Source organism: Streptomyces sp. NPDC001927, assembly GCF_053594455.1.
Genome location: NZ_JBSFEN010000004.1, coordinates 1 through 56758 on the forward strand (window position 1 = coordinate 1; position 56758 = coordinate 56758).

The window sequence follows — 56758 nt, forward strand, 5'->3', positions numbered from 1 at the left end:
TTCGGCCTTCCTGCGTTTCCGACTCTATCAGATCCTTTCGGGCCTGATTCCCAGTCAGAGTGGGTTGTCCTCGCGGCTGTTGGGCCGTTCCGACGAGTGAGACTTTAGCGGATTCCTTGCCCCCGACGCTAATCGGGCGGCTCGCGCTCAAACCTTCGAACGCGGATTCCTCATTTCGCAAAAACGCACGGAAAGCACGACGACGCGACGAAGCGCCGTCAGCTTCAAATGGATCTTGCGGAATCGCTGTCCGGGGCCGACCGGAGTCGGTGCTCACGTCGGACAACTCGGAGAACACTACGGAGCAGGGAATCCCATGTCAACCCCGGTCCTCGGGCGTACCCTCTCCGTATGACCACGCATGCGCACACCACTCAGTGGTGGGCCGCCTGACCCGGCGGCCCCACTAGACGCATGCACTCAGCGGCCGCCGACTCGGCGGCCGTTCGCGTATCCCCCTCCGGGAGTGCGGCCGACGGGTCGGCGCACATCGGAGAGGGAGAACGACGCGATGAAGCGGATCTTCAGCGGGATCAAGCCGACGGGCCATCTGACCCTGGGCAACTACCTCGGGGCCGTACGGCGGTGGGTCGAGGTGGACCAGCACGCGTCGGACTCGCTGTTCAGCGTCGTGGATCTGCACGCGCTGACCGTGGACCACGATCCGGCGCGGGTGCGGCGGCTCAGTCGGCAGGCGGCCACGCTGATGTTGGCCGCGGGCCTCGATCCGAAGCTGTGCACCCTCTTCGTCCAGAGTCATGTGGACGAGCACGCGCGGCTCTCGTACCTACTGGAGTGCACGGCCACGGACGGCGAGCTGCGGCGGATGATCCAGTACAAGGAGAAGGGCGCGCGGGCGGTGGCGGCCGGGCAGGGGGTGCGGCTGTCGTTGCTGACGTATCCGGTGCTGATGGCGGCGGACATCCTGGCCTACGGGACCGACGAGGTGCCGGTCGGTGAGGACCAGACGCAGCACGTGGAGCTGACCCGGGATCTGGCGGTGCGGTTCAACCAGCGGTACGGGCATGTGTTCACGGTGCCGAAGGCGACGCATCCCGTGGTGGCGGCTCGGGTGATGGATCTTCAGGACCCGGGTTCGAAGATGGGGAAGTCGCACGAGAACGGGGCCGGGATCGTCTATCTGCTCGACGACGAGGAGACCGTCCGGCGGAAGATCATGCGGGCCGTGACCGACAGCGGGCGGGATGTCGCCTACGACCGGGAGGGCCGGCCCGGGGTCGCGAATCTGCTCGATGTGCTGGCGGCCGCGACGGGTGGGAACCCGGAAGCCCTGGCCGGTGTATATGAGTCGTACGGATCCTTGAAGCGGGACACGGCGGACGCGGTGGTGGAGCTGCTGCGGCCGGTGCGGGAGCGGCACGCGGAGCTGGCGGCCGATTCGGGGTATGTGGATCAGGTTCTACGGGAGGGAGCCGAGCGGGCCCGGGGGATGGCCCGGCCGTTGGTGGACCGGGCCTATCGGGCGATCGGGTTGATGCCCGCCGGGTGACGGAAGGCGGGCACGGTGGCGAGGGCGCCCTCGCCACCGGCCTGCGTCAGCCGTTGCCGTTGGCGAGTTCGCGGCTGCGGTCGCGGGCCGCTTCCAGGGCGGCGATGAGGGCGGCCCGTACGCCGTGGTTCTCCAGTTCGCGGATGGCGCTGATGGTGGTGCCGGCCGGGGAAGTGACGGCTTCGCGGAGCTTGACCGGGTGCTCCCCGCTGTCGCGGAGCATCACGGCGGCGCCGATGGCGGCCTGGACGATCAGGTCGTGGGCCTGGGCGCGGGGCAGGCCGAGGAGGATGCCGGCGTCGGTCATGGCCTCGACGAGGAAGTAGAAGTAGGCCGGTCCTGAGCCGGAGAGGGCGGTGGCGGCGTCCTGCTGGGACTCGGGGACGCGGAGCGTCTTGCCCACGCCGCCGAAGATCTCCTCGGTGTGCACGAGGTGGTCGGGGGTGGCGTGGCTGCCGGCCGAGATGACGGACATGCCCTCGTCGACGAGGACGGGGGTGTTGGGCATGACGCGGACGACGGGGGTGCCGGTGGTGAGCCGGTCCTCGATGAAGGAGGTGGGGATACCGGCAGCGGCACTGATGACCAGGCGGTCGGCGGTGACGTGGGGGGCGAGTTCGTCGAGGAGACGGCCCATGTCCTGCGGCTTGACGGCGAGGATGAGGGTGTCGGCGCGCTTGGCGGCCTCGGCGTTGGTGACGGTCTCGACGCCGTAGCGGGCGCGGAGCTCCTCGGCGCGTTCGGTGCGGCGGGCGGTGACCAGGAGGTTGGCGGGGCGCCAGCCGGCCCGGATCATGCCGCTGAGGAGCGCTTCACCGATCTTGCCGGTGCCGAGGACTGCGACGGTCTGGGTCATGGCTCTGTTCACCTCGCCGGAAGGAATACGTGTCGCCATCCTCGCACCGCGCGGGGGTGCGCGGTGCGGGTGTCCGAGGGGCGGTCAGGCGGTGCGGCGGCGGAGGGTTGCCGCGCCGAGGGCGAGGACGAGGAGGGCGCAGCCTGCGACGACGAGGGCGTCGCGGACGAAGGCGCCGGTGATGTCGGGGTTGCGGAGGACCTCGTTCATGCCGTCGACGGCGTACGACATGGGCAGCACGTTCGAGATCCCTTCGAGGACGGGCTGCATCTGGTCGCGGGCGATGAAGAGGCCGCAGAGCAGCAGCTGGGGGAAGATCACGGCCGGCATGAACTGGACGGCCTGGAACTCGGAGGCGGCGAAGGCCGAGACGAAGAGGCCGAGGGCGGTGCCGAGGAGGGCGTCGAGGAGCGCGACCAGGAGGAGCAGCCAGGGGGAGCCGACGACGTCGAGTCCGAGGAGGCCGAGGGCGAGGCCGGTGGCGAGGGCGGACTGGACGATGGCGAGGAGTCCGAAGGCGAGGGCGTAGCCGGCGATGAGGTCGCCCTTGCCGAGGGGCATGGCGAGCAGGCGTTCCAGGGTGCCGGAGGTGCGTTCGCGCAGGGTGGCGATCGAGGTCACGAGGAACATCGTGATCAGCGGGAAGATGCCGAGCAGCGAGGCGCCGATGTTGTCGAAGGTGCGCGGGTTGCCGTCGAAGACGTACCGGAGCAGGAAGAGCATCAGGCACGGCACGAGGAGCATCAGGGCGATCGAGCGCGGGTCGTGACGCAGCTGCCGCAGGACGCGGGCGGCGGTGGCGAGGGTGCGGGCGCTGGTCATGGCTGGGGCTCCTGGAGGCGGACGGCTTCGCGGGCGTCGGCGGCGTCGACGAGGTGGAGGAAGGCCTCTTCGACGGTGGCGGTGTCGTTGCGGCGGCGCAGGGCCTCGGGGGTGTCCTCGGCGAGGATCTCGCCGTCGCGCATGAGGAGGAGCCGGTGGCAGCGTTCGGCCTCGTCCATGACGTGGGAGGAGACGAGGATCGCGGCGCCGCGGTCGGCGGCGATGCGGTGGAAGAGGTTCCACAGGTCGCGGCGGAGGACGGGGTCGAGTCCGACGGTGGGTTCGTCGAGGACGAGGACTTCCGGGGTGCCGAGGAGGGCGACGGCGAGGGAGACGCGGCTGCGCTGGCCGCCGGAGAGCCGGCCTGCGAGGGCGTCGGCGTGCGAGGCGAGGTCGACGTCGTCGATGGCGCGGGCGACGGTGGCGCGGCGCTCTTCGCGGTGGGTGCGGCCGGGGAGGAGGACGGCGGCGAAGTATTCGAGGTTCTGACGGACGGTGAGGTCGTCGTAGACGGACGGCGCCTGGGTGACGTAGCCGATGCGGGAGCGCAGGGCGGCGTCGCCGGCGGGGCGGCCGAGGACCTCGAGGGTTCCGGTGACGTTCGCCTGGGTGCCGACGATCGCGCGCATGAGGGTGGACTTGCCGCAGCCGGAGGGGCCGAGGAGGCCGGTGATCCTGCCCGGGGGGACGGTGAAGTCGAGGCCGCGCAGGACGGTGCGGTCGCCTCGTACGACGGTGAGGGCGTGCGCGGAGATCGCTGGGGCCGGGCCCCCTTCCGAGTAATTCATCATGCGTTGAATAATGCTCCTGGGGGGATCGGAGCGTCAAGCGTCCGGGCAGGCATCAGAGCCCCGGCCGATGGATCGGCCGGGGCTCTGATGGTGAAGAGGGAGGGGTGGGGCGTCCCTGTACTACTTGCGCTTGGGCTTCTTTCGGGCCGCCGGGTTGCCCGTGCGGGTGCCTCGGCGCTTCTCGTACTGCTTGCGGGCCGTCTCGTACTCGGTGCGGCGCAGCTTCTCGCCGGGCGCCTCGATGAAGCAGCGGAAGAAGTAGGCGAGGAGGGAGCCGATGAAGCCGATCATCTTGAGGCTGCGCAGCGAGTCCTCGCGGGCCGGGTCGGCCGGGCGGCGGACGAAGCCCTCCCAGGTCTTGCGGAAGGCGATGGCGCTGCAGATCGCGAACATCAGCACCACGAGCATGTTCACGAAGCCGCCGACCTCGGCGATCTCCAGGCCCTGGTAGGCGAAGCGCAGGACGAAGCAGCCCGCGGCGGCGGCGACGAGCGCCCCGAGGGCGACGCCGGCGCGGCGGAGCCCGTACTGCCCGTCGTGCTCCACCCAGGTCGTCCCGAAGAAACGGATCTCCTCGGGCTGCGGACCCGCGGGCGCAGCGGCGGTGCCTGCGGCGCCGGTGTCGGTCGGCTTGGCGGTCTGGTCTTCGTCGCTCACGTGTCGATTATCCCGGATCCCCAGGAAGAGGGGACGGAAGGCGTCAGCCGCAGCGCTTGGCGACGAAGCCGTCGCTGCCCGTCTTCACGTACGCGTCCGAGATGAACTCACCGGCCGCGATGTTGTCCCAGATGTTCGTCGTGCCGTACGGGCCGCTGACGCGCTCGCCCGTCGTCTGGCAGAGGATCGGCACCCGGACGTCCGGGGCGAGCGTCCGCACGATGCGGTGCTGCGTGCCCGGGCCCGAGCGCACGTTCACGCGGTAGCCCGGGGCGACCGGATAGCGCACCGCGCCCATCGTCGACACCCCGGCCTGTTCCGTTCCGGCTGCGGTCTTGTCCATGCCCATCGTGTTCTCCCCCGTTGGCGCAAAAGCGCTCCGATGACTTTCACTCTCCGCGACGCGCAGGCTAGCAAGCCCCGCCGACATCCCGTGCGCCATCGACTAGGCTCCGTGCGTCGCGCACGCGCGCGAAGTCGAGCGGAACCACACGGGGGTGGGCGATGCCGCCGTTGCGCAGGACCGGTGCCGACCGGGAAGCGGAAGAGCCCGAGTACGCGGGTGAGTACCGTCTCCAGGCCTGCCTCGGCGCGGGCGGCATGGGCGTGGTCCATCTGGCCACCTCCGCCTCCGGGCTGCGGCTCGCGGTCAAGGTGGTGCACGGACAGTACGCGGAGGACCCCGAGTTCAGGGCGCGTTTCCGCCAGGAGGTGGCCGCCGCGCGCCGGGTGAGCGGCGCCTTCACCGCACCCGTCGTGGACGCCGATCCCGACGCCGAGCGCCCCTGGATGGCCACCCTCTACGTGCCCGGTCCGACGCTCGCCGACCAGGTGAAGCGGAACGGGCCGCTTTCTCCCGCCGAGTTGCGCCGGCTGACGGCAGGCCTTGCCGAGGCGCTCCGCGACATCCACCGGGCCGGTGTCGTGCACCGGGATCTCAAGCCGAGCAATGTGCTGCTGACCGACACCGGGCCGAAGGTCATCGACTTCGGCATCTCCCGGCCGGTCGACAGCGATCTGCACACGGAGACCGGGAAGCTGATCGGCTCGCCGCCGTTCATGGCGCCCGAGCAGTTCCAGCGGCCCCGCGAGGTCGGGCCCGCGGCGGACGTGTTCGCGCTCGGCTCCGTCCTGGTGCACGCGGCGACCGGGCACGGGCCGTTCGACTCGGACAGCCCGTACATCGTGGCGTACCAAGTCGTCCACGACGAGCCGGATCTGACGGGGGTTCCGGACGCGCTCGCTCCGCTCGTCGCGCGGTGTCTGGCCAAGGAGGCGGCGGACCGCCCGACTCCGGCCGAGATCATGGCGGCGCTGCAGCCTCCGTCGTACGAGGCGGCGGCGTTCATACCCGCCCAGCGGCGGCCGCTCACGCTGCCCGACCCGCTCCCGGACGCGTCACCCGCTTCGGGGGCGTGGGACGCCGACACGCCCGTACGGGCCTCGGTGCCGCGCGCCCGGCGGAGGCGCCTGGTCCGGCCGTCGGTCGTGGTCGCCGCCGCGCTCGTGGTCCTCGCGGCCGGGGGCGCGTTCGTGGCCCTGCGCGCGGGGGACGGCGACGCCCCCGCGCCCCGGTCGCAGCCCGTCGGGGAGGCAGCCCCCTTCGACGGCTGGGAGACCGTGCTGGGGAAGGCCGGCGCCCCGGCGTGCGTCACCGCGGCCGACGCGCTCTACTGCTCGGCCCGGGGCGTCCCGCTCGCCCGGCTCGACCCCGCCACCGGCCGCGTGCTCTGGTCCCGGCCCGGGGAGCCCGGCGAACAGGTCTCGGCCCCCGTGCCCTTCGGCGGCCTGGTCGGGGCCGTCTCGGACGACGGGACCCTGCGGGTGTACTCCGCCGACCGAGGCACTCCGGTCTGGGACACCGGCGCCGCCGCACGTCAGGAAGGCGCCAACGCGGCCGGGAACACGCTGCTCTACCCGACCTCCACCTCGGCCGTCCGGGCCGTCGACGGGAACACCGGGAAGCAGCTCTGGCGCCGCGCCCTGGCCGGCTTCACCGCGCCCCTCTTCGGCCCGTACGACGACGGCTCGGGCCTCGTCGCCGTCTTCGAGACCACGGGCGGCGCCGCCCGCACCACGCTCGGGGCCCTGCGCCCCGAGACCGGCGAGGTCGTCCGGCGGACGCGGCTCGCGGGCGACCTCGTACCCGTGGGCACGAGCGGCGAGGGCGTGGTGTTCCTGCGGTCGGCGAAAGCCGACAGCCGGACCGACGCCCTCGTCCGGTACGACCCGGCCGACGGCTCCGTACGCCGTGCCGCCCTGCCGTACCCGCTGGACGACGCGAGGATCGTCGTGGCCGGCGACACCGCCTACCTCCTCGACACCACCGGCCGCCTGACCGCGCTGGACACCGTCGGCGGGCGGGTGCTCTGGGAGCTGGAGACGGCGACGGGGAACATGTCGGCGCCCGTGCTCGGGCCCGAGGGGCGGCTCTACTTCTCCGTGGCCGACGGGCGGTTGCTCGCCGTCGACACCGGGCGCGGGGCGCTGCTCGGGCAGACCGGGCCACGGCTGCGGGACGGGCGGCTCGGGTACGCGGCGACGGTGCCCGCGCCCGTCGTCGTCGGCGACAAGGTGTTCGGGACCGCGCCCGACGGGTCCGTCTTCGCGGTGGACGGGCGGGATCCGGCGGGGTGGTGAACCCCGTGACCCCGGAACCCCGGACAGCGAGGAGCGCGGGGAGCGGCCTTTCGGGCCGCTCCCCGCGCTCCGTCGTTTCCGAGCTGTGGCGCGTCAGCCGAGCTTCGACACGTCCCTGACCGCGCCCTTGTCGGCGCTCGTCGCCATCGCCGCGTACGCCCGCAGCGCGGCCGAGACCTTGCGCACGCGGTTCTTCGGGGCGTAGACCCCGCCCAGCGCCTCGCGGCGGGCCGCGAGGGTCGCGTCGTCGACGAGCAGCTCGATCCCGCGGCTCGGGATGTCGATACGGATCCGGTCACCGTCCTCGACCAGGGCGATCGTGCCGCCCGACGCCGCCTCCGGCGACGCGTGGCCGATCGACAGGCCCGACGTACCGCCCGAGAAGCGGCCGTCCGTCACCAGCGCGCAGGTCTTGCCCAGGCCCCGGCCCTTGAGGAAGGACGTCGGGTAGAGCATCTCCTGCATGCCCGGGCCGCCGCGCGGGCCCTCGTAGCGGATGACGACCACGTCGCCGTCCTTGATCTGCTTGTTCAGGATCTTCTCGACGGCCTCCTCCTGCGACTCGCAGACGACGGCCGGGCCCTCGAAGGTCCAGATCGACTCGTCCACGCCGGCCGTCTTCACGACACAGCCGTCCACGGCCAGGTTGCCGCGCAGGACCGCGAGGCCACCGTCCTTGGAGTACGCGTGGGCCGCGTCGCGGATGCAGCCGCCGGCCGCGTCCGTGTCCAGGGTGTCCCAGCGCTCGGACTGCGAGAAGGCGGTCGCCGAGCGGACACAGCCGGGGGCCGCGTGCCACAGTTCGACGGCCTCCTCGGACGGGGAGCCGCCGCGCACGTCCCAGGTCTCCAGCCACTCCTTGATGGAGCGGGAGTGGACGGTGTGGACGTCCTCGTTCAGCAGGCCGGCGCGGTACAGCTCGCCCAGGATGGCGGGGATGCCACCGGCGCGGTGGACGTCCTCCATGTAGTACGTGCCGCCGGGCGCCACGTTCGGGGCGACCTTGGCCAGGCACGGCACGCGGCGCGAGACCGCGTCCATGTCGGAGAGGCCGTAGTCGAGCTCGGCCTCCTGGGCGGCGGCGAGCAGGTGCAGGATCGTGTTGGTCGAGCCGCCCATGGCGATGTCCAGGGCCATGGCGTTCTCGAAGGCCGCGCGGGTCGCGATCGAGCGCGGCAGGACGGAGTCGTCGTCCTCGTCGTAGTAGCGGCGCGTGATGTCGACGACCGTGCGGGCCGCGTTCTCGTACAGCGCCTTGCGCGCGGTGTGGGTGGCGAGGACCGAGCCGTTGCCGGGGAGGGAGAGGCCGATGGCCTCGGTCAGGCAGTTCATCGAGTTGGCGGTGAACATGCCGGAACAGGACCCGCAGGTCGGACAGGCGTTCTCCTCGATACGGAGGATGTCCTCGTCCGAGATCTTGTCGTTCACGGCGTCGGAGATCGCGTCGACCAGGTCGAGCGTCCGGACCGTGCCGTCGACCAGCGTGGCCTTGCCGGACTCCATCGGGCCGCCGGAGACGAAGACCGTCGGGATGTTCAGGCGCAGGGCCGCGTTCAGCATGCCCGGGGTGATCTTGTCGCAGTTGGAGATGCAGATCAGGGCGTCCGCGCAGTGCGCCTCGACCATGTACTCGACGCTGTCCGCGATCAGGTCGCGGGAGGGCAGGGAGTACAGCATGCCGCCGTGGCCCATCGCGATGCCGTCGTCGACGGCGATCGTGTTGAACTCGCGCGGGATGGCTCCGGCGGCCGTGATGGCCTCGGAGACGATCCGGCCGACCGGCTGGAGGTGGGTGTGGCCGGGGACGAACTCGGTGAAGGAGTTGGCGACGGCGATGATCGGCTTCCGGCCGATGTCCGCGCCGGGTACACCGGAGGCGCGCATAAGGGCGCGTGCGCCCGCCATGTTGCGGCCGTGGGTGACTGTGCGGGACCTCAGCTCGGGCATCGTCGCTCGCTCCTCAGTGATGCTCAGTGATGATGGGGGTGCTTGGTACGAGCGTACGCCGACCGCCCAAGATCTGGACGGCGTGTCCGGATGCCGGACGCGCTGTTCAGCCTTCGGTCAGGCTCCCCCGAGGGATCCGGTCAAGGCCCGGTCAGGGTCTGGTCAGGGTCCGCTCCGGGTCCGCTCAGGCTTCCGTGAGGTAGCGCTGGAGGGTCGGCGCCACGTGGGCCACGATCTCCTCCGGGTCCGCGGAGGCCAGCGGCTCGACCTGGATGACGTACCGCAGGATCGCGATCCCGATCATGTGGGAGGCGGCGAGTTCCGCGCGGAACTTCGGGTCCGGTACGTCGAGGTCGGCGGCGATCCGCTCCAGGAGCCGGCGCAGGACGAAGGTGCGCAGCACCTTCGCCGCCGCCTCGTGGGTCAGCGCGGAGCGGACGATCGCGAGGAGCGGGGCGCGGCTGACCGGGTTCTCCCAGACGCCGATGAAGTAGCGGGCGAGGCGCTCGCCGATGCCGTCGCGGGGGCCGCCGAGGATGGCGGGGAGGACGAGGGCGGGTTCGAAGGAGACCTCGATCGAGGCGGCGAAGACCTCGTCCTTCGTACCGAAGTAGTGGTGCACGAGCGCCGGGTCCACGCCGGCCGCCTTGGCGATGCCGCGCACGGAGGTCTTGTCGTAGCCGCGCTCGGCGAACTGGGCGCGGGCGGCCTCCAGGATGCGCTCGCGGGCGCCGGGTCCGCTCTCCTCCTCGGTACGGGAGGGACGGCCGCGGCGGCGCGGGGCGGCCGGTCCGGTCATGGGCGGGGCGCTCCGGAGGGCCGGGACGAGGAGCCGGAGCCGGTTGACCTGGCGGAGCCCGTGGACCTCGCGGAGCCGGTCGAGCTCGCGGCCGTGGCGGAGGCCAGGTGGAGGCGGGTGAAGGCGAGGGCCTCCGCGAGGTCCGCCTCGCGCTCGGCCGCCGACATCGCGCGCCGGGTGTTGACCTCGATGACCACATGACCGTCGAAGCCGGTGAGCGCCAGGCGCTCCAGGAGCTCGGCGCAGGGCTGGTTGCCGCGGCCGGGGACGAGGTGCTCGTCCTTGGCCGAGCCCTTGCCGTCGGCGAGGTGGACGTGGCCGAGGCGGTCGCCCATGCGGTCGATCATGGCGAGGGCGTCCGTGCGGGCGGTGGCGGTGTGCGAGAGGTCGACCGTGAAGTGGCGGTAGTCGTCCTTGGTGACGTCCCACTCGGGGGCGTACGCGAGCATCTCGCGGTCCTTGTACCGCCAGGGGTACATGTTCTCGACGGCGAACCGGACGTCCGTCTCGTCGGCCATCCGCCAGATCCCGGTCACGAAGTCGCGGGCGTACTGGCGCTGCCAGCGGAACGGCGGGTGGACGACCACCGTGGAGGCGCCGAGCCGCTCGGCGGCCGCCTGGGCGCGCTGGAGCTTGACCCACGGGTCGGTGGACCAGACGCGCTGGGTGATCAGGAGGCAGGGCGCGTGGACGGCGAGGATCGGGACCTGGTGGTAGTCCGAGAGCCGGCGCAGGGCCTCGATGTCCTGGCTGACCGGGTCGGTCCACACCATGATCTCGACGCCGTCGTAGCCGAGGCGCGCGGCGATCTCGAAGGCCGTCGCCGTCGACTCCGGATAGACCGAGGCCGTCGACAGCGCGACCTTCGCATCCGGGATGCGCACGACTGGTTCTGCCACGAAGGACAGGGTACGGGGCGGGGCCGGGACCGGGGAGGTGGTTCCGGTCACGGTGGGGGGCGTGGGCGGGTCGCTCGGGAGCGGGGCCGGGGGCACGCGCGCGTGGACGGACGGGCGCTCCACGCGCGCGTGGAGGACCGGGCGCCTCACGCGCGCGTGGCGGCCGTTCGGGGCGGGTGCTCCTCCGGCCGGTGGTGGCGGCTACTCCTCCGGCAGGTGGTCCAGGCGGCGCAGGATCACGCCCTCGCGCAGGGCCCAGGGGCAGATCTCCAGCTCGTCGACGCCGAAGAGGTCCATCGCGGCCTCGGCCACGAGCGCGCCCGCGAGCAGCTGCGGCGCGCGGCCCTCGGAGACGCCCGGCAGGGCCGCGCGCTGGTCGGCGGTCATGACGGCGAGCTTGGGGACCCACTCCTCCAGGGACCTGCGGGTCAGCAGGCGGTCGACGTAGAGCCCCTCCCCGGAGCCGGGGGCGCCGGCGATGCGGGCGAGCTGCTTGAAGGTCTTGGACGTGGCCACGACATGGTCGGGCTTGCCGAAGCGGCTGAACTCGCCGACCGTACGGGCGATCTGGGCGCGTACATGGCGGCGCAGCGCCCGTACGTCCGCCTCCTCGGCCGGGTCGCCGGGCAGCCAGCCCGACGTGAGCCGGCCGGCGCCGAGCGGCAGCGAGACCGCCGCGTCCGGCTCCTCGTCGATGCCGTACGCGATCTCCAGCGAGCCGCCGCCGATGTCGAGCAGGAGCAGCTTGCCGGCGGACCAGCCGAACCAGCGGCGTGCGGCCAGGAAGGTGAGCCGCGCCTCCTCCTCGCCGGTGAGGACCTGGAGGTCGACACCGGTCTCGTCCCTGACCCGGGCCAGGACGGCGTCGGCGTTCGTCGCCTCGCGGACCGCCGACGTCGCGAACGGCAGGACCTCCTCGCAGCCCTTGTCCTCGGCCGCGGCCAGGGCGTCCCGCACGGTCGCGATGAGCAGCTCCACGCCGTCGGGGGCGATGGCGCCCCCGGCGTCGAGGAGCTGCGCCAGCCGCAGGTCGGCCTTGTGGGAGTGGGCGGGCAGCGGGCGGGCGCCGGGGTGGGCGTCCACCACCAGCAGATGCACTGTGTTCGAACCGACGTCGAGGACTCCGAGTCTCATGGACGGAACGCTACTGCGCCCGCGCGCATACGCTTGGCGTGTGCCAAAGACGAAAAAGGCGAAGCCGGGCAAAGACAGCGGCGGCGACAGCGCCACGAAGTCTCCCAAGCCCCCCAAGGACCTCAAGACCTCCAAGGACTCCAAGGCCTCGAAGGAAGCCGCGAAGGCCTCCAAGGTCACGATCAAGCAGGGCACGGTGTCCGGAGCGGGCAGCGAGCCGGACGAGAAGGGTCTGGACTTCGCGCGCGCCTGGGTCGAGTTTCCCGACCCGGCCGACGACGAGCAGGTCTTCCGCTGCGACCTGACCTGGCTGACCTCGCGCTGGACGTGCATCTTCGGCAGCGGCTGCCAGGGCATCCAGGCGGGCCGCGCCGACGACGGCTGCTGCACGCTCGGCGCGCACTTCTCGGACGAGGAGGACGAGCAGCGGGTCGCCTCGTACGTGGAGCGGCTCACGCCGGAGCTGTGGCAGTTCCACGACGTCGGTACGGACTCGGGCTGGGTCCAGCTCGACGACGACGGCGACCGGCAGACCCGGCGCTGGAAGGGGTCCTGCATCTTCCAGAACCGGCCCGGGTTCGCGGGCGGCGCCGGCTGCTCGCTGCACATCCTCGCCCTCAAGGAGGGCAAGGAGCCGCTGGAGACCAAGCCGGACGTCTGCTGGCAGCTGCCGGTCCGCCGGACGTACGAGTGGATCGACCGGCCCGACGACACCCGGATCCTGCAGGTGTCGATCGGCGAGTACGACCGGCGGGGCTGGGGCCCGGGCGGTCACGACCTGCACTGGTGGTGCACGTCGGCGACCTCGGCGCACGGGGCCGGGGATCCGGTGTACGTGACGTACCGGCCGGAGCTGACCGAGCTGATGGGCAAGGCGGGGTACGACGTGCTGGTCGAGCTGTGCGAGGCGCGGCTCGCCTCCCAGCTGCCGCTGCTGGCCCCGCACCCGGCGGACCCGCCCCGCGCCTAGAGGCCCTAGGAGGCGGGCGGGGAGTCCGAGCCGCTCGGGGTTCCCGGGTCCGTGGACGTGGGGGGCTCGGTCGTCGGGGTCGGGTCCGTCGTGGGCGGCGGGGTCGTCGGCTCCTCGGTGGGCGGGGGTGTGGTCGGCTCCGTCGTCGGGGGTGTCGTCGGGGGCTCCGTCGTGGGCGGCGGAGTCGTCGGCTCCTCCGTGGTGGGCGGGGGCTCCTCCGTCGTCGGGGGCGCCGGGGTGGTCGCCCCGCGGCCGTCGATGCGTACGACCGCGCCTGACGGGTTCACGCCGACCCGGGCGGACCAGGCGCCCGCCGGTTCGCGCGCCTGGTCGACGGAGATCCGTACGGTCACCGACTCGCCCGGGCGCAGGGTGCCCGAGGCCCGGTCCACGTACAGCCAGGGCGCGTCCGACCAGAGCGTCCAGGAGACGGGCGAGCCGCCGGAGGCGGTGAGGGTGAGCAGCGTGGTGTCGCCGTTGCCCCGGGCCGTGACCGTGATCCGGCCGGGGCCCGCCTCGCCCGGCGCCGAGGGACCCACGGGGCCGCCGGGGCTGATCACCTCGACCGAGACGTCCGGGGACCGGCTGCCCTGGGTGAAGCGCGGGTCGGGGGTGGTGCGGGCGTTGCCCGCGTTCTCGTAGTGGTCGTACGGGGAGCCGTCGAGGCCCGCCGGTTCGTCCGCCTCGCTCGCGCTGACCGGGGCGCCGGCGCTGGCCTCGCCCGCGACGGGACCGCTGCGGTACGAGGCCCAGAGGGCGAGGACGGGGGCCGCGACGACGGCGGCCACGACGGTGGTCGTCACCGCGCGGGCCCGCATCCGGTCGCGGCGGGCCGCGTGGTCCTTGGGGTCCAGGGGGAAGCCTGCGGGCCCGAAGCGCGGGGCGCCCGCACGCGCGCGTGGGGCGTGCAGCATCGCCACGTACGCGGCCGCCCTGGGCGCCTCGACCAGCGGGAGCCGGGCCGGGGTGGGCGTGGTCGCGCCGGGCCACGGGCCGCTCGCACCCGCCCGCTCGGCGGCCCGGCGGCAGCGCGGGCAGTCGTCGACGTGGCGGACGAGCTCGGCGCGCAGGGCCGTGGAGAGCAGCACCTGGTGGTCGCCGGTGAGCCGGGCGACGGTGGGGCAGTTGCCGGTCTCGACGACCGCGAGGGCGGCCCGGGTGCGCTCGACCTCGCAGGCGGCCGAGGAGAGCAGCTCGCGGGCGGCGAGCGGGTCGAGGGAGAGCACGGCGGCGACCGCGCGGTGGCTGAGGCCGTGCCGGACGGCGAGCTCCAGCGCCTCGCGCTGCTCGGGGGTGGTGCCGGCGGCCTCCGGCCAGGCGAGGACGGCCAGTTCGGCGCGGCGGCGCTCGGCGACCTCCTCGGAGACCCGGGGCGGCTCGGGCGCGGCGACCGGCGGGCGGCCGGTGTGCGCGCCCTGCCGCTTGGCGCGCTGCTCGCCGAGGCTGCGCAGACAGGCCCAGCGGGCGAGCGCGTAGAGCCAGGCCCTGCGCCCGTCCTCGTCGGACGGGCAGCGCCCGCGGTGGCGCTCCGCGACGGCCAGGACGTCGCCGAGGACGGCGGTCGCGGCGTCGTGGTCGCAGAGCACCGAGAGGCAGTAGGTGAACAGGCCGTCCAGATACGCCTCGTAGCGGGCGGGCGGGTGCTGGCCGAGTGTGCGGGGGCTTTCGGCCGCCCGCCGGTGCGCCCGGTGTGCGCCGGTGGTGTGGGTGGGGGGTTCCAGCCTGCTGCTCGTCACTGGGTGACCGTAGGCAGGGCAGGGCGGGGTCTTCGTACCGCTTGAACTCTTTTAATCCTTACGGGTGAAGGTATCCCTCAAAAGGGGACACGAACACGGCATTCCGCGGCCGCGAGGGCGGCGTGGGACCGCCGCCGGACCGCCCCCGCTCCCGGCTCCGCGTCCGCTGTCAGTGGGGGCGGCTACGGTGTGGCGCATGGCTGCCCGTACGAAATCCGCCAAGGACCGGCCGTCCTACCGCTGCACCGAGTGCGGTTGGACGACCGCCAAATGGCTCGGCCGTTGCCCCGAGTGCCAGGCCTGGGGGACGGTCGAGGAGTACGGCGCGCCCGCCGTCCGCACCACCGCCGCCGGCCGGGTCTCCACCGCCGCGCTCCCCATCGGCCAGGTCGACGGCCGCCAGGCCACCGCGCGCTCCACGGGCGTGGACGAGCTGGACCGGGTCCTGGGCGGCGGACTGGTGCCCGGCGCGGTCGTCCTGCTCGCGGGCGAGCCCGGAGTCGGCAAGTCCACGCTGCTGCTCGACGTCGCCGCGAAGGCGGCCAGCGACGAGCACCGCACGCTGTACGTGACCGGTGAGGAGTCCGCGAGCCAGGTCCGGATGCGGGCCGACCGGATCAACGCGCTGAGCGAGCACCTGTACCTGGCCGCCGAGACGGACCTGTCCGCCGTCCTCGGGCACCTCGACGCCGTGAAGCCGTCCCTGCTGATCATGGACTCGGTGCAGACCGTCGCCTCCCCGGAGATCGACGGGGCGCCGGGCGGCATGGCCCAGGTGCGCGAGGTCGCCGGGGCGCTGATCCGGGCCTCCAAGGAGCGGGGCATGTCCACGCTCCTCGTCGGCCATGTCACCAAGGACGGCGCCATCGCGGGGCCCCGCCTCCTGGAGCACCTGGTCGACGTCGTCCTGAGCTTCGAGGGCGACCGGCACGCGCGCCTGCGCCTGGTTCGCGGCGTGAAGAACCGGTACGGGGCGACGGACGAGGTCGGCTGCTTCGAGCTGCACGACGAGGGCATCACGGGCCTGGCCGACCCCTCGGGCCTCTTCCTGACCCGGCGCGACGTGGCCGTGCCCGGCACCTGTCTGACGGTCACCCTGGAGGGCCGCCGGCCGCTGGTGGCCGAGGTGCAGGCGCTGACCGTCGACTCCCAGATCCCCTCGCCCCGGCGGACCACCTCGGGCCTGGAGACCTCCCGGGTCTCGATGATGCTGGCCGTCCTGGAGCAGCGCGGCCGGATCACCGCCCTCGGCAAGCGGGACATCTACTCGGCGACGGTGGGCGGTGTGAAGCTCTCCGAGCCCGCCGCCGACCTGGCCATCGCGCTCGCGCTGGCCTCCGCCGCCAGCGACACGCCCCTCCCGAAGAACCTCGTCGCGATCGGCGAGGTGGGCCTCGCGGGCGAGGTCCGGCGCGTGACGGGCGTGCAGCGGCGGCTCGCGGAGGCGCACCGCCTGGGCTTCACCCACGCATTGGTTCCCACCGATCCGGGGAAGATCCCGGCGGGAATGAAGGTCACGGAGGTGGCCGACATGGGCGACGCGCTGAGGGTGCTGCCGCGGGGAAGGCGGCCCGCGGAGGGGTCCTGACGGACGGGTGCAAACGGTGTGCGAATCCCGCGCGGGGCGGTGTCGCTAGACTTTGCCCTGGTCTCGCCCATCCGTACGAGCCGGAGGAGAGCAGTGGCAGCCAAGGACGGGAACGAAGCGCTGATGCGCGCGGCCCTCAGCGCGGTCGCTCCCGGCACCGCACTGCGTGACGGCCTCGAGCGCGTTCTGCGGGGCAACACCGGTGGTCTGATCGTGCTCGGCATGGACAAGACGGTGGACTCGATGTGCACCGGCGGCTTCGTGCTCGACGTGGAGTTCACGGCGACGCGCCTGCGTGAGCTGTGCAAGCTCGACGGCGGGCTCGTCCTCGACAAGGACATCTCCAAGATCCACCGGGCCGGTGTCCAGCTCGTTCCGGACGCCTCCATCCACACCGAGGAGACCGGCACCCGCCACCGCACGGCGGACCGGGTCTCCAAGCAGTGCAACTTCCCGGTCGTCTCGGTCTCCCAGTCGATGCGGCTCATCGCGATCTACGTGAACGGTGAGCGCCGCGTCCTGGAGGAGTCCGCCGCGATCCTCTCCCGGGCCAACCAGGCGCTCGCGACCCTGGAGCGGTACAAGCTCCGGCTCGACGAGGTCGCCGGCACGCTCTCCGCCCTGGAGATCGAGGACCTGGTGACCGTCCGGGACGTCACGGCCGTCGCCCAGCGCCTGGAGATGGTCCGCCGGATCGCCACCGAGATCGCCGAGTACGTCGTCGAGCTCGGCACCGACGGCCGGCTTCTCTCGCTCCAGCTGGACGAGTTGATCGCGGGCGTGGAGCCCGAGCGCGAGCTCGTCGTCCGGGACTACGTGCCGGAGCCGACGGCCAAGCGCTCGCGCACGGTCGCGGAGGCGCTCACCGAGCTCGACGCGCTCTCCCACGCCGAGCTGCTCGAACTGCCCATCGTGGCCCGCGCCCTGGGCTACAGCGGCTCCCCCGAGACCCTCGACTCCGCGGTCTCCCCGCGCGGCTACCGGCTCCTCGCCAAGGTCCCGCGGCTGCCCGGCGCGATCATCGAGCGGCTCGTGGAGCACTTCGGCGGCCTGCAGAAGCTGCTCGCGGCCAGCGTCGACGACCTCCAGACCGTCGACGGCGTCGGCGAGGCGCGGGCGCGCAGCGTCCGCGAGGGCCTCTCCCGACTCGCGGAGTCCTCGATCCTGGAGCGGTACGTCTAGGAGCGCGCACGCCTAAGCGCACGCACAGCACGCGGAAGGGGCGGTACGGGATCGGATCCCGTACCGCCCCTTCCGCGTGGCGTCAGTCCTTCGCCAGCGTGAACACGGCCGGAGTCACCTTCACGCCCGGCACGGCCGCCTCCGCCAGGTACGTTCCCGGCCCCACCGGGCCCGCCGGGGGCGTGGCGCACTGCGGGGCGCTGCGGGCGCGGTCCCACTCCACGGTGTGCGTGATCGTGGAGCCCGCCGGGATCCGGAGCAGGACGGCGTCGGCCGGGCGCGGGCAGTCCTGTGAGGACCAGACCTCGTCGTCCTTGTTGTCACTGATCGTCAGGACCGAGCTCTTCGGGCCGAAATCGGCCTTGCACTCGGTGGCCGAGGTGTTCTTGGCGACCAGCTGGAAGCGCGGCTTCTCGCCCGGCGCGTACGAGACCTTGGCGCTGCGCAGGGTCAACTGGAGTGCGCCGGGGGCGCAGTTCGGCAGCGGAGAATTGGCCGGAACCTGCTGTCCCGCGCCCGTACCCGCGCCGTCGCCGCCCCCGCCGTCGGTGTCGCCGTTCTTGCCGCCGCCCTCGGTGCCGGCGTCCGCGCCCGTGCTCGTACCGGCGCTCGCCCCCGCGTCCGCACCGCCGTCGCCACCGGAGTTGTCACCGGAGTCGCCCGACTCGTCGCGGCCGCCCGGGTGTTGGCTGATCGCGGGACCGGAGCCGGACGGCCCGGGGGTGATCGAGGGCGCGGGAGAAGAGCCGTTGGCGGCGTCGTTGCCCTTCTTCCCGCCGCCGCCACCGGAGGTGACGGCCCAGAGGGCGACCAGTGCCACGAGGGCGATCAGGCACAGCGCGACCGCCCTCCGTCGCCAGTAGATGGAGGAGGGAAGCGGCCCGACCGGATTGCGCAGTGATCCCACGCCACGAACCTTACGAGAGATCGGCGCCAACTCCCGCCCCACCCGCCGCCCCAGGCATCAAGTTTTGCCGATGATCACATCCCCCCCACTTTCGTCAGGGGTGGTCGTGGTCCTTCGGCCCGGGTGGCGGGCATCGGCCGGCGCCTAGCGTCGCCTGCCATGGACACCCTCGACACCGTCTCCGACGATCTCTATCGCGACGTCACGGACTTCGCCCACGCGACCCCGCACTGGTTCCGGCTGCTCGCCGAGGTGTGGACGGAGGCCGGGCTGCTCCTCTTCGGCGTGCTGTTCCTGGCCGGCTGGTGGCGCGCCAGGTCCGCGCCGGGCGGCGCGATGGCGCTCGCGCTGCTCGCCCCGCTCGCGACGGCCTTCGGTTACGTGGTGAGCGAGGCGCTCAAGTCGGTGGTGGACGAGGAGCGTCCGTGCCGGGCGGTCGTCGGCGCGCCCGCCTCGCTCGTACCGTGCCCGCCGACCGGCGACTGGTCCTTCCCCAGCAACCACGCCGCCATCGCGGGGGCGGCGGCCGTGGCGCTCGCGCTGTCCTGGCGCGGGCTCGTGTGGCTGACCGTGCCGATGGCGCTGCTCATGGCGTTCTCCCGGGTCTTCGTGGGCGTCCACTACCCGCACGACGTGGTCGTCGGCCTGCTGGTCGGCGGGGCGGTCGCGTTCCTGGTCGTCAAGGGGGCGAACCGGCCGGTCCGGGCGCTGGTGGAGACGGCGCGATCGAGCCGGAACGGCGCCGTGGTGTGGTGCGCGGGGCGCGGGCCGCGCTCGCATGCCCCCCCGCGCCCCGGGGGCGTACGCCACGGCGCGTACTGAACGCGCGTGGGGCGGGCGTCGGACGTGTGCCGGACGTGCCAGGATCGGAGGGCGATGACTTCCACCGATGCCTCCTCCCCCGCGTCCACAGCCGTTTCCACCGCCGTTTCCACCGCCGTGGCGGCCTCCGGGTCGACCGCGTTCGAAGCCCCGGCCGGCGCGGCGCCCGCCGCGCTGCACGGGCCCGTCCTCGCCTGGTTCGACCGGCACGCCCGCGACCTGCCCTGGCGGCGCCCCGAGGCGGGGGCGTGGTCCGTGATGGTCAGCGAGTTCATGCTCCAGCAGACCCCGGTCGTCCGGGTCCTGCCGGTGTACGAGCAGTGGCTGGCGCGCTGGCCGCGCCCGGCCGACCTGGCCGCCGACGCGCCCGGCGAGGCCGTCCGCGCCTGGGGCCGGCTCGGCTACCCGCGCCGTGCGCTGCGGCTGCACGCGGCGGCGGTGGCCATAACGGAGCGGCACGGCGGCGATGTGCCGCGCGAGCACGCGGCGCTGCTCGCGCTGCCCGGGATCGGGGAGTACACGGCGGCGGCGGTGGCCTCGTTCGCGTACGGGCAGCGGTATCCGGTCCTCGACACGAACGTGCGCCGGGTCTTCGCGCGGGCGGCGACCGGCGTGCAGTACCCGCCGAACGCCACGACCGCCGCCGAACGCAGGCTCGCCCGGGAGCTGCTCCCCGAGGACGAGGGCACGGCGGCGCGCTGGGCGGCGGCCTCGATGGAGCTGGGCGCGCTGGTGTGCACGGCGAAGAACGAGGACTGCGCGCGGTGCCCGATCGCCGACCGGTGCGCGTGGCGACTGGCCGGAAAGCCCGCCCACGACGGGCCGCCCCGGCGCGGACAGACGTACGCGGGCACCGACCGCCAGGTGCGCGGCCGCCTGCTCGCCGTGCTGCGGGACTCGGCGGGCCCTGTGTCACAGGCCGCTCTCGACGCGGTCTGGGACGAGCCGGTGCAGCGCGCCCGCGCCCTCGACGGCCTGGTCGCGGACGGCCTGGTGGAGCCCCTGGAGAACGCGGAGTACCGCCTGCCGCAGGGGTGAGGCCGGAGCGGCCCGTGCCTCCGCGCGGGCCGGGCGCAGGCCGAGTCCGGGCCGGGCAAGCCCCGCCCTATACCCACTCCAGCGCCCTGTTACACAACCGATGGACAGCCGTGCGTCCGCCGACGGCTGGGGCGCACAACCTCGTGACAACAGCTCCGTAGCGTCATCGACGTCAAGCAAACGAGCTGGTCACGGGGATGGAGGCGGTCGGTATGTCGCACGGCGAGGTGCTCGACTTCGAGGAGTACGTACGGACTCGGCAGGACGCGCTGCTGCGCAGTGCCCGCCGGCTCGTGCCCGACCCGGTCGACGCCCAGGACCTCCTCCAGACCGCTCTCGTCCGGACGTACGGCCGCTGGGACGGCATCGCGGACAAGTCGCTCGCCGACGCCTACCTCCGCCGGGTGATGATCAACACCCGGACCGAGTGGTGGCGGGCGCGCAAGCTCGACGAGGTCCCCACCGAGCAGCTGCCCGACGCGTCCGTCGACGACGCCACCGAGCAGCACGCGGACCGCGCGCTCCTCATGGACATCCTCAAGGTGCTCGCCCCGAAGCAGCGCAGCGTCGTCGTCCTGCGGCACTGGGAACAGATGAGCACGGAGGAGACGGCCGCCGCGCTCGGCATGTCGACGGGTACGGTGAAGTCCACGCTCCACCGCGCCCTGGCCCGACTGCGTCAGGAACTGGAGAGCCGTGGCGTCGAGGACGCCCGTGCTCTGGAGCGCTCGACCGTACGACGTCACGAACGGGGGCAGGACCGGTGCGCGGCCTAGGCGCCAGAATCGACGGCGACGACGGGTCCGGCGGCCCGCGCCGCCGGACCTTCACGGCGGCGAGCATCACGGCGGTGGCCGTGCTCGCCGCCGTCGCCGTGCTCATGACCGCCTGCTCCACCGGCGGTACGGGCTCCCGGGACGAGGGCGCCGCCCGTACGGACGAGGTGGCCTCGGCCGTCCCCGCGCCGACCTCCCCCTCTCCCTCCTCCGGTCAGATGCCCGCCAAGCGGGTCGACCCGATCGCGCTGCTCAAGGCCGACCCGAAGATCGGCTCGCGGCTGAAGGACGATCTGAAGCCCTGCGTCGCCGACCAGTACCCCGTGGACACCTCGTACGGGAACCTGACGAACGGGACCTCGCCCGATGTCGTCGTCAACGTGATGACCTGCGGTGACGCCGTCGGTATCGGCACGTTCGTGTACCGCGAGAACGGCGACGGCTACAAGAACGTCTACATGGTCGAGGACGCGGCCGTGTACGCCACGATCGACCGGGGCGACCTGGTCGTGACCAAGCAGGTGTACGCGAAGGGCGACCCGGTGGCCTACCCCTCCGGCGAGGACGTGATCACGTACCGCTGGTCGGGCAGCAAGTTCACCCAGCACGACTGGGTGCACAACGACTACAGCCGCGCGGTCGGCGACGGGGGGCTCGACGTCCCGCCGACGCCCGTGCCGAGCGGCGGCTGAACGAGAGCCCGGTTGAACGAGAGCTGCGGTGGAACAAGACCGCGGTGGAACAAGAGCCGCGGTGGGACGAGAACGTGAAGTGAGAGGGCGCGCGATGGCCGAGACCCATGTGCTGTTCGTCGAGGACGACGACGTCATCCGCGAAGCCACCCAGCTGGCGCTGGAGCGGGACGGCTTCGTGGTGACCGCCATGCCCGACGGCCTGTCGGGCCTGGAGGCGTTCCGGGCGGACCGCCCCGACATCGCGCTGCTCGACGTGATGCTGCCAGGCATGGACGGCGTGAGCCTGTGCCGCCGCATCCGCGACGAGTCGACCGTGCCCGTGATCATGCTCTCCGCGCGCGCCGACTCCATCGACGTCGTCCTGGGCCTGGAGGCCGGGGCCGACGACTATGTGACCAAGCCCTTCGACGGTTCCGTGCTCGTGGCCCGGATCCGGGCCGTGCTGCGCCGCTTCGGCCACGCCGGCGGCCCGGCGGCCGGCGACGCGGGCGAGGACGACGGGCCGGAGGGCGGCCTGCTGGTCTTCGGGGACCTGGAGGTCGACACCGAGGGCATGGAGGTCCGCAGGGGCGGCGCGCCCGTGGGTCTGACGCCGACGGAGATGCGGCTGCTGCTCGAGTTCTCGTCCGCGCCGGGCACGGTCCTGTCGCGGGACAAGCTCCTGGAGCGGGTCTGGGACTACGGCTGGGGCGGCGACACCCGGGTGGTGGACGTCCATGTGCAGCGGCTGCGCACCAAGATCGGCCAGGACCGGATCGAGACGGTCCGCGGCTTCGGCTACAAGCTCAAGGGATGACTCAGGGGATGACTCACGGGATGACCTCCGCCGATGTGTGAGAAGCAGGTCGGCAGGTGAGGCCGCCGGCCCTCCGTACCGGTGTGCGCTGGAAGATCGCCGTCGCCATCGCGGCCGTCGGCGCGCTCATCGCCGTCACGCTCAGCCTGGTCGTCCACAACTCGGCGCGCGTCTCGATGCTCGACAACGCGCGCGAGGTACAGATGGAGCGGCTCCTCTTCGCGCAGCGGATGTACGAGAGCTCCAAGCCGAAGGAGCCCCGGTTCGGCACCAAGATCAACGACCCGATGCTGCCGCCCCAGCTCGACCAGCTGATGCGCGACAAGCGGCGCGGCACGTTCGTCCAGGAGCACAGCCACGGCGGTCCGCCGGACGTCTGGGCGGCCGTGCCGCTCGCCAACGGCGACGTGCTGTCCCTGCACATCCCGTTCGCCGACCGCAGCGCGGCGATCATGAAGGATCTCGACCGCGCCCTGATCATCGGCTCCGTCTCGGTCGTCTTCGGCGGCTGCGCGCTCGGTGTGCTCATCGGCGGCCAGCTCTCGCGCCGGCTCCGCAAGGCCGCCGCCGCGGCCGGCCGGGTCGCGCAGGGCAATACGGACGTACGGGTACGGGACGCGATCGGCGGAGTCGTCCGCGACGAGACCGACGAGCTGGCCCGCGCGGTCGACGCCCTGACCGACGCGCTCCAGGAACGGATCGAGGCCGAGCGCCGGGTCACCGCCGACATCGCGCACGAGCTGCGCACCCCGGTGACCGGTCTGCTCACGGCGGCGGAGCTGCTGCCTCCGGGGCGCCCCACCGAGCTCGTACGGGACCGGGCGCAGGCCATGCGCACGCTGGTCGAGGACGTCCTGGAGGTCGCCCGCCTCGACAGCGCCTCGGAGCGCGCCGAGCTCCAGGAGATCGCCCTCGGGGAGTTCGTGGAGCGCCGGGTGCGGGCGCTCGACCCGGAGGCGGTCGTGCACGTGGTGCACGAGTCCTGGGTGAGCACGGACCCGCGGCGCCTGGAGCGGATCCTCGGCAACCTGCTCGCCAACGCGGCCAAGCACGGCAAGCCCCCGGCGGGGGCGGACGGGCCCGCGCGGCCGGTCGAGGTCACGGTCGAGGGCCGGGTGGTACGGGTCCGGGACCACGGCCCCGGCTTCCCCGAGGCGCTGCTGCGCGAGGGCCCGAGCCGGTTCCGTACCGGTGCGAGCGACCGCGCGGGGCACGGCCACGGGCTCGGCCTGACGATCGCGGCGGGGCAGGCCCGGGTCCTCGGGGCCCGGCTGACGTTCCGCAACGCGGCTCCGGAGGGCACTCCCCGGGGGGCGGGGGGCGCGATCGCGGTGCTCTGGCTGCCGGACCACGCTCCGACGAACACGGGGAGCTTCCCGATGATCAACTTCGCGGACTGAGAGCTGTAGATACGGGAGAGGGCCCCGGCACCTGTGGTGCGCCGGGGCCCTCCCCTACATACAGCCTTCGTCAGACCGTCTCGGCGACCTTCGCCTGCTCGCCGTCCGTCGCCTGCGGCTTCTTCGCCTCCGGTCCGGCGCCGCGCAGGGCGACCTCCTTGACCAGGAAGGCGAGGACGAAGCCGACGACCGCGATCGCCGCGCCGACCAGGAAGGCCGAGTGCGTACCGGCGGCCACCGCGTGCTGGTACGCCTCGCGCAGCGCCTCCGGCAACTTCGCGAGGGAGGCCGCGTCGAGCTGGGCGGACTGCTGGGTCAGCTCCGAGCCGCCGCGCGACGCCATCTCGTCCTGGACCCGGCTCGTGAAGAGCGCGCCCATGATCGCGACGCCGAAGGAGGAGCCGAGGGTGCGGAAGAGCGTGGTCGAGGAGGAGGCGACGCCCATGTCCTTCATCTCGACGCTGTTCTGCGCGACGAGCATCGTGATCTGCATCAGGAAGCCCATGCCGGCGCCGAGCACCGCCATGTAGACGCCGGAGGTCAGGCGGGAGGTGTCGGTGTCCATCTGCGCGAGCAGGAACAGGCCGATCACCATCAGGGCCGTACCGATGATCGGGAAGATCTTGTACTTGCCGCTGTTGGTGGTGATCCGGCCGGAGATCAGCGAGACGACCATCATCGCGAGGAGCATCGGCAGGAGCAGCAGGCCGGAGTTGGTCGCGGAGGCGCCCTGGACGGACTGCTGGAAGAGCGGCAGGAAGAGGACCGCGCCGAACATCACGAAGCCGGTGAGGAAGCCGATCACCGACATGAGGGTGAAGTTGCGGCTGCGGAAGATGTGCAGCGGGACGACCGGGTCGGCCGCGCGGGTCTCGGCCCAGAGGAACGCGGCGAGCGCGAGGACACCGGTGACCGAGAGGCCGACGATGGTCGCGGAGCCCCAGGCGTACTCCGTACCGCCCCAGGTGGTGACCAGGACGATCGCGGTGATGCCGACGGTCAGTAGCCCGGCGCCGAGGAAGTCGATCCGGGTGGAGCGGTCGCGCTCCTTCTTCGGCAGGTGGAGCACGGCGGTGACCATCGCGAGGGCGACGGCGCCGAGCGGCAGGTTGATGTAGAAGGACCAGCGCCAGCCCCAGTGGTCGGTGATGGTGCCGCCGACCAGCGGTCCGCCGATCATGGCGAGGGCCATCACGCCGGCCATCATGCCCTGGTACTTGCCGCGCTCACGGGGCGGGATCAGGTCGCCGATGATCGCCATGACGCCGACCATCAGACCGCCGGCGCCCAGGCCCTGGACGGCGCGGAAGCCGATGAGCTGGCCCATGTCCTGGGCCATGCCGCTGAGCGCCGAGCCGACCAGGAAGATCACGATCGAGGTGAGGAAGACGCTCTTGCGCCCGAACATGTCGCCGAGCTTGCCCCAGATCGGGGTGGAGGCGGCGGTGGCCAGGGTGTAGGCGGTCACGACCCAGGAGAGGTGCGCGAGGCCGCCGAGCTCGCCGACGATGGTCGGCATCGCGGTGCCGATGATCATGTTGTCGAGCATCGCGAGCAGCATCGCGATCATCAGGGCGAGGAGGACGACGCGGACGCTGCGCGGCTGCTCCGCCTCCGGCGCCGTCTTGGCTTCAGGTGTGGTGGTCATGTCGTCCGCTGCTCCCGTGTCCCCTGCTCCCGACGCCCGCCGGGGTGCTTACTTGCCGACCGGCTAGTTACTACACTGGGGAAGGTAGACCCGTAACTAGCCGGGCGTCAAGTAAGTAAGAGCGTGTGGGAGCGAGCAGACCATGGCCAGAGGCAACACCCGCCAGCGCATCCAGGACGTGGCGCTCGAACTCTTCGCCGAACAGGGGTACGAGAAGACCTCACTGCGGGAGATCGCCGAGCGTCTCGACGTCACGAAGGCGGCGCTGTACTACCACTTCAAGACAAAGGAAGACATCCTCATCGGGCTCTTCCAGGACCTCACCCGTCCCATGGACGAGCTGATCGAGTGGGCGCGGACGCAGCCGCGCACGCTGGAGACCCGCCAGGAGGTACTGCGCCGCTACCAGCACGCACTCCTCGACGCGGCCCCGCTCTTCCGCTTCATGCAGGAGAACCAGGCCACGGTACGGGAGCTCAGCATCGGCCTCACGTTCAAGGAACGCATGATCGAGCTGACGGGCCTGGTGCAGGAGCCGGACTTCGCGATGGTCGACCGGGTGCGGTGCGTGAGCGCGATCTTCACGCTGCACGCGGGCACCTTCTTCATGCAGAACGTCGAGGGCGACACCGAGGAGAAGCACGAAGCCGTCCTCGAGGTCGCCCTCGATCTGCTGAGCCAGGCGCATCACGCCTGATCACAGTCTGTATGTCAGATGGTGACGCCCACCGAACGCAGGAACGCGGCCGGGTTGAGGGCGGAGCCGTAGTTCGGGGTCGTACGGATCTCGAAGTGCAGGTGCGGGCCGGAAGAGTTGCCGGTGTTGCCGGACAGGGCGATCTTCTGGCCGGCGCCGACCTTCTGGCCGACGTGGACCTGGATCTTCGACAGGTGCGCGTACTGCGAGTACTTGCCGTTGGCGTGCTTGACGACGATGGCGTTGCCGTACGCGGGGCCGTCGCCGCCGCCGTTCGGGCCGGCCTTCACGACGGTGCCGGCGCCGGCGGCCTTGACCGGGGTGCCGGTCGGGACGGCGAAGTCCTGGCCGGAGTGCTTGTGGGCCCACATGGCGCCGCCCTGGTTGAAGCTGGCGCTCAGGGTGTAGCCGCCGACCGGCTTGACCCAGGAGGGGGCCTTCTTGGCGGCGACCGGAGCGGCCTTGACCTTGACCACCTTGGCGACGGCCGCCTTCTTCGCGGCGGCGGCCTTCTGGGCGGCCGCGAGCTGGGCGGTGGCGGCGTGAGCCTGGGCGTCGGCCTGCGCGGCGACGGCAGCGGACGCACCGGTCGCGGCAGTCGCGATCGGGGCCTTGCCCTCGGCGGCGAAGGCGGACCCTGCTCCGGCGACCAGCGACACTCCCAGACCCGCGGTGGCGAGAGCGACGGCGGTGACTCGGGCGGCGGGGTTCATAACGCGCTTCGACATACGGGGGAAAACCTCCGGACAGAAAGGGACCCGACGCGAGCAGTGCGCCGGGCGGGCTTGCTCATCCTTGGTAACCCGGACCCCCATCCGGCGTAAACCACCCCATCTACGACATTGCGTCGTAGCGGCGGGCGGGGAAGTTCAGCCCTTGACCAGCCGGGGCCGCGCCTTCGAAATCGGACATACCGACACAAGAGAACTGGTTTATCCGCACGTCGGACTCGCCAGAAACCGTCCATCAGGCCCCTCCGCGCACGGTTCGGGTGGCCTCGGGACCAAAGTCCCGGGGTCGGCGCCCTGAACGTCCCGAAAGGGCACCAAACGCCACCACTATTCCGTCTAGTACCCCTCGAAACGCCTGTGCGCCTTGTCACGGCGCCGCCCCCGCCAATGGGACCTGGGTCACGCAACCGAGGCCTTCTGGATCACGTCCGGGACTACGCTGACGCCGTCGGGCACCAAGGGGGGACACCAATGGATCCGTCAGTCATCGGCACGCGCCTCGCCTCCGCGGCGATGGCCCCGATCCTGAAGAAACTGCTGGTCAGCGACGGTCCGGGAGCCGGCCTGCCGGGCCCGGCCCGGCGCATCCGGCTCTCGGGGCTGGTCTCCTTCCGCGGCGAGAAGCGCACGCTGACGGAGAAGGACGTCCGCAAGCTCGCGGCGACGCTCGTCGAGCGCGCGGTGGCGGGCCCCGGCGAGCCGCCGTTCCCGGCGGACGAGACCGAGGCCCTCACCGACACCCTGGCCGCGACCCTGCTCGCGCTCGGCGACCTCGACATGGACGACGTCCAGGCCGTCCACCTGGGCACCGCGGCCCTTGCCAAGCGCCTGCGCGCGGCGGCCCCGGCCCCGGACGGCCTGTCGACGGACTCCGTCCACTTCCTCGGCTCGCTGACGGAGTGGGCCTGCGTCCACATCCTGGAGTTCTTCACCCAGCGCTCCACCTTCGTGCCCCGCGCGCTGGTCGAGCAGACCCGCGGGCAGGCGGAGCTGAACGCCAAGGTCGACGAGGTCATCCGGCGCACGCCCCGGGTGGACGCGCGGGACGCGGAGTTCGAGCGGCGGTACCTGGCGTATGTCGCGAGGAAGCACGGGAGCCTTCAGATCTATGGGGTGGACCTGGAGGGGGCTCCGGAGAAGTGGCCGCTGGACGTGGCGTATCTGTCGCTGGAGGTGAGGACGCCTGAGTTCGTGGTGAGGTCCGAGGCCAGAAGGCGGCCTGCCGGCCCGAGCGAGCAGGGTGCCCGCCCATCGGCCGGGATCGCGGGCTCCGCCTTCTCCCGCGCGGTCTCCCACGCCGACCGGCTGCCGGACGGCCCCTACACGTGGGTCATGGACGAGTACGGCACCTTCGTGCTGACCAATGGCGCCCATCTCAGGGGAGGCACCGCCGACCAGGCCCTCGCCCGGCACGACAAAGTCCTGCTCCGCGGTCTCGCCGGGTCAGGGAAGACGACGCTCGTCCAATGGCTGGCCGTCTCGGCCACCCGCGCGGACCTCGCGGACGACATGGCGTACCTCCGCGACCGCATCCCCTTCGTCCTCCCCCTCCGTACCCTCACCCGCCACGGCGAGCGGCTCCCCACCCCGGACCGCTTCCTCTCCGCCGTCGACTGCCCGCTCTCGCCGCCCGAGGGCTGGGCGGACCGGGTCCTCGCCGCCGGGCGCGGCCTGGTCCTCGTCGACGGCATCGACGAGATCCCCGAGGCGGAGCGCGAGCGCGCTCGCCGCTGGCTCCGCGACCTGCTCGACTCCTACGAGGGCAACCGCTGGCTCGTCACCTCCCGGCCCACCGCCGTAGGCGACGACTGGCTGGCCGCCGACAGCTTCGCCGAGATGACCCTCGCCCCGATGTCGACCGCCGAGGTCACCACCTTCGTACGCCGCTGGCACATGGCGGCCGGCACGGAGGCCGAACGGTACGAGCAGCCCCTCCTCGACGCCCTGCGGACCACCTCCGAGGTCGCCCAGCTCGCCACCAACCCCCTCATGTGCGGTCTGATCTGCGCCCTGCACCGCAGCCGCCGGGGCTTCCTTCCGCGCGGCCGGAAGGCGCTCTACGACGCAGCCCTGTCGATGCTCCTCGCCCGCCGGGACCGCGAGCGGGACATGAGGACGCCGTACGGGATCGAGCTGGGCGAGGCCCCGCAGATCCAGCTGATCCAGCGCATCGCGTACTGGCTGACGCTCAACGGCCGCACGACGATCGACCGTTCGCACGCGGAGTCGGTCGTACGAGAAACAGTGCCGGCCATCACCGAGGCGGCCGGTTACGACCCGGACGCGGTCTTCACCCACCTCCTCCACCGCAGCGGCCTGCTCCGCGAACCGACCGCCGACACGGTCGACTTCGTGCACCGCACCTTCCAGGACTACCTCGCGGCGAAGGCCCTCGTGGACCGCTGGGACATCGGCGTCCTGGCCCAGCACGCGGCCGACGACCAGTGGGAGGACGTCATCCGTATGGCCGTCGGCCACGCGCGCCCGCGCGAATGCGTCGAGATCTTCGAGGAGTTGCTGCACGCGGTCGACGCGGCGCCGGACCGCCGGACCCGGCTGCGGATCCTGGTCGTGGCGGCGACCGCCCTCGACCACGCGACGGAGGTGGCACCGGAGATCCGGGATCGGGTCCTACGCCGGACGGCGGCGATCATCCCGCCGTCCGGGCCGGAGGAGGCGCGGGAGCTGGCGTCGGTGGGTCGGGCGGTCCTGAACCTGCTGCCGGGGCCGGAGGACCTGGACTACGGCGCCGCATTGGCGGTGGTGATCACGGCCACGCACATTACGGACGACGCGGCGCTGCCGTACCTGCGGCAGTTCACCCGCCACCCGTACCTCCTGGTCCGCTCCCAACTCATGTGGGGATGGAACCGTTTCGACTCCTCCGCCTACGCCGACGAGATCATCGCCCGGCTGGACACGTCGGACCTCAACTTCACGGTCATGACCGACGAGAACGCCGCCGACATCCTGCGCCTCGGGCTGCGTCCGGAGGGCCTCGAACTCCGCGGCCGGCTCACCCCGCACGGGGTGGACCTGCTGAGCGACGTGCTCGGCAGCGCCAAGAGCCTGCTCCTCCACGGCGGGATCGCCCGAACGCTCGACTCCCTGCCCGTCGGCGAAGAGCTGGAGTCGCTCTTGCTGGAAGTACGCCCGGACGGAGGCTTCGACGCCCTCCGTCGGCTGACCGGGCTCAAGGGCCTCACCGTACAACCTGCTCTCCGGATGACCTCCGAGGACTGGCGGGTACTGGCCGAACTCCCCCTGCTCACCGTGCTCTCGGTACCCGACGCGGCCCTTCGAGAGGTGCCGGACGAGCTGAGCCTGCCGACCACAGAGCTCTACCTGCAGAGCGAAGGCACGTCCTTGCACGTTGACGTGATCGGCCGCACCTTCCCCGATCTGGTCCATCTCATCATCGGGGGCCTAGGCTCCGATTCCGTCCACGATCTGGCTCCTCTCGCGCCCCTGGAGAAGCTCGTCACCCTCTCGGCCGACGGCGCTCGGTTCACCGGCATCGAGCACCTCCCGCCCGCCGTGGAACCCGAAACGTGAGCTGCCCTCCTCCGATACCTTCACGATCATGACCGACATAGAACTCGCCGACGCCATCGAGTCCGTACGCGATCAGCTGATCGAGGCCGCCGGCCGGGCCACCGGGAAGCCCGTGGCCTTCGAAGTGGGGGACATCGAGATGGAGTTCACGATCGAACTCCGCAAGGAGGTGAAGGGCGGGGCCAAGGTCAAGGCCTGGGTCGTCGAGGCCGGGGCCGATGCCTCCCGGGCGCGGGGCGAGACGCACCGTGTCTCCTTCACGCTCAAGCCGCGCAACGCCACCACCAACGGACCCTGGCTCGTCGGCAACGACGACGCGGGTGACACCTCCGACTTCGGCACGGGTCCCGCGGGTCGATGAGCATGGACTCCCGTCCCACCTTGCGGGCCCCCGTCGTCGTCCGTTCCGAACCGCACGGCACCCAGGGCAGCGGCGTCCTGCTCACCACCGAGACCGTTCTCACCAGCGCCCACGTCCTGCGGTCCGCCCACTCCGCCTGGGTGTCCTTACCCAGCCGGAGCGAGTCCGTCCTCTGCCAGGTGGTCTGGTCGGACCAGCGGCTCGACGCGGCGCTCCTCCAGGCCCGGGAGAGCCTGACCGGTACGCGTAGCTACCGCACCGCGATCGGCCGGGTGGCCACCGATCGGCCCGTGCCCGGCTGCGAGATCCTCGGTTTCCCGCGGGTCCAGCGGTACGACGGCGGGCGGAAGCTGGAGACCGACCAGTACCGCGGCACCCTGCTCCCCCTCGCCGGGCTCATCCGCCGCACGATGGTCGTCGAGCTCGACGCGCCGCCGGCGACCGAGCCCACGGACAAGAATTCACCGCTCGCCGGGCTCTCCGGCGGACCCGTCTTCGCCGGTGCCGAGCTGCTCGGGATCGTGCGCGAGGTCCCGAGGGGCCGCGGGCACCGGCGGGTCGAGTGCGTGCCGCTCAGCGCCCTCGCCACCGACGCCGACTTCCTCGTCGCCTACGCCCAGGCCACCGGCCACGGCTTCCCCTCGCTCGTCGCCCTCACCCACCACTCCTCGACCGACGCGCCCTACGAGCAGGAGTACGGAGAGGCCGTCGCCGCCGCCTACCGCCGTACGCGGATCTTCGGCCTCGACGAACTCGGCCGGCGGGCCGCCGAATGGGACCTGGACACCGCCTACTTGTCCCTGGAGGCCACCTCACGGGACCCGGCCGCCACGCCCGTCCCTCAGCGCATCGACGACCTGCTCGCCTCCCGCCCCCGCGTTCTGCTCCGCGGGGACGCGGGCGCGGGCAAGACCACCCTGGTCTGGTGGCTCGCGGCCCACGCGGCCGCCGGGACCCTCGGCCCGCGGCTCGCCGAGCTGAACGGCCTCGTGCCGTTCGTCGTGCCCCTGCGGGCCCTCCGCGCCCGCGGGGCCGGCTTCCCCTCCCCGGCCGAACTCCCGGGAGCGGCGGGCCTGATGGTCGACGCGGCGCCCGACGGCTGGGCCGGGCGCGTCCTCGCCGAGGGTCGGGCGCTGCTGCTCGTCGACGGCCTCGACGAGGTGCCCCAGGAGGACCGCGAGACCGTCCACGCCTGGCTGTCGGGGCTCCTCGCCCGCTACCCCCGTACCCGCTGCGTGGCGACCGTACGGCCCCTCGCCGTCGAGGTGGACTGGCTGGGCGGGGAGGAGTTCGAGGAGCTCACGCTGCTCCCCCTGCGGGACGAGGACATCCAGGCGTTCGTCACCGCCTGGCACGACGCCGCCCGGCTCGACGCCGACGACGAGCCCCTCGACGCCCTCGAACGCGACCTGCTCCAGCAGTTCCGCCACAACCCGACCCTGGCCGACCTGGCCCGTACGCCGCTGCTGTGCGCGGTCATCTGCGCCCTCCACCGGCTACGGGAGGGGTTCCTGCCCGAGACGCGCTGGGCGCTCTACGACTCCGCCCTGAGGCTGCTGCTCGGCAGCCGGGACGACCGGCGCAGGATCGACGCCCCCGACGGCATCCGGATGTCGGTGGAGGAGCACCAGCAGCTCCTCCAGCGGCTCGCGGCCTGGCTCGTCCGGGGCGGGCAGACGGAGTTCACCCGGGAACAGGCGCTGCACCAGCTGAACCGGACGCTCCCGGGGATGCCGCGCGTCGCGGCCCAGGGCACGCCCGAGGAGATCCTCACGCACCTTCTCAACCGCACCGGTCTCCTGCACGAACGGACCGACTCCGTCTTCCAGTTCGCCCACCGCACGTTCCAGGACTTCCTGGCGGCCAAGGAGTTCGTCGAGGACGACCTCGTACCGGAGCTGCTGCGGCACGCGCGCGAGCAGCAGTGGCACGACGTCCTGCTCCTCGCGGCCGGCCACTGCTCGCGCCGCGACCTGCCTGTTCTGGTGGAGGGCCTGCTCGCGGCCGGCTCGGGGAGCCGCGACAAGGACCTGAAGACGACCCTGTACGTCCTGGCGGCCCTCTGCGCCCAGCACGCGGCCTGGCTCTCGGAGGGGCTCCACACGCGCGTGCGGAAGGCGGTCGTCTCGGTGCTGCCCCCTCGGCGCCCCGGCCAGCTGAAGGCGCTGGCCCGGTTGGGGGATTTCGTCCTGCCCCTGCTGCCCGTGCCCGCGCCGGAGACGGGCGAGCCCGATCTGACGCTCCCGCTGATCTGCGAGATCGGGGGCGCGGCGGCGCTCCCGTACGCGCGCGCCTACGCCGACGACGAGCACACGTTCCGGTTGTCCATCAGCTGGTCGAACTTCCCAGCGGAGGCGTACGCCCGCGAAGTCCTGGCCCGCATCCGGCTCGACACGATCAGTCTCTTCGTCACCGGCAGGGACCAGCTCGCGCAGATCCCGCTGCTACGGCACGCACCCGACTTCATCCTCCAGGGCGACTTCGCCCCGGAGGAGCTGACGGCCGTTCTCCGTGAACACGACCTGCGCGGGATCACCCTCGCCGACAATCCCCGGCTGACGGACCTCTCTCTCCTCGCGCCCTTCGCCGCCACCCTCGACGCCCTGGCGCTGCAGCGGTGCACCGAGCTGGCGGACCTCACGGCCCTCGGCCGTCTCGACCGGCTGCACACCCTGCTGCTCGACGGCGTCCCGCTGGGGGCCGCCGAGCTGAAGGTGATCGCCGGGCTGCCGCTCCTGCAGCACCTCACGCTGCGGCTCCGCCCGGACGTGACGAAACTGGACCTGACCCCGCTGCACTCCCTCACCGCCGTCGAAGTGAAGGTCGAGGGGCTCGCCAAGCGCCAGGTCCTCGGCCGTGCCCCCTTCGGCGACCGCCTCACCCTGCGGCCGTAGGGCGCGGGCGCGCAAAAGGGGCGGCCCCGGACTCTTCCGAGTCCGGGGCCGCCCCTGTCACGCGATCGGGCGCTTACGCGTCCTTCGAGAGGTTCGGGCCCGCTCCGCCCGTCGCCTGCTCGATCGGCGGGACGTCCGGCAGGGCCGACTTCTCCTCGCCGCGGAAGGTGAACTTCTTCTCCTCACCCTCGCCCTCGACGTCCACGACCACGATGTGACCGGGGCGCAGCTCGCCGAAGAGGATCTTCTCGGAGAGCGAGTCCTCGACCTCGCGCTGGATCGTCCGGCGCAGCGGCCGGGCGCCCATGACGGGGTCGTAACCCTTCTTGGCGAGCAGCTCCTTCGCGGCCTGGGAGAGCTCGATGCCCATGTCCCGGTCCTTGAGGCGCTCGTCCACCCGGCTGATCATCAGGTCGACGATCTGCAGGATGTCGGCCTCGGTGAGCTGCGGGAAGACGATGATGTCGTCCACACGGTTCAGGAACTCCGGGCGGAAGTGCTGCTTCAGCTCGTCGCTGACCTTCGCCTTCATCCGCTCGTAGTTGGACTTCGTGTCGCCCTGGGCCGCGAAGCCCAGGTTGAAGCCCTTCGAGATGTCCCGGGTCCCGAGGTTGGTCGTCATGATGATGACCGTGTTCTTGAAGTCCACGACCCGGCCCTGGGAGTCGGTCAGGCGACCGTCCTCCAGGATCTGGAGAAGGGAATTGAAGATATCGGGGTGGGCCTTCTCGACCTCGTCGAAGAGGACGACGGAGAACGGCTTGCGGCGCACCTTCTCGGTGAGCTGTCCGCCCTCTTCGTAGCCCACGTATCCGGGCGGGGAACCGAAGAGCCGGGAAACCGTGTGCTTCTCGCTGAACTCCGACATGTCGAGGGAGATCATCGCGTCCTCGTCGCCGAAGAGGAATTCGGCGAGCGCCTTGGACAGCTCGGTCTTACCGACACCGGACGGGCCGGCGAAGATGAACGAGCCACCGGGACGCTTCGGGTCCTTCAGACCGGCTCGCGTACGACGGATCGCCCGCGAGAGGCCGATGACGGCGTCCTTCTGGCCGATGACGCGCTTGTGGAGCTCGTCCTCCATGCGCAGCAGGCGGCTCGACTCCTCCTCGGTCAGCTTGAAGACCGGGATGCCGGTGGCGGTCGCGAGGACCTCGGCGATCAGCTCGCCGTCGACCTCGGCGACGACGTCCATGTCGCCGGCCTTCCACTCCTTCTCCCGCTTGGCCTTCGCCGCCAGCAGCTGCTTCTCCTTGTCGCGGAGAGACGCCGCCTTCTCGAAGTCCTGGGAGTCGATCGCGGACTCCTTGTCCCGGCGGACGCCGGCGATCTTCTCGTCGAACTCGCGGAGGTCCGGCGGCGCGGTCATCCGGCGGATGCGCATCCGGGAGCCGGCCTCGTCGATCAGGTCGATCGCCTTGTCCGGCAGGAAGCGGTCCGAGATGTACCGGTCGGCCAGGGTCGCGGCCTGGACGAGGGCCTCGTCGGTGATGGAGACCCGGTGGTGGGCCTCGTACCGGTCACGCAGACCCTTGAGGATCTCGATCGTGTGCGGCAGCGACGGCTCCGCGACCTGGATGGGCTGGAAGCGGCGCTCGAGGGCCGCGTCCTTCTCCAGGTACTTGCGGTACTCGTCCAGCGTGGTCGCACCGATGGTCTGGAGCTCACCGCGGGCCAGCATCGGCTTGAGGATGCTGGCGGCGTCGATCGCGCCCTCGGCGGCACCCGCACCCACCAGGGTGTGGAGCTCGTCGATGAACAGGATGATGTCGCCGCGGGTGCGGATCTCCTTGAGGACCTTCTTCAGGCGCTCCTCGAAGTCACCGCGGTAGCGGGAGCCGGCGACCAGCGCGCCGAGGTCCAGGGTGTAGAGGTGCTTGTCCTTGAGGGTCTCGGGCACCTCGCCCTTGACGATGGCCTGCGCCAGGCCCTCGACGACGGCGGTCTTGCCGACGCCGGGCTCGCCGATGAGAACCGGGTTGTTCTTCGTACGGCGGGACAGCACCTGCATGACCCGCTCGATCTCCTTCTCGCGCCCGATGACCGGGTCGAGCTTGGATTCGCGGGCCGCCTGGGTGAGGTTGCGGCCGAACTGGTCGAGGACCAGGGACGTCGAGGGGGTGCCCTCGGCAGGACCGCCGGCCGTGGCGGCTTCCTTGCCCTGGTAGCCGGAGAGCAGCTGGATGACCTGCTGCCGCACCCGGTTGAGATCGGCGCCCAGCTTCACGAGGACCTGGGCGGCGACGCCCTCGCCCTCGCGGATCAGGCCGAGCAGGATGTGCTCCGTGCCGATGTAGTTGTGGCCGAGCTGGAGGGCCTCGCGGAGCGACAGCTCCAGGACCTTCTTGGCACGCGGGGTGAAGGGGATGTGCCCGGACGGGGCCTGCTGCCCCTGCCCGATGATCTCCTCAACCTGCTGGCGGACCGCCTCGAGCGAAATCCCGAGGCTCTCCAGGGCCTTAGCGGCGACACCCTCACCCTCGTGGATAAGGCCCAGGAGGATGTGCTCGGTGCCGATGTAGTTGTGGTTGAGCATCCGGGCTTCTTCCTGAGCCAGGACGACAACCCGCCGCGCGCGGTCGGTGAACCTCTCGAACATCGTTAATCGCTCCTCAGAGCGGTCAGTCAGTTAGGGGTCGATCCCCTCCCTGTCCTTCCGCAGCTTAGTCCCGCAAGCGGGGACCGCTCATTCCAACTGCCGACATCCGTCCGGATCACCCCCTTGTCCGTGGGGAGACCTGCTGCCGAACAGCCGACAAATGCTCCAACTCGATGGTGCGAGACGATGTTCCCGCAGGCCAAGCAGTTACCCCCGCCTCCAGTACGCCGATGGCGAACGTGAGACGCGAATCCCCGCGAGTCGTCCCTCCTCACTAGGAATGTCTTACCCGTAGGCACTGACACTCCATGCGGCACACCCCGGTTCCCTCCGCTACGGGCGAACATCCTTGCGCCGCCGAACGCATCCGTACGCCCCCGAAACGGACACGGAGTGCTACCGGCCAGGGACACAGGGTCAGCAGGGCGCTCGGTCCGGGTACCCCTGGGGCGTAACCAAGGAGCCCTCGGGGGCGTTCCCCGGGCATGTCCTTCAGCGTCCGGCGCGTGCCGCCGCCCCGCTCGCCGCTCGACGGCGCGCCGCTCGCCGGTGCGCCGTGCGAGGGCGATCCGGCGCGCTGGTACGAGGAGGGGCTCGGCTGGGCAACGGTGCCGGGGCCGCCGGTGGGCCTGGTGACGGGGGTGCGCTTCGACGTCCTGGAGCTGCCCGCCGAGGCCGGTCGCGCGGTGCTGCGCAGGACGGGCATGGGTGCCACGGGGCCGGTGGCCCTGGTGGGGCGGCGGATGCGGCTGCTGGTGGCCGCGGGAAGCGCGGAGGAGCTGCCGGGGCTGCTCGACTGGCTCGAATGGGGCGGGATCTCGCTGGATCTCACCGCGATGGGCGCCGGCAGCCGGATGACCGCTCCTGTTCCCCCAGGATGGAGCGGTTCCGGCGCGCCGGGCGCCGCGGTGTGGCTGCGGGCCCCCGAGCCGGGCCGCGCGGTGGAACCCTCACTGCCGGCCCTGCGACCCGCCGAGCGGGCCGATGGGGCCGCCCCCTGTCTCGTACGACTTGTGGCCGCCGCGGCGGCCGAGTGCCACCGGGTGCGTCTGCTGAGCGCGCGCCCCCGGCCGACGGCTCAGCGGTTGGCGTTCTCGTAGGCGGTCTTGACCTCCGCCGGGACGCGACCGCGGTCGTTCACGGGGTAGCCGTTCTCCTTGGCCCACGCGCGGATCTTCGCGGTGTCCGGACCGGCACCCGGGGCGACGCGGCCCTTGCCACGCGTACCGGCGCTGCGGCCACCGGTGCGCCGACCGCTCTTGGTGTACGGCTCGAGCAGGCCGCGGAGCTTCTCCGCGTTGGCGGTGGTGAGGTCGATCTCGTAGGTCTTGCCGTCCAGCGCGAACGTCACGGTCTCGTCCGCCTCGACACCGTCGAGGTCGTCGACAAGAAGGACCTGAACCTTCTGTGCCACCGGATTTCCTTTCATCGAAAATGCAGTACGCGGAAAGGAAACCGCTTTTCCCGGAAAAACACAAACCCCTGGGAGAGGTTCAGAAGGCTGGGAACGCGGGAAACGTGCGCGATTCGGACATAGAGGTTCCGAGCTGGTTCCCGTTCAGGATCAGAGCGATCGTTACGTCACAGGTGCAGAAGCATCCGGCTGTTGCCCAAGGTGTTCGGCTTCACTCGTTCGAGACCGAGGAACTCGGCGACACCCTCGTCATAGGAACGCAGGAGCTCGCTGTACACATCTCCGTCGACCGGAGTCTCACCGATCTCCACGAAGCCGTGCTTCGCGAAGAAGTCGACTTCGAAGGTCAAGCAGAATACCCGGCGCACACCGAGCCAACGCGCGGTGTGCAGCAACTTGTCGAGCACGTGATGTCCGACGCCCGCGCCCTTGAACTCGGGATCGACGGCGAGAGTACGTACTTCGGCGAGGTCTTCCCACATGACATGGAGTGCGCCGCAGCCGACCACGACGGCGTCCTCGTCGCGTTCGGCGACCCAGAACTCCTGGATGGCCTCGTAAAGCGTCACCGTCGCTTTGTCGAGCAGGATGCCCCGGCGGACGTACGGATCGACAAGGCGGCGTACCGCGGCGACATCACCGGTACGGGCGCGACGAACGGTGACGGCTTTTGAAGCGGCGGGGGACGACGGCATGGGGGGACGTTATCGCCCGGTGTCGTCAGGGGCGTCGGCAGCCTCGCCGACGGTCGCGTCCGGGGCGGCGGGAGCCTCGGCCGGAGTCTGAGCAGGTGCGGGGGCGGGGGCCGGCTCGGGAGCCGGTGCGGGGGTGGGCGCGGGGGCTTCCTCCGCAGGTGGGGCGGGGGGCTCGGGGGCGTTGTACCCGACGACGCGGATCGCGTCACTGAGGGCCTCGCGCTGCTCGCTGGACATCATGCCGAAGAACGCGACAAGGGCGGATGCGGGGTTGTCGCTCTGCGCCCAGGCCTCGTTCATCAGTGCGGCCGAGTAGGCGGCGCGAGTGGAGACCGCCGTATATCGATAGGCGCGCCCGTCGACTTCCCTGCGTACCCAGCCCTTCTGATGGAGATTGTCCATTACGGTCATGACGGTGGTGTAGGCGATGGACCGTTCCTGCTGGAGATCCTCCAGGACTTCCCGGACGGTCACCGGCCGGTTCCATTGCCAGACGCGTGTCATGACGGCGTCTTCGAGCTCTCCCAATTGACGGGGCACACCGCCACCATAGTCCGCGAACCGGTAATGGCCGGTTATTGACGGTGGAAACGCAACAAAAAGGACGTACGACCTGAAAGCGGTCGTACGTCCTTCGGGTGTCCTTCTTCGCGCGCCCTCCGGAGCGGGCGGCGCCGCGCGGGCTACGAGGCCGCGCGGTCCGACTGCCGGGTGGCCTCGGCGCGGGCGAGGGCGGCGTCCACGGCGGCGTCCTCCTTGGCCTTGTTGGGGCCGCCCTGGCTCTTCACGATCGTGACGACGAGCGCGGTGAAGAACACGGCCATCACGACGGGGGGCAGGAGCGCGGATACGTAGTCCATGGCGACCAGGGTAGCTATCCGGCGGCGCGTTCCTCGGGCGGGGGCGGGGGTACGGGGCGTCGGCGCGGCGGGAACACCTCGGAGGGCTTGGGCGCCGGGCGCTTGGCCGGTGCGGGCGCGGCGGGCGGCTTCGGGGTGGCGGGCCGCTTGGGCTCGTCGGCGGCGCGCCCGCCGGGGAGGGCGAGCAGCCGGGCGCGGGGCGCCGGGTGCGCGGACAGCGCCTGGGCGGGCAGGGCGGATGCGGGGAGCGCGGGACCGGGCAGCACGGAGCCGGGCGCCGCCTGGGTGAGGCGGGCGAGTCGGGCGCGTACGGAGCGCTCGGCGAGGACCTGGCAGCGTTCGAGGAGCACGGCGGCCCGGGGGTTGGCCCGCAGGGCGCGCAGGGCCGCGAGGTCGTCGGCGGCGGGGTCGTACCCCGCACCGAGGGCGTCCTCGAGGAGCTCCAGATAGCCGGTGAGCGAGCCGGGCAGGGCCTCGCGGTACCGGGTCAGGTCGGCGAGGAGGAACGCCCGGAGCCGGCCTGCCTCGCGGACGGCGTCGTCCACGGATTCGGCGAGGCGCAGACAGTCCTGGACGTCCTCGTCCTGAAGGGGGACGGGGTTGAGGGCGGTGGCAAGGGCGCGGCGGACCACACGCAGCTCGTCCGCGCTGAACGCCATGCCGCCCCGGGATCCGTATGGCGTGGGCATGGGGTGACGATACGCGCTAATCGGACAAATTTCGTTTTACCGATCATCCCCGGGCGCGGCGCGGGACGGCACCCTGCGCCGCGCGTGCCTACAACCGGGAGACGTTCCGCTCGTACACAAGGCGCAGGCCCACAAGGGTCAGCCACGGCTCGTGCTCGTCGATCTGGGTGGAGTCGCCGAGGACCATCGGGGCGAGGCCGCCCGTCGCGATCACCGTGACGGTGGAGGGGTCGCCGTCCCGGCCCACGAGTTCGCGCTTCATGCGGGAGACCACGCCGTCCACCTGGCCCGCGTACCCGTAGACGATGCCCGACTGCATCGCCTCGACCGTGTTCTTGCCGATCACGCTGCGCGGCCTGGCCAGCTCGATCTTGCGGAGCATGGCGCCCTTGACGCCCAGCGCCTCGACCGAGATCTCGATACCGGGCGCGATCGCACCGCCCGCGTACTCCCCGCGCGCGGTGATCGCGTCGTACGTCGTCGCCGTGCCGAAGTCGACCACGATCGCCGGGCCGCCGTAGAGCTCGACCGCCGCGACCGCGTTGATGATGCGGTCCGCGCCGACCTCCTTCGGGTTGTCCGTGAGGATCGGTACGCCCGTCTTGACGCCGGGCTCGACGAGGACGGCCGGGACGTCCCCGTAGTACCGCCGCGTCACCTCGCGCAGCTCGTGCAGGACCGAGGGGACCGTCGCACAGATCGCGATCCCCTCGATGCCGTCGCTCAGCTCGACGCCGAGCAGCGGGTGCATGCCCATCAGGCCCTGGAGCAGGACCGCCATCTCGTCGGCCGTGCGGCGCGGGTCGGTGGAGATGCGCCAGTGCTCGACGATCTCCTCGCCGTCGAAGAGGCCGAGGACCGTGTGCGTGTTGCCGACGTCGATGGTGAGCAGCATCAGGCCCGCACCTCGCGCAGGTCGAGGCCGATGTCGAGGATCGGGGAGGAGTGCGTGAGCCCGCCGACCGCGAGGTAGTCCACGCCCGTCGCCGCGTACGCCGCCGCGTTCTCCAGGGTGAGCCGGCCGGAGGACTCCAGGACCGCGCGGCCGGCGACCAGGGCGACGGCCTCCTCGGTCTCCAGGGGGGTGAAGTTGTCGAGCAGGATCAGGTCCGCGCCCGCGTCCAGGACCTCGCGGACCTGGTGCAGCGTGTCGACCTCGACCTCGATCGGCACGTCAGGGAACTGCTCCCGTACGGCCTTGAAGGCCTGCGCGACGCCGCCGGCGGCCACCACGTGGTTGTCCTTGACCAGCGCGGCGTCCGACAGGGACATCCGGTGGTTGACGCCGCCGCCACAGCGCACCGCGTACTTCTCCAGGGCGCGCAGGCCCGGCGTGGTCTTGCGGGTGTCGCGGACGCGGGCCTTGGTGCCCTCCAGGACGTCCGCCCACGCGCGCGTGGCGGTCGCGATGCCGGAGAGGCGGCACATGATGTTCAGCGCGCTGCGCTCGCCGGTGAGCAGGTCGCGGGTGCGGGTGGTGACGCTCAGGAGCTTCTGGCCGGCCTCGACGCGGTCGCCGTCCTCGACGTGCCGCTCGACCTCGAAGGTGTCGGTGCAGACGATGGACAGCACGGCCTCGGCGATGCGCAGGCCGGCCACCACGCCCGCCTCGCGGGCGGTGAAGTCGGCGGTGGCGACCGCGTCCTCGGGGACGGTCGCGACGGTCGTCACGTCCACGCCGCCGTCGAGGTCCTCCTCGATGGCCAGGTGGGCGATGTCCTCGACCTGGACCGGGTCGAGGCCGGCGTCGGCGAGGAGCTGGGCGAGCGCCGGGTCCAGGCCGCTCTCGTAGATCTCGTCGGCGCAGCCGCAGCCGTCACCGCAGCCGCCGGAGTCCTCGGCGGGCGCGCTGATCTGGATGAGGGGGACGTCCACGGGCTGCGGACGTGCTTCTTCGGGCGTGCTCACGACTGCGGCTCCTCTGGGGCTACGGGTGTGACGGGGGGAAAGTCTGCGGTGGCGGTACGGCGGACCACGAGCCGCCGGTCCGAGGTGAGGCGGACGACGAGATGGCGCTGCCAGTCCTCGGCGCGCTCGGGGTGGTCCTCGCGCCAGTGGCAGCCGCGGGTCTCCTCGCGCTCCAGGGCGGCGGCGACCAGGACCCGGGCGACGCACAGGAGGTTGGTCGTCTCCCAGGACTCGACGCCCGGCTCGGCGGTCTTGCCGAAGTGGTCCTCCGTCGCGGAGAGGCTCAGCGCCTCCAGGGCGTCGGCGGCGGTCCCGAGGCTCTCGGCGGACCGCAGCACCCCGGCGTTCGCGCTCATGATCCGCTGGATGCGGACCCGGGTCTCGGGCGCGAGCAGCGGCAGCACGGTCGGGCCGGCGGGCACCACGGGCGGGCCCTCGCGGTGCGGGCCGCGCGTGGCGATGTCGTCGGCGATCCGCTCGGCGAAGACCAGGCCCTCCAGGAGCGAGTTCGAGGCGAGCCGGTTGGCGCCGTGGACGCCCGTGCAGGCCACCTCACCGCACGCGTAGAGGCCCGGGACCGTGGTCCGGCCCGTCAGGTCGGTGCGGACGCCGCCGGAGGCGTAGTGGGCCGCCGGGGCGACCGGGATGGGTTCGGTGACCGGGTCGATGCCGTGGGACCGGCAGGCGGCCAGGATCGTGGGGAACCGGTGCTCCCACATCTCGGCGCCGAAGTGCCGGGCGTCCAGGTACATGTGCTCCGCGCCCCGCTCCCGCATGCGGCGCATGATCGCCTTGGCGACGATGTCGCGGGGGGCGAGCTCGGCCAGCTCGTGCTGCCCGAGCATGAAGCGGACCCCGTCCGCGTCGACGAGGTGGGCGCCCTCGCCCCGTACCGCCTCGGAGACCAGCGGCTGCTGCCCCTCGGAGTCGGCGCCGAGGAAGAGCACCGTCGGGTGGAACTGGACGAACTCGAGGTCGGAGACCTCCGCCCCGGCGCGCAGGGCGAGCGCGACGCCGTCGCCGGTGGAGACGGCCGGGTTGGTGGTGGCCGAGAAGACCTGGCCCATGCCGCCGGTGGCGAGGACCACGGCGGGGGCGTGGACGGCGCCGACGCCGTCGTGCTGGCCCTCCCCCATGACGTGCAGGGTCACACCCGCGGTGCGGCCGTCCTCGTCCTTGAGGAGGTCCAGGACGAGGGCGTGCTCGATGGTGCGCAGCCCCCCGTCCCGTATCGCCTCCACGAGGGCGCGGGAGATCTCCAGTCCGGTGGCGTCGCCGCCGGCGTGGGCGATCCGGCGGCGGTGGTGGCCGCCCTCGCGGGTCAGGGCGATCTCGCCGTCGTCGGTCTTGTCGAAGTCGGCGCCGGTGGCGATCAGCCGGCGGACCGCGTCGGGGCCCTCGGTGACCAGGAGCCGCACGGCCTCGGTGTCGCAGAGCCCGGCGCCCGCGACGAGGGTGTCGTCCAGGTGCTGCTCGGGGGTGTCGCCGTCGCCGAGTGCGGCGGCGATCCCGCCCTGCGCCCAGCGGGTGGAGCCGTCGTCGAGGCGGGCCTTGGTGACGACGACCGTGCGCAGTCCGGCGGCGGTGCAGCGCAGGGCCGCGGTCAGCCCGGCGACGCCGGAGCCGACCACGACGACGTCGGCGTCGATGGACCAGCCGGGCGCGGGCGCGTGCAGCCGTATTCCAGTCACTTGGTGGCTCCGAACATCAGCGGGATGTTGTCGATCAGCCGCGTGGTCCCCACGCGCGCGGCGACGGCGAGGAGCGCCTCGCCGCGGTGGTCGTCGGCGACCTCGGTGAAGTCGGCCGGGTCGACCAGGGCGAGGTAGTCGAGGGTGAGCGGCGGCTCGGCCTTCGCCGCCTCGTCGACGACGGCGCGGGCCGCGGCCCGTACGGCCTCCGCGCCGCCGCTCTCGGACGCCTGGGCGACCGCGTGGGCGTCCGCCGCGGCGCGGGCCTCGCCGAGCCGGGAGAGCCCCTCCGCGCGGGTCTCGGCCCGGTTCTGGGAGCCGGGCAGCGAGTCGGCACGCGCGCGCAGGGCGTGCTGGGCGGCGAGCCGGTCGCTCGCGGCGAACAGGGCGCGGGAGAGCGCGAGGGCGGTGCGGCGCTCGCCGGCGGAGAGGTAGCGGTTGCGGCTGGAGAGAGCCAGGCCGTCGGCCTCGCGGACGGTCGGCACGCCGACGATCTCCGCGGGGAAGTTCAGATCGCGGACCATCCGGCGGATCAGGGCCAGCTGCTGGGCGTCCTTCTGGCCGAAGAAGGCCAGGTCGGGGCGGGTGAGATGGAGCAGCTTGGCGACGACGGTGAGCATCCCGTCGAAGTGGCCGGGCCGGGAGGCGCCTTCGAGGCGCTCGCCCATGGGGCCCGCGCTGATCCGGACCTGGGGCTCCCCGCCGGGGTACACCTCGTCGACGGAGGGCGCGAAGACGGCGTCCGCGCCGGCCGCCTCGGCCGTCCTGAGGTCGGCGTCCAGGGTGCGGGGGTAGCGGTCGAGGTCCTCGCCCGCGCCGAACTGCAGCGGGTTGACGAAGACGGTGACGACGACGAACCCGTCGGGTCCGACGCGCTCACGGGCCGTACGGACCAGGGTGGCGTGGCCGTCGTGGAGCGCGCCCATGGTCATGACAACGGCGGTACGGCGGCCGGTGGGGCTGTTTTCGGCCAGGACGGGTGCGGGTGCGGCGAGTGCGGGTGCGGCGAGTGCGGGCGCGTGGCGGGACGCCAGGGCGTGGAGTTCGTCCGCCGTACGGATCAGGGCGAAGGTCGTCGATGTCATCGGTCGGTCTCCCCGTCGGCGAGCACGCCCAGCAGGTCCTCGGCCAGCTCGGGCTTGAGCAGGCCGTGCGCGAGCGCCCGGTCGGCGGTCGTGCGGGCCATCGCCAGATAGCCGGCGACGGTACCGGGCGCGTGCTTGCGCAGCTCGGCGACGTGAGCGGCGACCGTGCCCGCGTCACCGCGCGCGACGGGGCCGGTGAGCGCGCCGTCGCCGGAACGCAGCGCGTTGTCCAGGGCGGCGCCCAGGAGCGGGCCGAGCATCCGGTCGGGGGCGGCGACGCCCGCCTTGCGGAGCAGGTCCATGGACTGGGCGACCAGGGTGACCAGGTGGTTCGCGCCGAGGGCGAGGGCCGCGTGGTAGAGCGGGCGGGCCTCCTCGGCGATCCACTCGGGCTCGCCGCCCATCTCGATCACCAGGGCCTCGGCGGCCAGGCGCAGCTCCACGGGCGCGGTCACCCCGAAGGAGCAGCCGACGAGGCGCTGGACGTCCACGGAGGTGCCGGTGAAGGTCATGGCGGGGTGCAGGGCGAGCGGCAGGGCGCCGGCCCGGCGGGCGGGGTCCAGGACCCGTACTCCGTACCGCCCGGAGGTGTGCACGAGCAGCTGACCAGGGCGTACGGCTCCGGTCTCGGCGAGGCCCTCGACGAGGCCCGGCAGGGCGTCGTCGGGCACGGTGAGCAGCACGAGATCGGCCCGGGCGAGGACCTCGGCGGGCGGCACGACCGGCACGTCGGGGAGCAGCTCGGCGGCGCGCCGGACGGACGCGTCGGAGACCGCGGAGACCGCGACGGGGCGGTGGCCCGCGAGCTGGAGGGCCGCGGCGAGGGCGGGTCCCACCCGGCCGGCTCCGACGACTCCGACGGTGAGTCGCGCGGGTCGGTCTTCCGCTCGGGGTTCTGCTCGGGACTCAGCTGGATGGTTCACGCGGCAACGGCCTTCCGTTCCAGTCCGCGGGGGGTACCGGACGATTTCTGGTCATGCTACGCCAGCGTTTCGCCCTCCTCCGTGACTGTCCACAGGGTGTGGGTGGTGGTGTGATGATCGGCCCATGGACGAAGGCGTGGACCAGAACGTGGACGAAGACGAGAGCGGCCGGTCGGACCGGCCGATGGACGGTGCCGAAGCCCGGCGCCATCAGGCCGAGGTGTGGGGCGGGGCCGCGCGGAAGCTGGCGCACTCGCCGGTCGAGGGCACGGTCGGGGACCGGCTGCGGGCGCTCGCCGACTGGGCCGCGGACACCGAGGACGACGGCGGCTTCCTCGACGCGTACGGCGACGGCCTCGTCGAGGAGGTCGAGTGCCGGGTCGCCGCTGAGCTCGGGTTTCCGGCGGCGGTCTTCTTCCCGACCGGGACGATGGCGCAGCAGGTGGCGCTGCGCTGCTGGGCCGGGCGGACCGGCAGCCCCGTCGTCGCCCTGCACCCGCTCGCCCACCCGGAGGTCCACGAGGGCGGCGCGCTGGTGTCGGTGAGCGGGCTGCGGACGGTCCACCTCACGGACGATCCGAGGCCGCCGACGGCCGAGGAGGTACGGGGCCACACGGAGCCGTTCGGGACCCTGATGCTGGAACTGCCGCTGCGGGACGCGGGGTTCGTGCTGCCGACCTGGGACGAGTTGGTGGCGACCGTGGAGGCCGCGCGGGAACGTGATGCGGTGGTGCACATGGACGGCGCGCGGCTGTGGGAGTGCGCCCCGCACTTCGGGCGCGATCTGCGGGAGATCGCGGGCCTCGCGGACAGCGTGTACGTGTCCTTCTACAAGTCCCTCGGCGGCCTCTCGGGGGCGGCCCTCGCCGGCCCGGAGGATGTCATGGAGGAGGCCCGGGTGTGGCGGCACCGGTACGGCGGCCAGGTCTTCCAGCAGTACCCGGCGGCGGTCTCCGCACTGCGGGGCCTGGACCGGGAGCTGCCCCGGCTGCCCTCGTACGTGGCCCACGCGCGCGTGGTCGCGGGGTGGCTGCGGGCGGCCTTCGAGGAGGCGGGCGCGCCGTGGTTCCGGGTGCACCCCGAGCCGCCGCACACCCACCAGTTCCAGGTCTGGCTCCCGTACGACCCGGACGTCCTGACGGCGGCCTCCGTGGCGCTGACGGAGGCGACCGGAACGGTCCTCTTCCGCCGCTGGCGGAGCCCCGGAGCGGGCGGTCCGCCGGGGGTGGCGATGGCGGAGGTGACGGTGGGCGAGCCGGGCCTCGCCTGGACGGAGACGGACGTACGGGAGGCGGTACGCGCGTTCCTGGAGCTGCTGCCCCGGCCGTAGGCGGGACGGCCCTCATACGGGCGTTCCTGGAGCTGCCGCCCCTGCCGTAGGGGGCAGCCCTCAGCAGGCCTTCGGGTGGTGCCGACGGCTCAGGGCCGTACGCAGGGCGGTACGCAGGGCGGTACGCAGGGCGGTGCGCAGCCGGCCCCGGGCGGGCCGGCCTGCGAGGACCGCGCGGAAGCGGCGGCGGTCGCGGAGAGCGCGGACGGTCGCGACGTCGTGGGTGCCGGGCAGCGGCGGCATCCGCTCCTCGTGCTGCGCGGCGCGATAGGTGTCGAAGAGGTACTGGTGCATCGCGTTCATGACCTCACGATGGCTCCGCCCTCCGGCCCCGGTCGCGCCGATTGACGGGCGGCGTCAAACGGCGCGACACCACCCACCGGGCGTCCCGCACCATGGGGGACGTGAGCGTGACCATCGACATCACCGGCCTCCCGCACGAGCGGATCGTCTTCGCCCCCTCCCCCCTCGCCGAACTGGGGGCAGCGCTGCACGCGCTGTGCGAGCCCGGCCACCACCCGGGCCTGCACGGCTGGGCCACCACCACCTGCGCCGGGCTCAAGCCGGAGCTCGCCGACCGGCTCCACGAGGCCGACTTCATGTGGCGCTCCACCCGGTCCGACTTCCTGCTGACCGCCCAGCCGCGCGCGACGCTCGCCGAGGAGCTGGACGACCTCGACCGCATGGACGACGAGAAGTTCGTGGGCGCGGCCCTGGAGATCTCCTGCAACAGCCAGTACGGCGAGGGCGTGCCCTCCCCGCTGGTCGACCCGCAGGCCCGCTGCCGGGTCCTCGACCTGGCCGCGGCACGCGGCCCGCGCCAGGCCGCGTTCGTGGAGCGGATGCTGGCCGACCCGCCCGGCACGCGCGCGTGGATCCGCAGGCTCCTGGAGGACTGCGACGAGGCGTTCTTCGCCGACACGTGGAACCGGGTCCGGGTCCAGCTCGCGGCCGACGCCCGGCACAAGACCGAGCTGCTGCGCCGCAAGGGCCTCACCGAGGCGCTCGCCGCCGTCTCCCCCGCGATGAGCCTGGAGGAGGACGCCCGCGGCACCCGGATCGTCGTCGACAAGCTCGTCCACGGCCGGACCACCGCCCAGGGCTCGGCGCTCACGTTCCTGCCGACCGCCTTCGGCCGGCCGCACCTCTTCGCCCTGCACGCGGCGGGCTGGCAGCCGGTCGTGCAGTACCCCGTCTCCACCCGCGAACTGGCCGGCACCGCGCCCGTGGAGACCGTCAAGCTCCGCCTGGAGGCCGTCGCGCACCCGATGCGGATGCGGATGTGCCGCAACCTCGCCCGCGCCTCGTACACGACGAGCGAGCTGGCCGACGCGTACGGCATCTCCGCGCCGGAGGTCTCCCGGCACCTCGCCGTCCTGAAGAAGGCCGGGCTGCTCACCACCCAGCGCCGCGGCCGCTACGTCCTGCACCAGCTGGACGTGACCGTCGTCGCCCGCCTGGGCAGCGACTTCCTGGAGGCGGTGTTGCGCTGAGGCGCGGTCCTCAGCCCGCGCCGCCGCCCGCGCGGACCAGGCCCGTCTCGTACGCGAGCACGACCACCTGCACGCGGTCGCGCAGCTCCAGCTTGGTGAGGATCCGGCCGACGTGCGTCTTCACCGTGGCCTCCGAGAGCACGAGCCGGGCGGCGATCTCGCCGTTCGACAGGCCCTGGGCGACCAGGAGCATGACCTCGCGCTCCCGGTCGGTGAGCCGCTCGATCTCCTTGTGCTGCGGCTCCTTCCCCGAGGACGGCAGCATCGGCGAGAAGCGGTCGAGGAGCCGACGGGTCGTGGACGGGGCCACCACCGCGTCGCCGCTGTGCACGGAGCGGATCGCGCCGAGCAGCTCGGCCGGCGGCACGTCCTTCAGCATGAAGCCGCTCGCGCCCGCCTTCAGGCCGGAGAAGGCGTACTCGTCCAGGTCGAAGGTGGTGAGGATCAGGACGCGCGGCGCGCCGGGCTCCGAGCAGATCCGCCGGGTCGTCTCGACCCCGTCCAGCTTCGGCATGCGGACGTCCATGAGGACCACGTCCACGGCCGTCGAGCGCAGCACCTCCAGCGCCTCCACGCCGTCGCCCGCCTCGGCCACGACCTCCATGTCCGGCTGAGCGGCGAGCACCATGCGGAAGCCGGTGCGCAGCAGCACCTGGTCGTCGACGAGCATCACGCGGATGGACATGAAGATCCTTAAGGGTCTCAGTGAGCGGGGTCGTCAGGGGGCGTCGAGGGGCGAGCGGTGCGAGCGGGCGTCAGTGGGCGGGCTTGAGGGGGAGCAGGGCGCTGATGCGGAAGCCGCCGCCGGGGCGCGGGCCCGCGTCCAGGGTGCCGCCGACCATGCCGACCCGCTCCCGCATGCCGATCAGGCCGTGGCCGCGGCCGTCGGCGCCCCCGTCCTCGTACATCTCGTGGGTCGCGCCCCGCCCGTCGTCCTCCACGAGCAGCCCGAGACCGTCGTCGAAGTAGACCAGACGGACGCTCGCCCCGACGTCGGGACCGCCGTGCTTGCGGGTGTTGGTGAGGGCTTCCTGCACGATCCGGTACGCGGTCAGTTCGACGCCGCTCGGCAGCGGACGCGGGGTGCCCTCGATCCGGAAGTCCACAGTCAGACCAGCGCCCCTGACCTGCTCGACCAGGTCCTCGATCTGCTCGACGTCCGGCTGCGGCACGTACTCCCCGGCCTCCTTGTGCTCGCCGGTGCGCAGGATGCCGAGCAGCCGGCGCATCTCGGCCAGCGCCTGCCGGCCGGTCGAGGAGATCGTCTCCAGGGCCTGCTTGGCCTGGTCCGGCGAGGAGTCCAGGACGTACGCGGCGCCGTCGGCCTGGACGACCATCACCGACACGTTGTGCGCGACGACGTCGTGCAGCTCGCGGGCGATCCGGGCGCGCTCGGCGGCGACGGCGACCTTGGCCTGCGCCTCGCGCTCCTGCTCCAGGCGGGAGGCGCGCTCCTCCAGCTGCGCGAAGTAGGCGCGGCGGGTGCGCAGGGAGTCGCCGAGCACCCAGGCGAGGGCGAACGGCACGGTCATGATGATCGTGAAGAAGACGTGCGCGGCCGTGGAGTTGATCTCCTCCTGGTCCGGCCAGCGCAGCTGGGAGAGGGTCGCGGCGCTCAGACCGGCGGCCAGGGCGAGCCGGGAGGCCCAGCGCGGGCCGTCGTGCGCGGCGACCGTGTAGATGATCACGAGCATCGCGAAGTCGGCGAAGAACGGCATGAGCCCGAAGGCGAGCTGGGCGACGCCGATGACGATCGTGAGCACGAGCATCTTCTCGGGCGCGCGTCGGCGCAGGGCCACCACCAGGCACAGCAGCGCGGCGACCACGCCGTACGCGGCGGGGTTGTCGACCGCCGGGTAGGTCGAGCCCACCCACAGCACGGAAAGCCCGAAGAGGACGACGGCCCAGAAGCTGTCGACGCCCGTCGGGTGTCTGCGGATGAAGTCGTAGAGGCGCTGCACGTAACCCAGCGTAGGGAAAGCGAATAGGTGCAGGGGTCAACCGTGGGGTCGATCCTTGACGCGAGGACCGTACTCCCCAAGGTGGAGACTGGGGCCCGTGACGGATGAGACGTGTCAGTGGCAGGGGTGGCGCGAGGCCACGGAGCGGGCGCTGTACGGCCCGGGAGGCTTCTTTCTGCGCCCCGAGGGACCCGCGGGGCACTTCCGCACCTCGGTCCACGCGTCCCCGCTCTTCGCGGGGGCGGTGGCCCGGCTCCTCGTCGAGGTGGCGGAGGAGCTGGACACGGACGAGGTCGCGTTCGTGGACATGGGCGCGGGGCGCGGGGAGCTGGTGACGGGGGTGCTCGCGGCTGTCGGTTCCCTCGCGGAGGGGCTGTCGGTACGGGCGTACGGCGTCGAGCGCGCGGAGCGGCCGGCGGGGCTCGACCCGCGGGTGGAGTGGACGGACCGGGTGCCGGAGGGGGTCCGGGGGCTGCTGTTCGCGAACGAGTGGCTCGACAACGTGCCGGTGGACGTGGCGACCGTGGACGAGTCGGGGACCGTGCGGTACGTCGAGGTGCGGGCGGCGGACGGGGCGGAGCGGCTCGGGCGGGCCGTGGAGGGCGCGGACGCGTCGTGGCTCGAGCGGTGGTGGCCGCTCACGGAGCCCGGCACGCGCGCGGAGATCGGGCGCGCGCGGGACGAGGCGTGGGCGGCGGCGGCCGGCTGCCTGGCGGCGGGGCGGGCGGTGGCGGTGGACTACGGGCACGTACGGGAGTCCAGGCCGCCGTTCGGGACGCTGACGGGGTTCCGGGGCGGGCGGGAGGTGGCGCCGGTGCCGGACGGGTCGTGCGACGTTACGGCGCATGTGGCGATGGACGCGTGCGCCTCGGGCGGCGGGCGGCTCGTGTCGCAGCGGGAGGCGCTGCGGGGCCTGGGCGTGCGGGGCGAGCGCCCGCCGCTCGCGCTCGCGTCGAGCGACCCGGGGGCGTACGTGCGGGCGCTCGCGGCGGCGGGCGAGGCGGCCGAGCTGACCGCGCGCGGCGGTCTGGGCGACTTCTGGTGGCTCACGCGGCGGGTGGCACCGGGGCGAGGGGCCTGACCGGTTGCCGCCCCCGGGCGAGGGGCACGGCAAGGCACCGCCCCCGTGGGTTGTGCCCACCCTCCCCCTAGGACTTCGTCCTGGGGGGACCCCCAGCCCTGCGGAACGATTGCCCACAACGGTTCAGGGGCGCGGGCAGTCCCAGGGATACTGTCCCCATGACGGAGACGACGGTCGGAATCGGCGGGGCGGCGGAGAGCACCGACATGGTGCTGAACATCGGGCCGCAGCACCCCTCGACCCATGGCGTGCTCCGGCTGCGGCTGGTTCTCGACGGTGAGGTGATCCAGCGGGCCGAGCCGGTCATCGGCTACATGCACCGGGGCGCCGAGAAGCTCTTCGAGGCGCGGGACTACCGGCAGATCGTCATGCTCGCCAACCGCCACGACTGGCTCTCCGCCTTCTCCAACGAGCTCGGTGTCGTCATGGCCGTCGAGCGCATGCTCGGCATGGAGGTCCCCGAGCGGGCCGTCTGGACGCGGACGCTGCTCGCCGAGCTGAACCGGGTGCTCAACCACCTCATGTTCCTCGGCTCGTACCCCCTCGAACTGGGCGGTATCACCCCGGTCTTCTACGCGTTCCGGGAGCGCGAGGAGCTCCAGGCCGTGATGGAGGAGGTCTCCGGCGGCCGGATGCACTACATGTTCAACCGGGTCGGCGGGCTCAAGGAGGACCTGCCCGCCGGGTGGCTCGACCGGGCGCGCGCCGCCGTGGCCGACGTACGGTCCCGGATGGACGTCTACGACAAGCTCGTCACCGGCAACGAGATCTTCCGTGGCCGCACCCGCGGCGTCGGCGTGCTGACCCCCGAGGCGGTGCACGCGTACGGCGTCTCCGGGCCCATCGCCCGTGCCTCCGGCGTCGACTTCGACCTGCGGCGCGACGAGCCGTACCTGGCCTACGGGGAGCTTCAGGACACCCTGAAGGTCGTCACCCGCACGGAGGGCGACTGCCTCGCCCGCTTCGAGTGCCTCCTGGACCAGACCCACAACTCCCTGGACCTCGCGGACGCCTGCCTCGACCGGATCGCGGAGCTGCCGCAGGGGCCGATCAACCAGCGGCTGCCCAAGGTGCTCAAGGCCCCCGAGGGGCACACGTACGCCTGGACCGAGAACCCGCTCGGCATCAACGGCTACTACCTGGTCTCCAAGGGCGAGAAGACGCCGTACCGGCTCAAGTTGCGCTCGGCGTCCTTCAACAACATCCAGGCGCTGACCGAGTTGCTGCCGGGCACCCTCGTCGCCGACATGGTGGCGATCCTGGGTTCGCTCTTCTTCGTCGTCGGTGACATCGACAAGTAGGGCTCAGGTCCCCTTGCCTCAGGTCCCCTTGCCTCAGATCCCCTTGCCCATCAGCACGAAGTCCCTGCCGTCGTTCTCCGGGCGCACCCGCTCCACCACGGTCCAGCCCCAGCGTTCGTAGCGTTCACGCAGTTCGGGCACGTCGAGCGTCATCAGCAGGCGGGGGTGGGACGCGGGGGCCTCCGCGAGGAGGGCGTCGTGCAGTACGCGGCCGAGGCCGCGGCCCTGGTGGGCGGGGGCGACGACGAGTTCGGCGACTTCGAAGGCCTCCGCGCCGCCCGTGAGCGCGGTGTCGAGCCAGCCGGCGGCGAAGCCGGTCACGGCGCCTTCGGCGTCGTACACCGCGACGCAGCGGAAACCGGGCTGCCGCGCCGCCGCCTTGCCGAGCAGCCGCTCGACCGTGCGCAGCGCCCCGCGCGGCGGTTCGTGCCAGGGCGGGCCGCAGAAGGCCTGCGCGCACAGGGCGATCCACTCGTCGCGGCGCGCGGCGAGGTCCTCCGCGGCGAGCGCCGTCGGCGCCCCGATCGTCAAGAGCCGACCACTCCGCGCAGCTCCGTCACGTCGAGCTGCTCGGTCTCGTCGTGCGCGGTCAGGTCGATGACCTTGCCGATCGCCCGCTGTTCGGGGGTGCGGCGCACGACGGTCGCGAGGACCTCCTCGCCCACCACGTCGGCCAGGTCGGCGTCCTGCACGGCCTCGATGGCGGCAGCCGTCTTCTGTGCGCCCTGCGTGCCGAAGAAGTCGAAGCCGCCCTCGGGGCGGGCCACACGGCGCGTGGCGTACGGGACGATCGCGGAGGCGGCCGGGACGGCGCGTACCGCGGGAACGGCGGAGGGGACGGCCGCGAGGGCCGTCGAGGGGGCGGGTACGACGGCGGACGACGGTCGAGCGTGCTGCTCGCTCCCGGCGGCCGCCGCGTGCTTCCCCTGCGGCTCCTCCGTCTCGCGGGCGCGCTCGGCGAGATCGCGGCTGCGGGCGGCCTCGGCCGTCCGGCGGGCCTCCTGGGCGGCGGCGTTGCGCGCGAGGTTGCGCAGGGCGTCGGCGGCCTGGCGGTAGGCGGCCGGGGTGGGCGTGGATCCGGCGGCCGGCAGCTCCTTGGCCGGGCCGGACGACTCCAGGGCGAGCTGCCTGCGGCCTTCGAGGGCGCTGGCCCGCTCGGTCTCGGCGGTGGCGTACCGGCGCAGCAGCGCCGCGTGTTCGCCGCGCAGTCCGGCGAGTTCGACCCGCTTGGCGCGCAGCTTGGCGTCGAGCTTGGCCCGCAGCTCGCGCGACTCCTCCAGGTCGGCCTCGAGCTCGGCTATCCGCTCCTCGGTCTTCCACTGGTCCGCCGTACGGGCCCGGGTGAGCTCCGCGACCTGCCGGCCGGCGCTCCGGTCCCAACTGCGCATGATGACGCCACCGGTGATCGCCGCGGCGGCCGCGGCGGCCACGAGCAGCCGCAGCGCCACGGGATCGGCGAGCAGCCAGGCGCCCGCGGCACAGACGACCGACGCTCCGGCGACCGCTGAGGGCGGCAGAAGCTTGTGGAGGGGAGGTGAATGGCGGTGGCGTCCACGTGGCATGGCCTGAAATTTACCGTGCGTAGGCGCGGTATGGGGTGTCGGCCCGGCAATCTCTTGGCCACTTCTCGCCGTCGTGACCGAGTCCCGGTCGGGACCGGGCCGACTCCCCTCCCCCGAGCCTTACTTCTTGACCAGGCCCTTCGACTCCAGATAGGTCTTCGCCACGTCCTCGGGCTTCGCGCGCTCTGCGTCGACCTTGCGGTTCAGTTCGGCGAGATCGGCGGTGGTCAGGACCTTTGTGATCTTGTCGAGAGCGGCCGCGATCTCGGGCGATCCGGCGTCCTTCGCATTGACCACCGGCAGCACATTGTCGGCGTTCTGGAGCTTCTTGTCGTCGTCGAGGAAGACAAGGCCGAAGGACTCGATCGTGGCGTCCGTCGTGGTGGTCAGCACCAGCTGGTCCACGCCGTCCTTGACGGCCTGCTTGGCCTGCGGGGTGCCGACTCCCTTGGGGTCGATCCCGGTCACGTCGATGCCGTAGGTCTTCTTCAGGCCGGGCGCGCAGAACGGCCGTATCTCGCATTCGTCACCGGCCGCGATCTTCACCTTCAGCTTGGACGCGCCGAGGTCGGAAAGCGTCTTCAGCTTGTTCTTCTCGGCGAATTCCTTCGAGACCGCGAAGGCGTTCTGGTCGACGGCCTCGCCGACCGCGAGGACCTTCAGGCCGCGCGGCTCCGCGAGCTTCTTCAGCGCCTCCACCGTGGCGGCCGCGTCGCCGGACGCGACCGGCTTCTCCTCGGGCGCCTTCGGGCCGTTCGCCTTCGCATTGAGGAATTCCGCGATCGTCGCCGCGTATTCCGGTACGACGTCGATCTCACCCTTCTCCAGGGAGGGTTCGTACAGCTCGCGGTTCTTGACCGTGGTGATGGTCGCGTCGTATCCGGCGTCCTTCAGCACCTGCGCGTAGAGCTCCGCGAGGACCTTGGACTCGGTGAACGCGGCCGCGCCCACGACGAGGGAGCCCTTCTTGCCGGCGCCGGACGTGCCGCCGCTGCCGCCGGCCTTCCCCTGCTCCAGGCTGTCGCCGCCGCACGCGACGAGCGAGACGGTCAGCGCCGCCGTACCCAGTACCGCACCCGCGATGCGCGAGGTCCTGCTCACGAGATCACTCCTAGTCGTCGTTCGTTCCGTGTCACAAGCGGTTCGTTCCAAGCCCAGCGATGACGGGGGTTCAGGCGCGTCGGCCCAGGAGGCGGTCCGCGCCCACCAGGGCGGCCTCCACGACGAGGGCGAGCAGCGCCACGAGCAGGGCGCCCGCGACCACCTGCGGGGTGTTGTAGGTGTTGAAACCGGCGGTGATGATCCGGCCCAGGCCCCCCTGGCCGACCATCGCCGCGATCGTCGCGGTGGCGACGACCTGCACGGCGGCCGACCGCAGCCCCGTCATGACCAGCGGCCGGGCGAGCGGCAGTTCGACCTTCCGGAAGACCTGTCCGCCCGACATGCCCATCCCCCGCGCGGCCTCCACGACCGCCCGGTCCACCTCCCGCATCCCGACGTACGCGTTGGTGAGCAGCGGCGGCACCGCGAAGAGCACCAGGGCGATCACCGTGGGCACGTACCCGGCGTTGCGCAGCGGCGACACCATGAAGAGGGCGAGGACCGCGAAGACGGGGATCGCCCGCCCCACGTTGGAGATGTTCACGGCGAGCGCGCCGCCCCGGCCGATGTGGCCGAGCCAGAGCCCGAGCGGCAGCGCGATCGCGCAGGCGAGCAGCAGCGCGACCCCGCTGACGTACACGTGCTCACCGAGGCGGTGCCACACCCCGCCGTCGCCCGCCCAGTTGGCGCCGGTCGTCAGCCAGCTCCAGGCGTCCGCCACGATCCCCACCGCTCACTCGCCCCCCGGCGCCGTGCGTATGCGGGTCCACGGGGTCAGCAGCCGCTGCACGCCGAGGAGCAGCAGGTCCGCGACCACCGCGAGCAGGACGCACAGCACCGAGGCCGCGAGCACCTGCGCCTTGAAGAACGTCGGCAGCGCGTCCTCGATGAGGTTGCCGAGACCACCCCGCCCGACGATCGAGCCGACCGTCGTGAGCGCGATCGTGGAGACCGTCGCCATGCGTATACCGGCCATCAACGCGGGCAGCGCGAGCGGCAGCTCGACCTCCCAGAGCAGCCGCCCCGAGCCGTACCCCATGCCGCGCGCGGCCTCCCGCGCCTCGGCCGGCACCGCGTCCAGGCCCGCCACCATGTTCCGTACGAGAATCGTCAGGGAGTACAGCACGAGGCCCGTCACCACCAGCGCGGCGGAGAGCCCGAAGAACGGCAGCAGCAGCGAGAACATCGCCAGCGAAGGAACCGTGTACAGCAGC

The 56758-nt window shown here is 72.3% G+C and carries 52 protein-coding genes (1 of these 52 cut by a window edge); 20 read left to right on the top strand and 32 right to left on the bottom strand.

The features are described 5' to 3' along the window. Nucleotides 1-511 precede the first annotated feature (511 nt). On the top strand, nt 512-1510 hold the full coding sequence (gene trpS / locus ACWCO8_RS10515; protein WP_451031936.1) for a tryptophan--tRNA ligase: 999 nt from the start codon (nt 512-514) through the stop codon (nt 1508-1510). 46 nt (nt 1511-1556) lie between these two features. On the opposite strand, the gene proC is transcribed toward trpS, so the two are convergent. From proC to ACWCO8_RS10540, 5 genes are all read right to left on the bottom strand, one after another. Next, nucleotides 1557-2366, bottom strand: coding sequence for a pyrroline-5-carboxylate reductase (proC, locus tag ACWCO8_RS10520; protein WP_362015629.1), 810 nt, complete (start codon nt 2364-2366; stop codon nt 1557-1559). Between the two features lie 84 nt (nt 2367-2450). Next, complete coding sequence (locus ACWCO8_RS10525; RefSeq protein ID WP_451031937.1) at nt 2451-3188, bottom strand: ABC transporter permease; 738 nt, start codon at nt 3186-3188, stop codon at nt 2451-2453. Beyond that, complete coding sequence (locus tag ACWCO8_RS10530; RefSeq protein WP_451031938.1) at nt 3185-3979, bottom strand: ABC transporter ATP-binding protein; 795 nt, start codon at nt 3977-3979, stop codon at nt 3185-3187. The genes ACWCO8_RS10525 and ACWCO8_RS10530 overlap by 4 nt, the downstream gene beginning before the upstream one ends. Before the next feature lie 120 nt (nt 3980-4099). Beyond that, nucleotides 4100-4636, bottom strand: coding sequence for a hypothetical protein (locus ACWCO8_RS10535; RefSeq protein WP_451031939.1), 537 nt, complete (start codon nt 4634-4636; stop codon nt 4100-4102). 43 nt (nt 4637-4679) lie between these two features. After that, nucleotides 4680-4979: an SH3 domain-containing protein gene (locus tag ACWCO8_RS10540; protein WP_451031940.1), complete on the bottom strand. Its 300-nt coding sequence runs from the start codon at nt 4977-4979 to the stop codon at nt 4680-4682. Nucleotides 4980-5140: 161 nt separating this feature from the next. On the opposite strand from ACWCO8_RS10540, the gene ACWCO8_RS10545 reads away from it, so the two are divergent. Next, a complete protein-coding gene (locus tag ACWCO8_RS10545; protein ID WP_451031941.1) occupies nt 5141-7276 on the top strand; it encodes a protein kinase domain-containing protein in 2136 nt (711 codons plus the stop codon). A gap of 93 nt (nt 7277-7369) precedes the next feature. On the opposite strand, the gene ilvD is transcribed toward ACWCO8_RS10545, so the two are convergent. The 4 genes from ilvD to ACWCO8_RS10565 form a co-directional block, all read right to left on the bottom strand. Continuing rightward, a complete protein-coding gene (gene ilvD / locus ACWCO8_RS10550; protein ID WP_362015640.1) occupies nt 7370-9223 on the bottom strand; it encodes a dihydroxy-acid dehydratase in 1854 nt (617 codons plus the stop codon). A 184-nt stretch (nt 9224-9407) separates the two neighbouring features. Then, on the bottom strand, nt 9408-10022 hold the full coding sequence (locus ACWCO8_RS10555) for a TetR/AcrR family transcriptional regulator (protein ID WP_451031942.1): 615 nt from the start codon (nt 10020-10022) through the stop codon (nt 9408-9410). Next, nucleotides 10019-10921 carry a sugar phosphate isomerase/epimerase family protein gene (locus ACWCO8_RS10560; RefSeq protein WP_451031943.1) on the bottom strand — a complete coding sequence of 301 codons (903 nt, stop codon included), beginning with the start codon at nt 10919-10921 and terminating at the stop codon, nt 10019-10021. The genes ACWCO8_RS10555 and ACWCO8_RS10560 overlap by 4 nt, the downstream gene beginning before the upstream one ends. A 201-nt stretch (nt 10922-11122) precedes the next feature. Next, a complete protein-coding gene (locus tag ACWCO8_RS10565) occupies nt 11123-12055 on the bottom strand; it encodes a Ppx/GppA phosphatase family protein (protein WP_451031944.1) in 933 nt (310 codons plus the stop codon). 40 nt (nt 12056-12095) lie between these two features. Here ACWCO8_RS10565 and ACWCO8_RS10570 point away from each other — a divergent pair, with 40 nt between their 5' ends. Further along, on the top strand, nt 12096-13025 hold the full coding sequence (locus ACWCO8_RS10570; protein ID WP_451031945.1) for a hypothetical protein: 930 nt from the start codon (nt 12096-12098) through the stop codon (nt 13023-13025). A gap of 5 nt (nt 13026-13030) precedes the next feature. Here the strand turns inward: ACWCO8_RS10570 and ACWCO8_RS10575 are convergent, their stop codons facing one another. Further along, nucleotides 13031-14761: a BACON domain-containing protein gene (locus ACWCO8_RS10575; protein ID WP_451031946.1), complete on the bottom strand. Its 1731-nt coding sequence runs from the start codon at nt 14759-14761 to the stop codon at nt 13031-13033. 196 nt (nt 14762-14957) lie between these two features. Here ACWCO8_RS10575 and radA point away from each other — a divergent pair, with 196 nt between their 5' ends. Together radA and disA are read left to right on the top strand one after the other, a co-directional pair. Continuing rightward, on the top strand, nt 14958-16349 hold the full coding sequence (radA, locus tag ACWCO8_RS10580) for a DNA repair protein RadA (RefSeq protein WP_362015654.1): 1392 nt from the start codon (nt 14958-14960) through the stop codon (nt 16347-16349). Nucleotides 16350-16472: 123 nt separating this feature from the next. Next, the gene (disA, locus tag ACWCO8_RS10585) at nt 16473-17531 is read left to right on the top strand and encodes a DNA integrity scanning diadenylate cyclase DisA (RefSeq protein ID WP_362015852.1); all 1059 of its coding nucleotides are present in this window, start codon (nt 16473-16475) and stop codon (nt 17529-17531) included. 82 nt (nt 17532-17613) lie between these two features. Here the strand turns inward: disA and ACWCO8_RS10590 are convergent, their stop codons facing one another. Next, nucleotides 17614-18438: a hypothetical protein gene (locus ACWCO8_RS10590; protein WP_451031947.1), complete on the bottom strand. Its 825-nt coding sequence runs from the start codon at nt 18436-18438 to the stop codon at nt 17614-17616. A 159-nt stretch (nt 18439-18597) separates the two neighbouring features. On the opposite strand from ACWCO8_RS10590, the gene ACWCO8_RS10595 reads away from it, so the two are divergent. The 6 genes from ACWCO8_RS10595 to cseC all read left to right on the top strand — a co-directional run bounded on the left by ACWCO8_RS10595 (nt 18598) and on the right by cseC (nt 23965). Further along, entirely contained in the window at nt 18598-19260 is a 663-nt protein-coding gene (locus ACWCO8_RS10595; protein WP_451031948.1) for a phosphatase PAP2 family protein, read from the top strand. A 54-nt stretch (nt 19261-19314) separates the two neighbouring features. Next, nucleotides 19315-20298 carry an A/G-specific adenine glycosylase gene (locus tag ACWCO8_RS10600; protein WP_451031949.1) on the top strand — a complete coding sequence of 328 codons (984 nt, stop codon included), beginning with the start codon at nt 19315-19317 and terminating at the stop codon, nt 20296-20298. A 212-nt stretch (nt 20299-20510) separates the two neighbouring features. Continuing rightward, nucleotides 20511-21074: a SigE family RNA polymerase sigma factor gene (locus ACWCO8_RS10605; protein WP_362015665.1), complete on the top strand. Its 564-nt coding sequence runs from the start codon at nt 20511-20513 to the stop codon at nt 21072-21074. Further along, nucleotides 21062-21766, top strand: coding sequence for a hypothetical protein (locus tag ACWCO8_RS10610; protein ID WP_451031950.1), 705 nt, complete (start codon nt 21062-21064; stop codon nt 21764-21766). Before ACWCO8_RS10605 ends, ACWCO8_RS10610 begins: the two co-directional genes overlap by 13 nt. 94 nt (nt 21767-21860) lie before the next feature. Then, on the top strand, nt 21861-22565 hold the full coding sequence (gene cseB, locus ACWCO8_RS10615; RefSeq protein WP_451031951.1) for a two-component system response regulator CseB: 705 nt from the start codon (nt 21861-21863) through the stop codon (nt 22563-22565). A 56-nt stretch (nt 22566-22621) separates the two neighbouring features. Beyond that, the gene (gene cseC / locus ACWCO8_RS10620; protein WP_362015673.1) at nt 22622-23965 is read left to right on the top strand and encodes a two-component system sensor histidine kinase CseC; all 1344 of its coding nucleotides are present in this window, start codon (nt 22622-22624) and stop codon (nt 23963-23965) included. A 70-nt stretch (nt 23966-24035) separates the two neighbouring features. Here cseC and ACWCO8_RS10625 read toward each other — a convergent pair whose 3' ends face one another. Continuing rightward, nucleotides 24036-25613 (bottom strand): MDR family MFS transporter, encoded by a 1578-nt coding sequence (locus ACWCO8_RS10625; RefSeq protein WP_451031952.1) that lies wholly within the window; start codon nt 25611-25613, stop codon nt 24036-24038. A 142-nt stretch (nt 25614-25755) separates the two neighbouring features. Between ACWCO8_RS10625 and ACWCO8_RS10630 the strand changes: the two genes are divergently transcribed. Beyond that, nucleotides 25756-26310 (top strand): TetR/AcrR family transcriptional regulator, encoded by a 555-nt coding sequence (locus ACWCO8_RS10630; RefSeq protein WP_362015678.1) that lies wholly within the window; start codon nt 25756-25758, stop codon nt 26308-26310. Between the two features lie 14 nt (nt 26311-26324). On the opposite strand, the gene ACWCO8_RS10635 is transcribed toward ACWCO8_RS10630, so the two are convergent. Then, on the bottom strand, nt 26325-27038 hold the full coding sequence (locus ACWCO8_RS10635) for a M23 family metallopeptidase (protein WP_362015680.1): 714 nt from the start codon (nt 27036-27038) through the stop codon (nt 26325-26327). 474 nt (nt 27039-27512) lie between these two features. Between ACWCO8_RS10635 and ACWCO8_RS10640 the strand changes: the two genes are divergently transcribed. Genes ACWCO8_RS10640 through ACWCO8_RS10650 form a run of 3 tightly spaced genes read left to right on the top strand, consistent with a single transcriptional unit; the run spans nt 27513 to nt 33851 of the window. Next, a complete protein-coding gene (locus tag ACWCO8_RS10640) occupies nt 27513-30596 on the top strand; it encodes an NACHT domain-containing protein (protein WP_451031953.1) in 3084 nt (1027 codons plus the stop codon). Between the two features lie 28 nt (nt 30597-30624). After that, nucleotides 30625-30957 carry a trypco2 family protein gene (locus tag ACWCO8_RS10645; RefSeq protein WP_451031954.1) on the top strand — a complete coding sequence of 111 codons (333 nt, stop codon included), beginning with the start codon at nt 30625-30627 and terminating at the stop codon, nt 30955-30957. 2 nt (nt 30958-30959) lie between these two features. Beyond that, complete coding sequence (locus ACWCO8_RS10650) at nt 30960-33851, top strand: NACHT domain-containing protein (RefSeq protein WP_451031955.1); 2892 nt, start codon at nt 30960-30962, stop codon at nt 33849-33851. A gap of 73 nt (nt 33852-33924) precedes the next feature. Here ACWCO8_RS10650 and ACWCO8_RS10655 read toward each other — a convergent pair whose 3' ends face one another. Then, entirely contained in the window at nt 33925-36450 is a 2526-nt protein-coding gene (locus ACWCO8_RS10655; protein WP_361956355.1) for an ATP-dependent Clp protease ATP-binding subunit, read from the bottom strand. A 485-nt stretch (nt 36451-36935) separates the two neighbouring features. Here ACWCO8_RS10655 and ACWCO8_RS10660 point away from each other — a divergent pair, with 485 nt between their 5' ends. Beyond that, nucleotides 36936-37550, top strand: a complete 615-nt coding sequence (locus ACWCO8_RS10660; protein WP_451031956.1) for an SCO3374 family protein — start codon at nt 36936-36938, stop codon at nt 37548-37550. On the opposite strand, the gene ACWCO8_RS10665 is transcribed toward ACWCO8_RS10660, so the two are convergent. From ACWCO8_RS10665 to ACWCO8_RS10710, 10 genes are all read right to left on the bottom strand, one after another. Further along, nucleotides 37529-37864: a histone-like nucleoid-structuring protein Lsr2 gene (locus tag ACWCO8_RS10665; protein WP_362015693.1), complete on the bottom strand. Its 336-nt coding sequence runs from the start codon at nt 37862-37864 to the stop codon at nt 37529-37531. The two genes, ACWCO8_RS10660 and ACWCO8_RS10665, sit on opposite strands and share 22 nt — an antisense overlap. A 167-nt stretch (nt 37865-38031) precedes the next feature. Next, nucleotides 38032-38559 (bottom strand): amino-acid N-acetyltransferase, encoded by a 528-nt coding sequence (locus tag ACWCO8_RS10670; RefSeq protein WP_362015696.1) that lies wholly within the window; start codon nt 38557-38559, stop codon nt 38032-38034. Nucleotides 38560-38568: 9 nt separating this feature from the next. Continuing rightward, on the bottom strand, nt 38569-39099 hold the full coding sequence (locus ACWCO8_RS10675) for a BlaI/MecI/CopY family transcriptional regulator (RefSeq protein ID WP_451031957.1): 531 nt from the start codon (nt 39097-39099) through the stop codon (nt 38569-38571). A 143-nt stretch (nt 39100-39242) separates the two neighbouring features. Further along, on the bottom strand, nt 39243-39419 hold the full coding sequence (locus ACWCO8_RS10680) for a hypothetical protein (protein WP_362015701.1): 177 nt from the start codon (nt 39417-39419) through the stop codon (nt 39243-39245). Nucleotides 39420-39433: 14 nt separating this feature from the next. Beyond that, nucleotides 39434-40078, bottom strand: coding sequence for a hypothetical protein (locus ACWCO8_RS10685; protein WP_451032383.1), 645 nt, complete (start codon nt 40076-40078; stop codon nt 39434-39436). Nucleotides 40079-40196: 118 nt separating this feature from the next. Beyond that, complete coding sequence (locus ACWCO8_RS10690) at nt 40197-41003, bottom strand: type III pantothenate kinase (RefSeq protein ID WP_362015704.1); 807 nt, start codon at nt 41001-41003, stop codon at nt 40197-40199. Beyond that, nucleotides 41003-42016, bottom strand: coding sequence for a carboxylating nicotinate-nucleotide diphosphorylase (gene nadC, locus ACWCO8_RS10695; protein ID WP_451031958.1), 1014 nt, complete (start codon nt 42014-42016; stop codon nt 41003-41005). The genes ACWCO8_RS10690 and nadC overlap by 1 nt, the downstream gene beginning before the upstream one ends. Beyond that, on the bottom strand, nt 42013-43707 hold the full coding sequence (locus ACWCO8_RS10700) for an L-aspartate oxidase (RefSeq protein WP_451031959.1): 1695 nt from the start codon (nt 43705-43707) through the stop codon (nt 42013-42015). The genes nadC and ACWCO8_RS10700 overlap by 4 nt, the downstream gene beginning before the upstream one ends. Beyond that, nucleotides 43704-44792, bottom strand: a complete 1089-nt coding sequence (panC, locus tag ACWCO8_RS10705) for a pantoate--beta-alanine ligase (protein ID WP_451031960.1) — start codon at nt 44790-44792, stop codon at nt 43704-43706. The genes ACWCO8_RS10700 and panC overlap by 4 nt, the downstream gene beginning before the upstream one ends. Then, nucleotides 44789-45715 (bottom strand): Rossmann-like and DUF2520 domain-containing protein, encoded by a 927-nt coding sequence (locus ACWCO8_RS10710; protein WP_362015715.1) that lies wholly within the window; start codon nt 45713-45715, stop codon nt 44789-44791. Before ACWCO8_RS10710 ends, panC begins: the two co-directional genes overlap by 4 nt. Before the next feature lie 124 nt (nt 45716-45839). On the opposite strand from ACWCO8_RS10710, the gene ACWCO8_RS10715 reads away from it, so the two are divergent. After that, a complete protein-coding gene (locus ACWCO8_RS10715; RefSeq protein ID WP_451031961.1) occupies nt 45840-47045 on the top strand; it encodes a threonine aldolase family protein in 1206 nt (401 codons plus the stop codon). Between the two features lie 60 nt (nt 47046-47105). On the opposite strand, the gene ACWCO8_RS10720 is transcribed toward ACWCO8_RS10715, so the two are convergent. Continuing rightward, nucleotides 47106-47348, bottom strand: a complete 243-nt coding sequence (locus ACWCO8_RS10720; protein ID WP_451031962.1) for a hypothetical protein — start codon at nt 47346-47348, stop codon at nt 47106-47108. A gap of 92 nt (nt 47349-47440) precedes the next feature. On the opposite strand from ACWCO8_RS10720, the gene ACWCO8_RS10725 reads away from it, so the two are divergent. Next, a complete protein-coding gene (locus tag ACWCO8_RS10725) occupies nt 47441-48538 on the top strand; it encodes a DUF5937 family protein (RefSeq protein WP_451031963.1) in 1098 nt (365 codons plus the stop codon). A gap of 10 nt (nt 48539-48548) precedes the next feature. Here the strand turns inward: ACWCO8_RS10725 and ACWCO8_RS10730 are convergent, their stop codons facing one another. Both ACWCO8_RS10730 and ACWCO8_RS10735 read right to left on the bottom strand, forming a co-directional pair. Further along, nucleotides 48549-49223, bottom strand: coding sequence for a response regulator transcription factor (locus tag ACWCO8_RS10730; protein ID WP_362015721.1), 675 nt, complete (start codon nt 49221-49223; stop codon nt 48549-48551). Between the two features lie 70 nt (nt 49224-49293). Continuing rightward, nucleotides 49294-50499, bottom strand: a complete 1206-nt coding sequence (locus tag ACWCO8_RS10735; RefSeq protein ID WP_451031964.1) for a sensor histidine kinase — start codon at nt 50497-50499, stop codon at nt 49294-49296. A gap of 97 nt (nt 50500-50596) precedes the next feature. Here ACWCO8_RS10735 and ACWCO8_RS10740 point away from each other — a divergent pair, with 97 nt between their 5' ends. After that, entirely contained in the window at nt 50597-51580 is a 984-nt protein-coding gene (locus tag ACWCO8_RS10740; protein ID WP_451031965.1) for an SAM-dependent methyltransferase, read from the top strand. Nucleotides 51581-51738: 158 nt separating this feature from the next. After that, the gene (locus ACWCO8_RS10745; RefSeq protein ID WP_451031966.1) at nt 51739-52881 is read left to right on the top strand and encodes an NADH-quinone oxidoreductase subunit D; all 1143 of its coding nucleotides are present in this window, start codon (nt 51739-51741) and stop codon (nt 52879-52881) included. A 33-nt stretch (nt 52882-52914) separates the two neighbouring features. Here the strand turns inward: ACWCO8_RS10745 and ACWCO8_RS10750 are convergent, their stop codons facing one another. From ACWCO8_RS10750 to ACWCO8_RS10770, 5 genes are all read right to left on the bottom strand, one after another. Further along, complete coding sequence (locus ACWCO8_RS10750; protein ID WP_451031967.1) at nt 52915-53412, bottom strand: GNAT family N-acetyltransferase; 498 nt, start codon at nt 53410-53412, stop codon at nt 52915-52917. Then, the gene (locus tag ACWCO8_RS10755) at nt 53409-54443 is read right to left on the bottom strand and encodes a hypothetical protein (RefSeq protein WP_362015733.1); all 1035 of its coding nucleotides are present in this window, start codon (nt 54441-54443) and stop codon (nt 53409-53411) included. Before ACWCO8_RS10755 ends, ACWCO8_RS10750 begins: the two co-directional genes overlap by 4 nt. Nucleotides 54444-54563: 120 nt before the next feature. Continuing rightward, on the bottom strand, nt 54564-55544 hold the full coding sequence (locus ACWCO8_RS10760; protein WP_362015735.1) for an ABC transporter substrate-binding protein: 981 nt from the start codon (nt 55542-55544) through the stop codon (nt 54564-54566). 70 nt (nt 55545-55614) lie between these two features. Beyond that, a complete protein-coding gene (locus ACWCO8_RS10765; RefSeq protein WP_451031968.1) occupies nt 55615-56274 on the bottom strand; it encodes an ABC transporter permease in 660 nt (219 codons plus the stop codon). A 3-nt stretch (nt 56275-56277) separates the two neighbouring features. After that, nucleotides 56278-56758, bottom strand: the 3' portion of a protein-coding gene (locus tag ACWCO8_RS10770) for an ABC transporter permease (protein WP_362015739.1). It continues 206 nt past the right edge of the window; only the last 481 of its 687 coding nucleotides appear in the window; its start codon lies off the right edge, out of view; its stop codon occupies nt 56278-56280.

What these genes read in the sequence shown, in the direction of transcription:
- trpS (WP_451031936.1), top strand. Translation starts at nt 512, where the DNA reads ATGAAGCGGATCTTCAGCGGGATCAAGCCGACGGGCCATCTGACCCTG.
- proC (WP_362015629.1), bottom strand. Translation starts at nt 2,366, where the DNA reads ATGACCCAGACCGTCGCAGTCCTCGGCACCGGCAAGATCGGTGAAGCG.
- ACWCO8_RS10525 (WP_451031937.1), bottom strand. Translation starts at nt 3,188, where the DNA reads ATGACCAGCGCCCGCACCCTCGCCACCGCCGCCCGCGTCCTGCGGCAG.
- ACWCO8_RS10530 (WP_451031938.1), bottom strand. Translation starts at nt 3,979, where the DNA reads ATGATGAATTACTCGGAAGGGGGCCCGGCCCCAGCGATCTCCGCGCAC.
- ACWCO8_RS10540 (WP_451031940.1), bottom strand. Translation starts at nt 4,979, where the DNA reads ATGGACAAGACCGCAGCCGGAACGGAACAGGCCGGGGTGTCGACGATG.
- ACWCO8_RS10545 (WP_451031941.1), top strand. Translation starts at nt 5,141, where the DNA reads ATGCCGCCGTTGCGCAGGACCGGTGCCGACCGGGAAGCGGAAGAGCCC.
- ilvD (WP_362015640.1), bottom strand. Translation starts at nt 9,223, where the DNA reads ATGCCCGAGCTGAGGTCCCGCACAGTCACCCACGGCCGCAACATGGCG.
- ACWCO8_RS10555 (WP_451031942.1), bottom strand. Translation starts at nt 10,022, where the DNA reads ATGACCGGACCGGCCGCCCCGCGCCGCCGCGGCCGTCCCTCCCGTACC.
- ACWCO8_RS10565 (WP_451031944.1), bottom strand. Translation starts at nt 12,055, where the DNA reads ATGAGACTCGGAGTCCTCGACGTCGGTTCGAACACAGTGCATCTGCTG.
- radA (WP_362015654.1), top strand. Translation starts at nt 14,958, where the DNA reads ATGGCTGCCCGTACGAAATCCGCCAAGGACCGGCCGTCCTACCGCTGC.
- disA (WP_362015852.1), top strand. Translation starts at nt 16,473, where the DNA reads ATGCGCGCGGCCCTCAGCGCGGTCGCTCCCGGCACCGCACTGCGTGAC.
- ACWCO8_RS10595 (WP_451031948.1), top strand. Translation starts at nt 18,598, where the DNA reads ATGGACACCCTCGACACCGTCTCCGACGATCTCTATCGCGACGTCACG.
- ACWCO8_RS10600 (WP_451031949.1), top strand. Translation starts at nt 19,315, where the DNA reads ATGACTTCCACCGATGCCTCCTCCCCCGCGTCCACAGCCGTTTCCACC.
- ACWCO8_RS10605 (WP_362015665.1), top strand. Translation starts at nt 20,511, where the DNA reads ATGTCGCACGGCGAGGTGCTCGACTTCGAGGAGTACGTACGGACTCGG.
- cseB (WP_451031951.1), top strand. Translation starts at nt 21,861, where the DNA reads ATGGCCGAGACCCATGTGCTGTTCGTCGAGGACGACGACGTCATCCGC.
- ACWCO8_RS10625 (WP_451031952.1), bottom strand. Translation starts at nt 25,613, where the DNA reads ATGACCACCACACCTGAAGCCAAGACGGCGCCGGAGGCGGAGCAGCCG.
- ACWCO8_RS10630 (WP_362015678.1), top strand. Translation starts at nt 25,756, where the DNA reads ATGGCCAGAGGCAACACCCGCCAGCGCATCCAGGACGTGGCGCTCGAA.
- ACWCO8_RS10635 (WP_362015680.1), bottom strand. Translation starts at nt 27,038, where the DNA reads ATGTCGAAGCGCGTTATGAACCCCGCCGCCCGAGTCACCGCCGTCGCT.
- ACWCO8_RS10640 (WP_451031953.1), top strand. Translation starts at nt 27,513, where the DNA reads ATGGATCCGTCAGTCATCGGCACGCGCCTCGCCTCCGCGGCGATGGCC.
- ACWCO8_RS10645 (WP_451031954.1), top strand. Translation starts at nt 30,625, where the DNA reads ATGACCGACATAGAACTCGCCGACGCCATCGAGTCCGTACGCGATCAG.
- ACWCO8_RS10650 (WP_451031955.1), top strand. Translation starts at nt 30,960, where the DNA reads ATGGACTCCCGTCCCACCTTGCGGGCCCCCGTCGTCGTCCGTTCCGAA.
- ACWCO8_RS10655 (WP_361956355.1), bottom strand. Translation starts at nt 36,450, where the DNA reads ATGTTCGAGAGGTTCACCGACCGCGCGCGGCGGGTTGTCGTCCTGGCT.
- ACWCO8_RS10660 (WP_451031956.1), top strand. Translation starts at nt 36,936, where the DNA reads ATGTCCTTCAGCGTCCGGCGCGTGCCGCCGCCCCGCTCGCCGCTCGAC.
- ACWCO8_RS10670 (WP_362015696.1), bottom strand. Translation starts at nt 38,559, where the DNA reads ATGCCGTCGTCCCCCGCCGCTTCAAAAGCCGTCACCGTTCGTCGCGCC.
- ACWCO8_RS10680 (WP_362015701.1), bottom strand. Translation starts at nt 39,419, where the DNA reads ATGGACTACGTATCCGCGCTCCTGCCCCCCGTCGTGATGGCCGTGTTC.
- ACWCO8_RS10685 (WP_451032383.1), bottom strand. Translation starts at nt 40,078, where the DNA reads ATGGCGTTCAGCGCGGACGAGCTGCGTGTGGTCCGCCGCGCCCTTGCC.
- ACWCO8_RS10690 (WP_362015704.1), bottom strand. Translation starts at nt 41,003, where the DNA reads ATGCTGCTCACCATCGACGTCGGCAACACGCACACGGTCCTCGGCCTC.
- panC (WP_451031960.1), bottom strand. Translation starts at nt 44,792, where the DNA reads ATGACATCGACGACCTTCGCCCTGATCCGTACGGCGGACGAACTCCAC.
- ACWCO8_RS10715 (WP_451031961.1), top strand. Translation starts at nt 45,840, where the DNA reads ATGGACGAAGGCGTGGACCAGAACGTGGACGAAGACGAGAGCGGCCGG.
- ACWCO8_RS10720 (WP_451031962.1), bottom strand. Translation starts at nt 47,348, where the DNA reads ATGAACGCGATGCACCAGTACCTCTTCGACACCTATCGCGCCGCGCAG.
- ACWCO8_RS10725 (WP_451031963.1), top strand. Translation starts at nt 47,441, where the DNA reads ATGGGGGACGTGAGCGTGACCATCGACATCACCGGCCTCCCGCACGAG.
- ACWCO8_RS10730 (WP_362015721.1), bottom strand. Translation starts at nt 49,223, where the DNA reads ATGTCCATCCGCGTGATGCTCGTCGACGACCAGGTGCTGCTGCGCACC.
- ACWCO8_RS10745 (WP_451031966.1), top strand. Translation starts at nt 51,739, where the DNA reads ATGACGGAGACGACGGTCGGAATCGGCGGGGCGGCGGAGAGCACCGAC.
- ACWCO8_RS10755 (WP_362015733.1), bottom strand. Translation starts at nt 54,443, where the DNA reads ATGCCACGTGGACGCCACCGCCATTCACCTCCCCTCCACAAGCTTCTG.